This window comes from Sporosarcina quadrami, from assembly GCF_014836615.1.
Classification (GTDB): Bacteria; Bacillota; Bacilli; order Bacillales_A; family Planococcaceae; genus Sporosarcina; species Sporosarcina quadrami.
The window spans coordinates 1-57,671 of sequence record NZ_JACSQN010000011.1 but is presented as its reverse complement, the minus strand read 5'-3'; the positions used below and the strand labels follow the sequence as shown (position 1 = coordinate 57,671).

General features: G+C 42.3%; 56 protein-coding genes (1 of these 56 running past the window's edge). 36 read left to right on the top strand and 20 right to left on the bottom strand.

The genetic code is table 11. The annotated features are described in order from the left end of the window. The 4 genes from H9649_RS12570 to H9649_RS12555 form a co-directional block, all read right to left on the bottom strand. Window positions 1-960 carry the 5' portion of a sensor histidine kinase gene (locus H9649_RS12570; protein ID WP_191695251.1) on the bottom strand. Its footprint begins 84 nt before the window's first position, so only the first 960 of its 1,044 coding nucleotides appear in the window; it begins with the start codon at window positions 958-960; its stop codon lies beyond the left edge, outside the window. Further along, a complete protein-coding gene (liaF, locus tag H9649_RS12565) occupies window positions 957-1,658 on the bottom strand; it encodes a cell wall-active antibiotics response protein LiaF (protein WP_318241687.1) in 702 nt (233 codons plus the stop codon). The genes H9649_RS12570 and liaF overlap by 4 nt, the downstream gene beginning before the upstream one ends. Window positions 1,659-1,750: 92 nt before the next feature. Beyond that, entirely contained in the window at window positions 1,751-2,389 is a 639-nt protein-coding gene (locus H9649_RS12560; protein WP_191695250.1) for a PspA/IM30 family protein, read from the bottom strand. 13 nt (window positions 2,390-2,402) lie between these two features. Then, window positions 2,403-2,753 (bottom strand): lmo0954 family membrane protein, encoded by a 351-nt coding sequence (locus tag H9649_RS12555; RefSeq protein WP_191695249.1) that lies wholly within the window; start codon window positions 2,751-2,753, stop codon window positions 2,403-2,405. A 199-nt stretch (window positions 2,754-2,952) separates the two neighbouring features. Here H9649_RS12555 and H9649_RS12550 point away from each other — a divergent pair, with 199 nt between their 5' ends. The 5 genes from H9649_RS12550 to H9649_RS12530 all read left to right on the top strand — a co-directional run bounded on the left by H9649_RS12550 (window position 2,953) and on the right by H9649_RS12530 (window position 9,713). Continuing rightward, window positions 2,953-4,101, top strand: a complete 1,149-nt coding sequence (locus tag H9649_RS12550; RefSeq protein WP_191695248.1) for a thiolase family protein — start codon at window positions 2,953-2,955, stop codon at window positions 4,099-4,101. Window positions 4,102-4,159: 58 nt separating this feature from the next. Beyond that, on the top strand, window positions 4,160-4,930 hold the full coding sequence (locus H9649_RS12545; protein WP_191695247.1) for an SDR family NAD(P)-dependent oxidoreductase: 771 nt from the start codon (window positions 4,160-4,162) through the stop codon (window positions 4,928-4,930). 15 nt (window positions 4,931-4,945) lie between these two features. After that, the gene (locus tag H9649_RS12540; RefSeq protein ID WP_191695246.1) at window positions 4,946-6,097 is read left to right on the top strand and encodes an acyl-CoA dehydrogenase family protein; all 1,152 of its coding nucleotides are present in this window, start codon (window positions 4,946-4,948) and stop codon (window positions 6,095-6,097) included. Window positions 6,098-6,187: 90 nt separating this feature from the next. Further along, on the top strand, window positions 6,188-7,810 hold the full coding sequence (locus H9649_RS12535; protein ID WP_191695245.1) for a long-chain fatty acid--CoA ligase: 1,623 nt from the start codon (window positions 6,188-6,190) through the stop codon (window positions 7,808-7,810). A 619-nt stretch (window positions 7,811-8,429) separates the two neighbouring features. Then, window positions 8,430-9,713, top strand: a complete 1,284-nt coding sequence (locus H9649_RS12530) for a DUF4139 domain-containing protein (RefSeq protein WP_191695244.1) — start codon at window positions 8,430-8,432, stop codon at window positions 9,711-9,713. 71 nt (window positions 9,714-9,784) lie between these two features. On the opposite strand, the gene H9649_RS12525 is transcribed toward H9649_RS12530, so the two are convergent. After that, entirely contained in the window at window positions 9,785-11,500 is a 1,716-nt protein-coding gene (locus H9649_RS12525; RefSeq protein WP_191695243.1) for a globin-coupled sensor protein, read from the bottom strand. Window positions 11,501-11,844: 344 nt separating this feature from the next. On the opposite strand from H9649_RS12525, the gene H9649_RS12520 reads away from it, so the two are divergent. From H9649_RS12520 to H9649_RS12495, 6 genes are all read left to right on the top strand, one after another. After that, window positions 11,845-12,456 carry a DedA family protein gene (locus H9649_RS12520; RefSeq protein ID WP_191695242.1) on the top strand — a complete coding sequence of 204 codons (612 nt, stop codon included), beginning with the start codon at window positions 11,845-11,847 and terminating at the stop codon, window positions 12,454-12,456. 7 nt (window positions 12,457-12,463) lie between these two features. Continuing rightward, complete coding sequence (locus H9649_RS12515) at window positions 12,464-13,291, top strand: undecaprenyl-diphosphate phosphatase (RefSeq protein ID WP_191695241.1); 828 nt, start codon at window positions 12,464-12,466, stop codon at window positions 13,289-13,291. A 135-nt stretch (window positions 13,292-13,426) separates the two neighbouring features. Beyond that, the gene (locus H9649_RS12510) at window positions 13,427-14,128 is read left to right on the top strand and encodes a response regulator transcription factor (RefSeq protein WP_191695240.1); all 702 of its coding nucleotides are present in this window, start codon (window positions 13,427-13,429) and stop codon (window positions 14,126-14,128) included. Next, window positions 14,118-15,476, top strand: coding sequence for a sensor histidine kinase (locus tag H9649_RS12505; protein ID WP_191695239.1), 1,359 nt, complete (start codon window positions 14,118-14,120; stop codon window positions 15,474-15,476). The genes H9649_RS12510 and H9649_RS12505 overlap by 11 nt, the downstream gene beginning before the upstream one ends. 46 nt (window positions 15,477-15,522) lie before the next feature. Beyond that, the gene (locus tag H9649_RS12500; RefSeq protein WP_191695238.1) at window positions 15,523-16,281 is read left to right on the top strand and encodes a PepSY domain-containing protein; all 759 of its coding nucleotides are present in this window, start codon (window positions 15,523-15,525) and stop codon (window positions 16,279-16,281) included. Between the two features lie 167 nt (window positions 16,282-16,448). Further along, complete coding sequence (locus H9649_RS12495; protein WP_191695237.1) at window positions 16,449-17,483, top strand: PepSY domain-containing protein; 1,035 nt, start codon at window positions 16,449-16,451, stop codon at window positions 17,481-17,483. 173 nt (window positions 17,484-17,656) lie between these two features. On the opposite strand, the gene H9649_RS12490 is transcribed toward H9649_RS12495, so the two are convergent. From H9649_RS12490 to H9649_RS12475, 4 genes are all read right to left on the bottom strand, one after another. Then, window positions 17,657-18,205, bottom strand: a complete 549-nt coding sequence (locus tag H9649_RS12490; protein ID WP_191695236.1) for a hypothetical protein — start codon at window positions 18,203-18,205, stop codon at window positions 17,657-17,659. Between the two features lie 17 nt (window positions 18,206-18,222). Further along, window positions 18,223-18,534 (bottom strand): hypothetical protein, encoded by a 312-nt coding sequence (locus H9649_RS12485; RefSeq protein ID WP_191695235.1) that lies wholly within the window; start codon window positions 18,532-18,534, stop codon window positions 18,223-18,225. Between the two features lies 1 nt (window position 18,535). Next, window positions 18,536-19,099, bottom strand: coding sequence for a hypothetical protein (locus H9649_RS12480; RefSeq protein WP_191695234.1), 564 nt, complete (start codon window positions 19,097-19,099; stop codon window positions 18,536-18,538). A gap of 85 nt (window positions 19,100-19,184) precedes the next feature. Next, complete coding sequence (locus H9649_RS12475; RefSeq protein ID WP_191695233.1) at window positions 19,185-19,853, bottom strand: BMQ_0737 family morphogenetic spore coat protein; 669 nt, start codon at window positions 19,851-19,853, stop codon at window positions 19,185-19,187. Window positions 19,854-20,040: 187 nt separating this feature from the next. Here H9649_RS12475 and H9649_RS12470 point away from each other — a divergent pair, with 187 nt between their 5' ends. Further along, complete coding sequence (locus H9649_RS12470) at window positions 20,041-20,778, top strand: hypothetical protein (RefSeq protein ID WP_191695232.1); 738 nt, start codon at window positions 20,041-20,043, stop codon at window positions 20,776-20,778. Between the two features lie 573 nt (window positions 20,779-21,351). Here the strand turns inward: H9649_RS12470 and H9649_RS12465 are convergent. Continuing rightward, window positions 21,352-22,596: an MFS transporter gene (locus tag H9649_RS12465; RefSeq protein WP_191695231.1), complete on the bottom strand. Its 1,245-nt coding sequence runs from the start codon at window positions 22,594-22,596 to the stop codon at window positions 21,352-21,354. Between the two features lie 32 nt (window positions 22,597-22,628). Continuing rightward, window positions 22,629-23,873, bottom strand: a complete 1,245-nt coding sequence (locus tag H9649_RS12460) for an MFS transporter (RefSeq protein ID WP_191695230.1) — start codon at window positions 23,871-23,873, stop codon at window positions 22,629-22,631. Between the two features lie 138 nt (window positions 23,874-24,011). On the opposite strand from H9649_RS12460, the gene H9649_RS12455 reads away from it, so the two are divergent. From H9649_RS12455 to H9649_RS12420, 8 genes are all read left to right on the top strand, one after another. Next, complete coding sequence (locus H9649_RS12455; protein WP_191695229.1) at window positions 24,012-25,292, top strand: helix-turn-helix transcriptional regulator; 1,281 nt, start codon at window positions 24,012-24,014, stop codon at window positions 25,290-25,292. A gap of 98 nt (window positions 25,293-25,390) precedes the next feature. Continuing rightward, a complete protein-coding gene (locus H9649_RS12450; protein ID WP_191695228.1) occupies window positions 25,391-26,470 on the top strand; it encodes a phosphotransferase in 1,080 nt (359 codons plus the stop codon). A gap of 57 nt (window positions 26,471-26,527) precedes the next feature. Next, window positions 26,528-26,998 carry a peptide-methionine (S)-S-oxide reductase gene (locus H9649_RS12445; protein WP_191695227.1) on the top strand — a complete coding sequence of 157 codons (471 nt, stop codon included), beginning with the start codon at window positions 26,528-26,530 and terminating at the stop codon, window positions 26,996-26,998. Window positions 26,999-27,026: 28 nt separating this feature from the next. Continuing rightward, window positions 27,027-27,527: a GrpB family protein gene (locus H9649_RS12440; RefSeq protein WP_404828749.1), complete on the top strand. Its 501-nt coding sequence runs from the start codon at window positions 27,027-27,029 to the stop codon at window positions 27,525-27,527. Then, the gene (locus tag H9649_RS12435; RefSeq protein WP_191695226.1) at window positions 27,524-28,063 is read left to right on the top strand and encodes a P-loop NTPase family protein; all 540 of its coding nucleotides are present in this window, start codon (window positions 27,524-27,526) and stop codon (window positions 28,061-28,063) included. Before H9649_RS12440 ends, H9649_RS12435 begins: the two co-directional genes overlap by 4 nt. Next, window positions 28,060-29,292 (top strand): amidohydrolase, encoded by a 1,233-nt coding sequence (locus H9649_RS12430; protein ID WP_191695225.1) that lies wholly within the window; start codon window positions 28,060-28,062, stop codon window positions 29,290-29,292. Before H9649_RS12435 ends, H9649_RS12430 begins: the two co-directional genes overlap by 4 nt. Continuing rightward, the gene (locus tag H9649_RS12425; RefSeq protein ID WP_191695224.1) at window positions 29,289-29,495 is read left to right on the top strand and encodes a class I SAM-dependent methyltransferase; all 207 of its coding nucleotides are present in this window, start codon (window positions 29,289-29,291) and stop codon (window positions 29,493-29,495) included. The genes H9649_RS12430 and H9649_RS12425 overlap by 4 nt, the downstream gene beginning before the upstream one ends. Beyond that, window positions 29,492-29,752 carry a hypothetical protein gene (locus H9649_RS12420; protein WP_191695223.1) on the top strand — a complete coding sequence of 87 codons (261 nt, stop codon included), beginning with the start codon at window positions 29,492-29,494 and terminating at the stop codon, window positions 29,750-29,752. Before H9649_RS12425 ends, H9649_RS12420 begins: the two co-directional genes overlap by 4 nt. A 177-nt stretch (window positions 29,753-29,929) precedes the next feature. On the opposite strand, the gene H9649_RS12415 is transcribed toward H9649_RS12420, so the two are convergent. Continuing rightward, complete coding sequence (locus H9649_RS12415; protein ID WP_191695222.1) at window positions 29,930-30,457, bottom strand: hypothetical protein; 528 nt, start codon at window positions 30,455-30,457, stop codon at window positions 29,930-29,932. A gap of 187 nt (window positions 30,458-30,644) precedes the next feature. Here H9649_RS12415 and H9649_RS12410 point away from each other — a divergent pair, with 187 nt between their 5' ends. From H9649_RS12410 to H9649_RS12395, 4 genes are all read left to right on the top strand, one after another. Next, a complete protein-coding gene (locus H9649_RS12410; protein WP_191695221.1) occupies window positions 30,645-30,965 on the top strand; it encodes a hypothetical protein in 321 nt (106 codons plus the stop codon). A 106-nt stretch (window positions 30,966-31,071) separates the two neighbouring features. Then, a complete protein-coding gene (locus H9649_RS12405; protein WP_191695220.1) occupies window positions 31,072-32,313 on the top strand; it encodes an ABC transporter permease subunit in 1,242 nt (413 codons plus the stop codon). A gap of 27 nt (window positions 32,314-32,340) precedes the next feature. Beyond that, the gene (locus H9649_RS12400; protein WP_191695219.1) at window positions 32,341-33,237 is read left to right on the top strand and encodes an ABC transporter ATP-binding protein; all 897 of its coding nucleotides are present in this window, start codon (window positions 32,341-32,343) and stop codon (window positions 33,235-33,237) included. After that, window positions 33,218-34,336, top strand: a complete 1,119-nt coding sequence (locus tag H9649_RS12395; RefSeq protein ID WP_191695218.1) for an ABC transporter permease — start codon at window positions 33,218-33,220, stop codon at window positions 34,334-34,336. Before H9649_RS12400 ends, H9649_RS12395 begins: the two co-directional genes overlap by 20 nt. Before the next feature lie 96 nt (window positions 34,337-34,432). Here the strand turns inward: H9649_RS12395 and H9649_RS12390 are convergent, their stop codons facing one another. The 3 genes from H9649_RS12390 to H9649_RS12380 form a co-directional block, all read right to left on the bottom strand. Next, window positions 34,433-34,606 carry a hypothetical protein gene (locus H9649_RS12390; RefSeq protein WP_191695217.1) on the bottom strand — a complete coding sequence of 58 codons (174 nt, stop codon included), beginning with the start codon at window positions 34,604-34,606 and terminating at the stop codon, window positions 34,433-34,435. A gap of 113 nt (window positions 34,607-34,719) precedes the next feature. Next, window positions 34,720-35,469 carry a LytR/AlgR family response regulator transcription factor gene (locus H9649_RS12385; RefSeq protein ID WP_191695216.1) on the bottom strand — a complete coding sequence of 250 codons (750 nt, stop codon included), beginning with the start codon at window positions 35,467-35,469 and terminating at the stop codon, window positions 34,720-34,722. Then, window positions 35,470-36,750 (bottom strand): sensor histidine kinase, encoded by a 1,281-nt coding sequence (locus H9649_RS12380; protein ID WP_191695215.1) that lies wholly within the window; start codon window positions 36,748-36,750, stop codon window positions 35,470-35,472. 163 nt (window positions 36,751-36,913) lie between these two features. On the opposite strand from H9649_RS12380, the gene ccsB reads away from it, so the two are divergent. The 5 genes from ccsB (at window position 36,914) to H9649_RS12355 (ending at window position 42,625) form a co-directional block, all read left to right on the top strand. Further along, the gene (gene ccsB, locus H9649_RS12375) at window positions 36,914-38,083 is read left to right on the top strand and encodes a c-type cytochrome biogenesis protein CcsB (RefSeq protein WP_191695214.1); all 1,170 of its coding nucleotides are present in this window, start codon (window positions 36,914-36,916) and stop codon (window positions 38,081-38,083) included. A gap of 144 nt (window positions 38,084-38,227) precedes the next feature. Then, the gene (locus H9649_RS12370) at window positions 38,228-38,962 is read left to right on the top strand and encodes a class I SAM-dependent methyltransferase (RefSeq protein WP_191695213.1); all 735 of its coding nucleotides are present in this window, start codon (window positions 38,228-38,230) and stop codon (window positions 38,960-38,962) included. A 25-nt stretch (window positions 38,963-38,987) separates the two neighbouring features. Further along, window positions 38,988-39,770: a nucleotidyltransferase domain-containing protein gene (locus H9649_RS12365; RefSeq protein ID WP_191695212.1), complete on the top strand. Its 783-nt coding sequence runs from the start codon at window positions 38,988-38,990 to the stop codon at window positions 39,768-39,770. Window positions 39,771-39,906: 136 nt separating this feature from the next. Further along, a complete protein-coding gene (locus H9649_RS12360) occupies window positions 39,907-40,674 on the top strand; it encodes an ABC transporter ATP-binding protein (RefSeq protein ID WP_191695211.1) in 768 nt (255 codons plus the stop codon). After that, window positions 40,661-42,625 carry an ABC transporter permease gene (locus H9649_RS12355; RefSeq protein ID WP_191695210.1) on the top strand — a complete coding sequence of 655 codons (1,965 nt, stop codon included), beginning with the start codon at window positions 40,661-40,663 and terminating at the stop codon, window positions 42,623-42,625. Before H9649_RS12360 ends, H9649_RS12355 begins: the two co-directional genes overlap by 14 nt. Before the next feature lie 33 nt (window positions 42,626-42,658). Here the strand turns inward: H9649_RS12355 and H9649_RS12350 are convergent, their stop codons facing one another. Further along, window positions 42,659-43,684 (bottom strand): sensor histidine kinase, encoded by a 1,026-nt coding sequence (locus H9649_RS12350; RefSeq protein ID WP_191695209.1) that lies wholly within the window; start codon window positions 43,682-43,684, stop codon window positions 42,659-42,661. Further along, window positions 43,681-44,355, bottom strand: a complete 675-nt coding sequence (locus tag H9649_RS12345) for a response regulator transcription factor (RefSeq protein ID WP_191695208.1) — start codon at window positions 44,353-44,355, stop codon at window positions 43,681-43,683. Before H9649_RS12345 ends, H9649_RS12350 begins: the two co-directional genes overlap by 4 nt. Window positions 44,356-44,573: 218 nt before the next feature. On the opposite strand from H9649_RS12345, the gene H9649_RS12340 reads away from it, so the two are divergent. Continuing rightward, entirely contained in the window at window positions 44,574-45,524 is a 951-nt protein-coding gene (locus tag H9649_RS12340; RefSeq protein ID WP_191695207.1) for a nuclease-related domain-containing protein, read from the top strand. Between the two features lie 245 nt (window positions 45,525-45,769). Here the strand turns inward: H9649_RS12340 and H9649_RS12335 are convergent, their stop codons facing one another. The 3 genes from H9649_RS12335 to H9649_RS12325 are packed head-to-tail and all read right to left on the bottom strand — an operon-like array spanning window position 45,770 to window position 48,442. Further along, window positions 45,770-46,660, bottom strand: coding sequence for a glycine betaine ABC transporter substrate-binding protein (locus tag H9649_RS12335; RefSeq protein ID WP_191695206.1), 891 nt, complete (start codon window positions 46,658-46,660; stop codon window positions 45,770-45,772). Continuing rightward, a complete protein-coding gene (locus H9649_RS12330; protein WP_191695205.1) occupies window positions 46,657-47,316 on the bottom strand; it encodes an ABC transporter permease in 660 nt (219 codons plus the stop codon). The genes H9649_RS12335 and H9649_RS12330 overlap by 4 nt, the downstream gene beginning before the upstream one ends. Next, a complete protein-coding gene (locus H9649_RS12325; RefSeq protein WP_191695204.1) occupies window positions 47,309-48,442 on the bottom strand; it encodes a betaine/proline/choline family ABC transporter ATP-binding protein in 1,134 nt (377 codons plus the stop codon). Before H9649_RS12325 ends, H9649_RS12330 begins: the two co-directional genes overlap by 8 nt. Before the next feature lie 539 nt (window positions 48,443-48,981). Between H9649_RS12325 and H9649_RS12320 the strand changes: the two genes are divergently transcribed. From H9649_RS12320 to H9649_RS12295, 6 genes are all read left to right on the top strand, one after another. Continuing rightward, window positions 48,982-49,665, top strand: a complete 684-nt coding sequence (locus H9649_RS12320) for a response regulator transcription factor (protein WP_191695203.1) — start codon at window positions 48,982-48,984, stop codon at window positions 49,663-49,665. A gap of 19 nt (window positions 49,666-49,684) precedes the next feature. Then, window positions 49,685-50,701, top strand: a complete 1,017-nt coding sequence (locus tag H9649_RS12315; protein WP_225229869.1) for a sensor histidine kinase — start codon at window positions 49,685-49,687, stop codon at window positions 50,699-50,701. Window positions 50,702-50,802: 101 nt separating this feature from the next. Further along, entirely contained in the window at window positions 50,803-51,579 is a 777-nt protein-coding gene (locus H9649_RS12310) for an ABC transporter ATP-binding protein (RefSeq protein WP_191695202.1), read from the top strand. Then, on the top strand, window positions 51,566-53,500 hold the full coding sequence (locus tag H9649_RS12305) for an ABC transporter permease (RefSeq protein ID WP_191695201.1): 1,935 nt from the start codon (window positions 51,566-51,568) through the stop codon (window positions 53,498-53,500). Before H9649_RS12310 ends, H9649_RS12305 begins: the two co-directional genes overlap by 14 nt. Before the next feature lie 321 nt (window positions 53,501-53,821). Continuing rightward, window positions 53,822-55,921, top strand: coding sequence for a methyl-accepting chemotaxis protein (locus tag H9649_RS12300; protein ID WP_191695200.1), 2,100 nt, complete (start codon window positions 53,822-53,824; stop codon window positions 55,919-55,921). 214 nt (window positions 55,922-56,135) lie between these two features. Further along, on the top strand, window positions 56,136-57,311 hold the full coding sequence (locus tag H9649_RS12295; RefSeq protein ID WP_191695199.1) for an IS256 family transposase: 1,176 nt from the start codon (window positions 56,136-56,138) through the stop codon (window positions 57,309-57,311). Window positions 57,312-57,671 lie beyond the last annotated feature (360 nt).

The following is a 57,671-nucleotide window of genomic DNA, read 5'->3' as shown; positions in this document are numbered from 1 at the left end:
AACCGAGACGATTTTACATGTTCCACCAATTTCGATTGCCCGTTCATTGACGTTCTGTAAGCCGTACGATCCACCTTTACCGTCACCTTCTTCAAAACCAACGCCATTATCCTGCACACGGAAAATAGCGAGTCCATCCCGTTCGACGAATAGCACATCCACTTCCGTCGCCTGGGCATGACGCAATGTATTTGATAGCGTTTCCTGCGCGATGCGGAATAAATGATCTTCTGCCCCTTTTGATAAAGACACTTCTTCCAACCGGAAATGGATATCGAACGTCACTTTCTCTTTTAATTCAACGAGCAGCTCTTCAAGTCCTTGTGCTAATGATTTATTGTTCAGTGCTGCAGGTCGTAAATGTAGCAGCAACGCACGCATTTCGAGTTGCGCCTGCTGAACAACTCGTTCAACTTGCGTAAGTGGTTTCCGCACAGCATCTTCGTGACTGCTTTCCGTCAAGGCGGACAACATCATCGAAGCTGCGAATAATTGTTGGGATACGGAGTCATGCAATTCGCGCGCCAACCGCTGACGTTCCTGGACGATGCGTTCTTGAATGAGCTTATCTTGCGCCTCCGCCCGTTCATCCGTAATTCGTTGCAAGCTCTTCCGTTGTGTTGCTAAAATCGTTGACACATCAACGAGCGTGCGGTCAATCTTCGGTGAAAAACGTTTATGCTCCAGTATATCTTCATTTTGAATCAAACCTGTCAATTTCCGCTCCATCGCCTTATCCTTTGCACGGCTAATACTGCCCATCCACAAAGCGATGCTTGCTCCGATCGTAATACTCGTGACAATAATCCAAGCTCCTAAAGGGACGCTTGCATACTGAAGGTCGTAGAACAGAATCCAGCTTTCTTCAATCGGCATATCGACAAGCAGATAGAAGAAACCTGCCGCAATCGCCATAAAAAGGAAGGATAAAAAGAAGCTGCGTCCGAACAAATTCTTCATTTGCGGTTCACCTCGATGTCTCCGATCCATGTGGCAATCGAGATGATGAGCTCTGCGCGGTCTCCAATCGGATTGTCATACCCGTCTTTATAATGAAGGGTTTCATTCACCATTCGTTTCGGATGAATGTCCAGAATGCGAGCTTCTCCAAACAACGTACTGTAATGGATGCGCACGGGAATTTCGTAAGGCAAGTCAATCTTCACCCGACCAAAACCTTGCCGGATCGAGATGAATGAAGTACGTTTCGGCAGAACGGTATCTGTCACATCGACATGGATATCGCCGAACACGCCTTGTATATGCATATCCTCCCATTCATATGATGAGAAAGGGGAAGATTGTACAGAAAACAGTTTGTTTTTCCAAATGCCATTCGGTGTTTCTTTGTTAAATGCTTTCAACGGCCGCATGATCTGATCCGCAGGAACGCCTTTCCATAAGTTCATGAGCAAATAAGTGAATGCAGCGAGCACAAGCATCCTCAAACTCCACAATTTGAGCAACGCCATGACGAAAAAGAACAGACCTAAAAACGTCAGCCATTTATAGCGCTTTTTAAATCCCCAATACGTAAATCCGGCACCAAGAAGAAGGAAGATGATATTTCCGTTTGACAAAAAAGCCGCCTCTATGAAAATCAGCAGTAAAAAAGCGATAATCCAGAACGTCATCTTGTTCGTATCTAATTTTTGCACGATGAAGCCTCCTTCTTGACGCCAGATTGAAATGGGAAGGTTTTTTACCTTCCCATTTCTGAACGGAATAATCCTATCCCTTACTTCCTATCTTACACAATTTCCGTTTGCTGTGCGGCACTTTTCTCCAATGATTCCAATCTGCGTTCCATGGAAGACGTTTCATACTCGTTTGAGATTTTCTTATCCAGGTTTTCAATATAGTTCTTCATCTCAGAGACAGATGAAACCTGTTTGTCCGCATGATCCGGTGAGATGAATGAATCCATCCGGCGATTGGCGCGGGTGACATTCTCTTTGCCCATCAATTGAAGCTGACGCACTTTCATATCTTTCACTTTATGTTTCATTTCCTCGAATTTCCGTTCCAAAGACATCAGTTCCTGTGCGGATTCAGTGATACTTTTCGCCAAATCCGTTGCACGTGTTTCATAGGCATGGACTTCCGTTTGCGCGAAAGTGACGAGATCCTCTTCGCCTGTCGATTCTGCCAATGCCAATTGGTTACGCCGTTTATCGGCCATTGACGCGGCTTCCGCATACTCTTTTTCAAGTGCGGCTTTCAATTGACTTTGTCGTTCCAGAAGTTTACCGACAGAAGTCGTCTGTTTTTCTGCTTCTGTAATGTATTGATTCAACAAGGCAATCGGGTTTTTCTTTTCCTGTTTGTCGAGTACCGCGTGCAAATCTGCTTGCACCGTATATTTAAGTCTGTTCCACAATGAATTCATTTGATTGTCCTCCTTATTTTGTCATTTCATCCCACTGGCGTTCGAAATTGACGAACGGGTCGCCAGAATGGTTTGTCGTAATATCTTTGTTTTTTCCGCCGTTCCACTCGCGCCATACATAATAGACACCAAGCAGCGCAAGGATGCCGATGAAAGCGGGAATGTTCGCAACGGATGTTAATAAACCGATGAGTAACACGGATCCCCAGAAAAGCTTCAGCAAAATAGAATCCGTCTTCCTATAGTAATGGAATCCTGCAAAAGCGATTAAAGCCGAAATAGCGAGCGCTATAATTGAACCTACATTCGATAGAACAACGATAGCTGCCACAATTCCGAGTGTCGCAAGACCAAATTTCTTCATTTGTTGTTCCTCCTTTCGTTGTACCCTAATCATATAATGGGTTCTCGTTTGTCCAAACAGGCGCAAAGCGGATATGCATCTACGACCTACGACCGATTTCCATCTAAATTCTCTTCAAATGCATATGGAAATAGGTAGCGCTTTCATGTAAGCTATAACTATATGAACGTTCAATCAATTCAGAGAATAGGGTGTGCTTATGAGAGAAGTTGTCATCGTAGAAGGGGTAAGAACTGCAGTTGGCAGACGTAAAGGAGGATTTTCAGACTACAGACCTGACGAACTTGCCGCAATCGTCCTTGAAGAACTTGTAAACCGTGCTGGTATCGACAAAGCTGAAGTCGAAGATGTCATTTTAGGATGTGTCACACAATCCGATGAACAGGGAGGCAATATTGCACGCACAGCTGCCTTAATTGCCGGCTTCCCAATCCATGTACCAGGTGTCACCATCGACCGTCAATGCGGATCGAGTCAGCAGGCGGTGCACTTTGCATCTCAAGCCATCGCATCAGGTGATATGGACATCGTCATCGCGGGTGGCGTCGAAAGCATGACGCGCGCTCCGATGTTTTCCAATATGGGCGACGCGAAACCGAGCCCGAAACTGACGGAGAAACATGAAATCATTAACCAAGGTCTGTCAGCAGAACGAATTGCAGCGAAATGGGGATTATCACGTGAAGACCTCGATAAGTTCGCTTACGAAAGTCATCAGAAAGCGATCAAGGCCATCGAACAAGGCAAATTCCAGGACGAAATCGTGCCGGTTGCTGTTAATCGCGTCGATGGGACGGTTGAAACCATTACAACGGATGAAGGTCCGCGTCCGGATTCAACACCAGAAGTGCTTGCCGGACTCCGAACGGTGTTCGACGAAAATGGCGTCATTACCGCAGGCAACGCCAGTCAAATGAGTGACGGTGCATCGGCCGTTTTGCTGATGTCTAAAGAGCGTGCAGAAGAACTTGGTGTCCGTCCGTATGCGCGAATCGTCGCGCGTTCAGTCGTCGGCTCCGATCCGACACTTATGCTGACCGGTCCAATTGAAGCGACACGGAAAGTGCTAATGAAAGCAGGCTTGACGATAGACGATATGGACATCTATGAAGTGAACGAAGCATTTGCGCCTGTGCCGCTCGCATGGCTGAAAGAAACTGGGGCGGACCCTGAAAAACTGAATCCGAATGGCGGTGCGATTGCACTGGGACACCCTCTCGGTGCGACTGGAACGAAATTGCTCGTTTCATTGATGAACGAATTGAGAAGAACGGGAGGACGTTACGGTCTGCTTGCGATTTGTGAAGGGATGGGCATGGCGAACGCTACGATTATTGAACGGATATAAGGGAAGTAGGGTTTATTCAAAATGAATCGTGCCAGACAGTTTCAAGGGGGATGAGCTTATGAAGTTAAATGAAGTGATTGCGATTGTCACAGGTGGCGCGTCCGGTTTAGGAGAAGCGACGACAAGACGGGTTATTGCGGCGGGCGGAAAAGTGATGATTTTCGATATGAATGAAGAGCGCGGCCAAGCATTGGTCGATGAGCTCGGGGGAGAACGGGTTTCATTTCTGAAGACGGATGTGGCAAGTGCAACAGATGTGGAACGCAATGTCGCTGAAGCGTTTTCGATGTTCGGGAAAGTGAATATGCTCGTCAATTGTGCAGGCATCGCGACACCGGGAAAAGTTGTGTCAAAAGGTGGACCGATAGCGCTCGAACGGTTTACACAGCTCATTCAAGTGAATCTGATCGGCACATTCAATGTTATCCGTGTAGCGGCAGCAAAGATGATGGAAAACGAACCGAATGGGGAGGGAGAGCGGGGAGTGATCGTCAATACTGCTTCTGTCGCGGCGTATGAAGGGCAAATCGGCCAAGCGGCATACAGTGCGTCAAAAGGCGGTGTTGTCGGGATGACATTACCGATTGCTCGGGAATTTGCTCCTTATGGTATCCGTGTTATGACCATTGCACCTGGACTAGTAGAAACACCGTTATTTGGTGGGTTGCCTGAACCTGCGCAACAAGCGCTCGTTGACATGACACTGTTTCCGAAGCGGCTCGGCAAACCGGATGAATATGCGAAACTCGTTGAAGCGATTGTGACGAATCCATTACTGAACGGCGAAGTGATCCGTCTTGACGGTGCGATTCGCATGCAGGCGAAATAGGAAGGGGTGGATGGTATGGCACGCTATCGTTTTGAAACGGATGAGCATGTCCTGTTCCGGGAGACACTCCGGAAGTTTCTCGCGAAGGAAGCTATTCCGCATTACGACGAATGGGAAAAGAACAAGCTTATACCGATCAGTTTCTGGAAGAAGCTTGGCGAAATGGGCTTCCTCTGTCCACAAGTGGATGAAGCGTACGGAGGACTCGGACTGGATTTCAGCTATGGCGTCATCATCGGCGAGGAGATGGAGCGCGTCGGTGCAGGGTTGACAGGTGTCGGTCTGCATAATGACATTGTGGTTCCCTATATCGAATCATTCGGAAATGTAGAACAGAAAAAGCGCTGGTTGCCGGATTGCATGACGGGGGATATCATTACGGGCGTCGCGATGACAGAGCCGGGAACGGGTTCGGATCTTGCGAATATCAAGACGACGGCGATAAAAGACGGGGACTACTATGTCGTCAACGGACAGAAGACCTTCATTACAAACGGTGTGAACGGCAATCTGTTTCTCGTAGTTGTAAAGACGGATCCGAATGCAGAACCGAAGCATCGAGGCATTAGTCTGCTTATGGTGGAAGAAGGGACACTTGGATTCACGAAAGGTAGACAGCTCAATAAGGTCGGGATGCATTCGCAAGATACCGCCGAATTGTATTTCGAAGAGTGTCGTGTACCTGCTGCGAATTTGATTGGTGTGGAAGGAAAAGGTTTCAGCTATCTCATGGAGAAGCTTCAGCAGGAGCGGCTCGTTGTTGCACTGGCGGCGCAGACCGCTTCAGAGGATATGCTGGCAATGACGCTCGATTATGTAAAATCACGTGAGGCATTCGGAAAGCCGATTGGTTCATTCCAACATACGCAGTTCAAACTGGCGGAAATCGCAACGAAAGTTGAGCTAGGCAAAACGTTCCTTGAATCGCTCATCGAAGATCATCTGGCAGGCGAAGATGTTGTGACGAAAGTATCGATGGCGAAGTATTGGATTACAGATACAGCGCGTGAAATCTCTGCGGATTGTATGCAGCTGCATGGCGGCTACGGTTATATGGAGGAATATAAGATTGCGCGCAGGTACCGTGATATTCCGGTCGCTTCGATCTATGCCGGCACGAATGAGATCATGAAGATGATTATCGCTAAAAACATGGGCCTCGGCTGACGGCATATGTACTGCGTGAAAGACATAGTATGCAAAGCGAATGGTTGTACAAGTTGGACAAAATAGAATCGGAAAAGGGGATTGTTCGTTATGATGCAAACACCGTTACTATTGTCTTCATTCATTAAAAGAGCAGAGCAGTTCTTCCCGGACAAGCTGATCATTTCACGTACTGGGGAAGATACGATCCATCGTATTACGTATCGTGAATTTGCAAAACGGACGCGGAAATTGTCTGATGCACTGACGAAGCTCGGGATGAAACACGGAACGAAAGTCGGAACGTTCGGCTGGAACCACCATCGTCACCTGGAAGCGTATTTTGGCGTACCGAGTACAGGAGCAATTCTTCATATGGTGAATATCCGCTTGTCGCCTGAGCATATTGCGTACGTCATCAATCACGCGGAAGATGAAATTATGCTTGTGGATGATAATTTATTTCCACATTTTCAGAAGTTAGCGCCGTTACTGAAAACGGTGAAGCATTTCATTGTTATGGGGGACAGCAGAGAAGTGCCGGAAATTGCTCTTGAAAATGTACACTCCTACGAAGCGCTGCTTGATTCTGCGTCTGATGACTTCGAGTATCCGGAAGATTTGGATGAAAACACGCCGGCAGGTATGTGCTATACGTCCGCGACGACGGGCAATCCGAAAGGTGTCGTGTACACACATCGCGGCATTGTATTGCATAGTTATGCATTGGGGCTGGCGGATGCAATGGGCTTGCGCGAAAATGATGTCATCATGCCTGTCGTGCCGATGTTCCACGTAAATGCTTGGGGCATACCGTTCGCATCGGTATTTTTCGGATCGACGCAAGTATTGCCTGGGCCCGGATTGAATCCTGCATTGTTGCTGGACTTGATTGAACAGGAAAAAGTGACGATCACGGCAGGGGTGCCGACAATCTGGCTCGCTGTATTGAAAGTGCAGGAGCAGCAGGCACGTGATCTATCCTCATTGCGCGCCATCGTCTGCGGCGGATCGGCTTCCCCGAAAGGACTGATTCGCGCATTCGAGGAAAAGCTGGGTATCCCGTTCATTGTCGGGTACGGAATGACTGAAACGTCACCGCTTGTCAGTTTGTCGGTGTACACATCAGGCATGGAAGATTTATCGATGGATGACCGCATTGATATCCGCGCATTACAAGGGCTTGTCATGCCGGGGCTTGAAGTGAAAATTGTCAATGAAGACGGTGAAGTGCCGTGGGATGGCAAAACGATGGGCGAATTGGTCGTGCGGGGACCATGGATTGCGAGTGAGTATTACAAAGATGAACGAACCGCAGAAGCGTTTAAAGACGGTTGGCTCTACACCGGGGATATTGCGGTCATGACTGAATTCGGCTACTTGAAACTGATGGACCGGACGAAAGATTTGATCAAGAGCGGCGGCGAATGGATTTCCTCTGTCGACTTGGAGAATGCATTAATGACGCATGAAGATGTCTTTGAAGCGGCGGTCATCGCCGTACCGCATGAAAAGTGGCAGGAGCGACCGCTTGCATGCGTCGTGTTGAAGGATGGCAAAACCGCAGATGATGCGATGAAGCAGCAATTGCTTTCGTATATGGAAGGGCAATTTGCCAAATGGTGGGTTCCGGAAGATATCGTGTTCATGGAAGAACTTCCGAAGACGTCTGTCGGAAAGTTTTTGAAGACTGCGTTACGTGAACAGTTGAAAGGGCATGTTTTGAACGTGTAATAGGTGGGCCACCCGTGATGTTAGCGTGCGGGTGGCTTTTTGGTGTCTTTCGCTGTATGTGCCCGTTGGAGTGGAAAACGGCAGCCGACGGTCACATAGAAGCGTTGTATGTGCCTGTTGGAGTGAAAAACGGCAGCCGACGGTCACATAGAAGTGTTGTATGTGCCCGTTTGAGTGAAAGAAAGCTTTCAACGGTCACATAGGAGCGTCTTAAATGCCCGTTCGAGCATAAAACGGCTGTCGATGGTCAAATAAGAGTGTTTTAAATGCCCGTTCGAGCGTAAAACGGCTGTCAACGGTCACTTAAGAGTGTTTTAAATGCCCGTTAGAGCATAAAACGGCTGTCGATGGTCAAATAAGAGTGTTTTAAATGCCTGTTCGAGCGTAAAACGGCTGTCAACGGTCAATTAAGAGTGTTTTAAATGCCCGTTAGAGCATAAAACGGCTACCAACGGTCAATTAAGAGCGCTGAAAATGGCGAGTCGGTGGTATCGTCACCGCTCACTAAAAATTTCCCCAGCTCGCTAGCTTTATTTTCAATTGAAAAGGGAATAGCGTATATACATACCTTAAATGGAAAGTGTAGAGGTAGCCAGAAAACTATTGGGAGGTTTATAAGATGGCAACTCGAATTACCAAATCTCAAATGACATCTTGTTCTCTAACTGTATATAAAGATGGGTTTGCGTTAGTGAAAGATACTCGGTCTGTGCCGCAATTACAGCAACATGAGGAAATTCACTTCCTCGGAGTGGCGAGGAAGTTGGATACGGATTCCGTCATTATCGAGGGGATGGATGTGGCGGAGTTTGTTTATGAATATGACTTGATGGATGAATTGAAACTGTATGAGAAGTACTTGGGTAAGCAACTGATGATGTATGATGCTTATACGAAAGAGAGCAAGCCGTATATGCTGTTGCGTGCGAATGGTCCGCTTGTTTTGCAAGATATGGCGACGAAGGAATTGATCATGAATCCGAGAGGTGAGCTGAGGTTCCCGGAAACAGAAAAAGGTTTCCACGTTGAACCTACACTTGTCTGGCAAGTTGCGGAGCAGATGAATGAGCAAGTATGTGTTTCGTATTTGACGGGCGGTGTTTCTTGGCAGGCGGACTATGTCATTTCCATGCATGGAGACCGTTTTGACTTGTCGGGATGGCTTGCGATGAGTAATTATTCCGGTGTTTCTTTTGAAGAGGCAAACCTACGATTGATTGCCGGAAAGTTAAGCAAAGCAGGGAATGAAAATGCTGAAAAGAGTAAAGAACTTGCTCAAATTGAGAAATCGGAAACGGATACTTTTTCTGATTTCCACACCTATACATTTCCGCGGTCGATTACGTTAGAAGACAAGCAGCAGAAGCAGTTTCGCTTGTTGTCATCAATGGGGTCGAAAGCGCAAATGATTTATGAAATTAATGAACAGACCGCCAATCCGGACATTTATATTGAATTCGACAATTCAGTGGAAAATGGTCTCGGTATTCCGCTACCAGCAGGTGTTTTTAATATGTACAGAACGAACCCGAATGATGGTAGCGCTGAATTCATCGGTGAATATCGTATTAATCATACTGAAGTAGGTGAGAAAGTCCGCTTGAAATCGGGTGAGGCGTGCGATATTAAAGTGACGACGAAAAAGTCGGGTAAATACAAAGAGGGCGGTTACGAATATACCGAATATGAGTATGCAATCTGTAACACGAAAGGCGAGCCTGTTGAAGCGGTCATCCGGCAGAAAGTTCCGGGCCGTTTATGGACAGTTGACGAATCGACACATGAATGGCAAAAAAAACGAGATAAGATTCTCTTGCCGATAAAAGTACCTGTCAATCAAGAAGAGACTGTTAAATTCACAATACGCCATGACCGCTCTACGAGAAGAACCATTGGCTTTTAAGCACTCTCCACTAAAACAAAACAATCCCATCGACTGGTTATTTACCGTTCGATGGGATTATTACGTAAAAATCACTGACCTTCCTTATTCAAAAACCCTATCAATGAATTCAGCAAGGAAAGCACTTCTGCAGAAGCCTTTTCAATCTGATGAAGATCCTCTTCCGCTAGTCTTACAGAACCGCTCTGATAATGTTCAGCCGCTTTCTTGGCATAGATGTGAACTGTTTCATGGTGCTTATCCAATTCTTTGAATTCCCGCAAGTGACCCAAACGTTCCACTGTCTTCGGATCAAAGTACCATTTTCCGAGACGACATTCCGTATGAGCCGCGACATCACCAGGAAATACTTCTTCCAACCCAAGAAACATATTGTATATTTTCCACTTCCATAATATATGGTCCGCTTTGGACAATTGCAAAAGTGCGATAGAAGATAGCTGAACATTGCTGTCTTTTACGATACTCAATCTAAAACGGTCGATTTCACGGCTTAATTCATAAATGGATGAAGACGTGTTTTCTCCAAGGGATCTAATGTTATTTTGTAAATCGGTAATACCGACCATCCGGTTTGCAACCTTATCGATAGCAACCGCCTGCTGTTTTGAAATCTCAGCGGTATTTGCTATATCCGTGTTGATATCTTCCATTTCTTTCACGATGGCAGTGATCAACGGAAGAGAAGTTTGCGCTTCGGACGTAGCTTTTTTAAGAATGATAGTCGTTTCTTCGATGGATGTGGATACATCGTTTGAATAACTCTTTAAGTGATGGACATTGTCCGAAATATCGCTGAGCGCAGCAACCGTGTTTTCGGCTAATTTCCGCACCTCTTGCGCAACGACAGAAAATCCTTTACCATGCTCACCAGCCCTGGCAGCTTCAATGGAAGCGTTCAATGCCAACAGATTCGTCTGAGCGGCGATATCGTTAATGAGTCCGGCAACATTTTCAATTGCATCGACCCGCTGTTGTAAAGAAGAAAACGTCTGGACGATGGACTTGAACCGTTCTTCGGTTTTGAAAATCTCCTCAAGTGCCTGTTCAATAGTCTGTTTGCTGTGGGCGGCATATTTGACGGAATCCGTCGTTTTCTCGGTTATCCGGGATGAAGACCGGGATACTTCGATAATGGCAGCTGTAATTTCTTCGGTTGCTGCTGATGTTGTATGGATTTCCTCGGATTGTCTGTCCAAACTATAGATCAAATCCTTCATATACATAATTTTCGCGTTCGAATCAATTAATGAAGAGATCTCTGTAATAACTTGCTCCATCGTTTTTTCGCTCATCACTTCTGTCAGTAGTTGTTGATCGAAATTGCCTGCGGATTGAAGTGACTGGACCATGTCGAAGGACTTCGACATTTTAGAGCCTTCTAGCTTCATGAGTTGTGCTGTTATGTAGAAGATGAATTTATTGAAAAACGCTGTCGTTTTGCCCGCTTCAAAATGTTTTGAACGAAGCAAGGAGAAAAACTCGGACGTCTTTCTAAAATAATTTTCTCCTCTTGGCTCGTCAAAAAAGAGGTGCAAATAGTTTTCGATGATTGCTCGTTCAATTGGCTGCGCGCCAACAGGAGTAATTGCTAACAGGTTTTGGTAGAAAGTCTCTTCAATGGATGGGTGTATGGATTGTAGAAGATGATGCGCTTTTCTTAAATGATTAATATCGTTCTGATTAATATTGTGATAAGCCAATGTTTCTCTTAAACGGCCTATCACTTCGATATCCGTTCCATATTCAAAAGGACTTATAGTCACTCTTGGTTTTATAAGTTTCATGCATATATTCCCCCAAATGAATCTAGTCGAAATAAGTATAACGTACCAGACAGTATAAATGAAGATGAATAGTCAAAAGAAATAAATATGCCATTGCTTACATGACCTTTCGCATAATAAGCGTTACTTACTAACATGTGGATAAAAAACATCTATTTTTCAGAAATTATAAACATATCTACACACTTACCCACATCAATCCGTGCATAACTATGAATTAATGAAGTTATCCACCGAACTTTTATTCATATAACTCGTAATTTGTACGTACAATCCTACATAGCAGTTTGCAACCACCAAGCAACAAAAGTCGTCCTGTTGATGAAGCAAAAAAGGAGCATTACGTGGAAAATTGGATAATGGAGTTTATTGGAGAGCATGGCTATTTTGGAGTCTGTTTATTACTGCTTGTGGAAAATGTGTTTCCGCCGATTCCTTCTGAAGTGATATTGACATTCAGTGGATTTGTGACGACTTTTTCCCCAATGACGCGTACAGGTGTCATCATTGCTGCAACTGTCGGATCGGTTATCGGTGCTATGATTCTATACAGTATCGGACTGGCAGTAGATGTTGAGAAGCTTGAACGTTTAATTGAAAAACGGGGTCGCTTGCTGCGTATTACAAAAAAAGATTTGTACAGAGCGGAGCGCTGGTTTGAAAAGTACGGGCCATGGACTGTGTTTTTTTGTCGTCTAATCCCGTTAGTTCGAAGTCTCATTTCAGTTCCGGCAGGTATGGCGCGTATGAATTTTTTGCTGTTTATTGTACTTACAACACTTGGAAGCTTCATTTGGAATACGATTCTTGTTACAATAGGGTTTGCGGTCGGAGAAAATTGGGAATCGATTATTTGGTATATGGATATCTATTCTACGATCGTTTATATCGCAATCGCAATTTGCGGTAGTGCGTTAGTAGTAGGTTATTACCGTTTCCGTAGAAAGAGGGCTTAAGGGAATTATGGAATTATTTGATTTGTTAAAAGCATTGATCCTTGGTTTTGTGGAAGGGATGACAGAGTTTGCACCGGTTTCTTCAACTGGTCACCTCATTATTGTCGATGATATGTGGCTGAAGACGGAAGAGTTTTTAGGGAAATACCCGGCTATCACTTTTAAGATTGTCATCCAGTTAGGATCGATATTGGCCGTTGTCGTCGTATTCTGGAAACGACTTTTCAGTCTAGTCGGTCTGTATAAGATCGACGGTAAGAAAATGAACAATCGTTTTAACTTGATGCATGTCATCGTAGGTATGCTTCCCGCGGTCATTCTTGGATTTGCGTTCAAAGATCTCATTGATGATTATCTATTTGGTATAAAAACTGTTATCGTGGCTCTAGTCGCTGGTGCAATCCTCATGATTATTGCGGATAAATTTGGACCGAAAAAACCGAAAGTACAAACGCTTGATGAGATTTCCTATCGTCAGGCATTTACGGTAGGACTCGTGCAATGTCTATCGTTATGGCCAGGTTTTTCACGTTCAGGCGCGACAATATCGGGGGGTGTGCTATTTGGCATGAATCACCGGACAGCGGCGGACTTCACATTCATTATGGCGGTGCCAATCATGATGGGCGCGAGTCTTGTATCCGTCATGAAGAACTGGGAATACATGTCGATGGACCATATTTGGTTCTATGTTGTTGGTTTCTTCAGCGCATTCGTGTTCTCGCTCATTTCCATCAGATTCTTCTTAAAGCTGATTTCCAAAGTGAAGCTCGTTCCATTTGCGATTTATCGTATTATTCTAGCAGTCATTTTGGCAGCCATCGTATTTTTATAATGAAAACATCCGACTCTTCAACTGAAGGGTCGTTTTTCATTGTCGAATTGCACCTCAATACTTCGAACCATCCAAAATATTCTCTCTCCAGCAATCTTCTGATAGAATGAAAGAAAAAACTGGCGGGTGATTGAATTGAAAGAGCAAATATTAGTAATTGAAGATGAAGAGAGCATTGCGCGAGTCCTTCAATTAGAGCTTGAATTTGAAGGATATGAAGTCGGTACTGCTTTTACAGGAACTGATGGACTTATAAAATTCCGCGAACAGGAGTGGGAACTTGTCCTGTTGGACTTAATGCTTCCAGGCATGAATGGATTGGACGTGTTAAAACGGATTCGTGCAACAGGAGGAGAGACGCCCGTCATTTTATTGACTGCGAAAAGTGATGTGGATGATAAAGTGGCCGGTCTTGACCTTGGTGCAAATGATTATGTGACGAAACCATTTGAAATAGATGAGTTGCTTGCACGAATCCGTTCGGCTATCCGGACTTCTACAAAGAAAACAGTCGTCAAAGATGAGTTTTTTCATGAATTTGCTGGGTTATCCATCCATGAACAATCGCGGGAAGTGAAGTGTCACGGAGAAGCGATCGAATTGACTCCACGAGAATATGACTTGCTTCTCCATCTGATTAAACATCCGAATCAGGTGCTGTCCCGTGAACAGTTACTCGATGCTGTATGGGGATATGATTATTACGGCGATACGAATGTCGTCGATGTGTATATCCGTTATGTCCGCAAAAAACTCGATCAGTATGATGGCCTTTCATTGATACAAACAGTGCGTGGCGTTGGCTATGCTTTAAAGGAACCGGCACATGAAACTTAAAAATAAAATACATCTCTTTTCGACGTTATTGATGTTCATCATACTTATTATGGCGAACGTCATGATTTACTTTCTATTTGAACGGATTTCGCATAATACGGAATACCACCAGTTGCTCAGTCGCTCTAAGGAAGTGACGTCGGCACTAAGCCAGATGCAGACTGAAGAGGATGCGGGAATTGTTTTGCGAGCTACCATTCCCGCGAATAGTGCGGTTTCGGTTGTCAATCAAGAAGGGAAACCGCTCATCAACGTCCAATCTGTTGACGGACTTGGTAAAATCGGAGATAACATCGACTCAGACGATCCATTTGTCCTTAGGGATTTTAAAGGGATTGAAGCATTATCCGTGTCTTCCCCGATCATTTGGCCGACAGGTGAAGTTGTATCAATGGAAGTGACACAGTTATTAACCGATGTCGCAGAAAACTTGCGAATGCTCAAATATGTGCTCATTGCGGTCACGGCATTCGGGGTGATTCTTATAATGTTGTCGAGTATGACACTCGGGAAAATTGTCACACAACCGATTGAAAAACTAATTAAAGCGATGGATGCGAGTAGACAATCAGGTACCTTTGAAAAAATGACAGGAAATATCAATGGAAAAGATGAACTTGCCCAAATGGAACGCACATTCAATGACATGATGGAGCAGCTGGAAAGCAACTATATGAAACAAGAACAGTTCGTTTCAAACGCTTCCCATGAATTAAAAACGCCATTGACCGTCATCGAAAGTTATTCGCGATTATTAGCAAGACGTGGAACGGATAACCCCGAAGTTGTGGAAGAAGCATTGACAGCCATCATTTCAGAAACAGGCCGGATGAAAGAAATGATTACGCAAATGCTTGACCTAGCAAAAAGTAGCGAAGCACAATCGTTTGAATTCAAAGAAGTGAATATCAACCAGCTTGTAGAAGATGTTATAAAACCATTACGGAAAGTGTATGGCAGGGAGATATTCATTGAAGCAGAAGATGTTTCGTTCGTAGAGACTGATGAAAAATTCGTCAAACAGCTGTTGTTCATACTACTTGATAACGCGCGGAAATATAGTGATCGTGAAATTATAGCGGCTATTGAAAATCGCGAACAGGGAACGGAAATCACTGTGAAGGATTACGGTAAAGGGATACCTCAGGAGAATTTACCACAGATTTTTGATCGATTTTATCGGGTTGAATCGGATCGGAGTCGCAAGACAGGTGGTACGGGGCTTGGCCTATCAATTGCTAAAGAAATTGCGGAAAGACTCGGTGCGAAGTTGACGATTGAAAGTGTTGTCGGCATGGGGACAGTCATACGGGTATTCATTCCGAAAAAAAGGGAAGATTCTCAGTGAATTTTAATGTTGCTTCGGTAAGATGATGAAAAGGAGGGTTTTTTGTATGAAAATATGGAGAAAACCTTGGTTCATACCGATTGTTTTGACGTTCATCATTTTAGTGGGCGGTCAATTATATACAACAGGGAAGCTGACGAAAGCTGAAACGCTGTCTATGGATGATATCCATGCTCAACTATCAACAATATATAATGGTCAAGTTAAAGAACTTGTACTGGACGATTCCATTTACAAAGCAAAAGTTGTAAAAGCAGGCTCTGAATATGCAGTTGAAGTCGATGCGAGGTCCGGGAGAGTACTTTCCTTAATGCAGACGAAAGAGTCAATGAAACCTGATGTTGTCCTCGATGATAAAGAATTAGAAGTAACACAGGAACCGGATTTGGGAGCAGTGGAGGAGCCTGAAGAACAAGAGCCCGAAAAGGTTACACCTCCAGCTAAAGAACCGGTAAAGGAAACAAAACCTGTTGTAAACAAGACGGAGAATGAGAAACCTAATGTGGGAAAAACACCTGCTCAAACGAAACCGCACAATAATCCACAGCCAAAGCCATCCAACAAGCCTGCCAAAGCACCAGTTAAAACAGTGCTCATATCTGAAAATCAGGCTGCGAAAATCGCAATGGGTCAATTGCCTGTGGGTATGATTGGTGAAGTCGATGATGTCGATTTTGAAGAGTCCAAAGACGGTGGTTATTACTTAGTGCAGATCGATATTGATACAGATGACGATCTGGATGAAGTGACATACCAGATCCACGCAATATCAGGGAAAGTGATGACCGTTACGTGGGATGATTAATTGAATAAAGCATTGTTACAAGGAGCCCACCTCACATTCAACCATGGGCTCCTTTTTCATTCTGAGAAAGCTTAAGACAATTCTCATCATATTCTAATATTCCTCTCAATGTCCTCTCATATTCGTTGGGTACTATATAGTTAACAAGGAAATGGAGGAGAGCATGCATGAACAAATGGATGTTGATTCCTGCGATGGCAGGCGTTGTTGCTATCGGAGGTGTCGCGATGGCAAGTGATTCGGTACCTTCAAGTCAAGTTTCATCAAAACAAGTTATTTCATTAAAAGAAGCGAAGGAGCTGGCTGCTAAAAAAGTTGGCGGTGTCGTAACTGAAATCGAACTGGAACGTAAAGGATCTGCTTATTATTATGAAGTGGATGCAATTGCGAAAGGTATCGAGTACGAGCTGAAAGTGGACGCCATATCACGTGAAGTGATCGTTGTCGGGAAATCTACCGAAACAAAATGGACTGACAAGATGATTACAGAAGAACAGGCAGTTGCTATTGCAAAAGGTAAAGTGAACGCTGTGGTAACGGATATTGAGTTGGATAATGACGATAAGCGATTTTATTATGATATCGAACTGGAAGACGACAAGTTCGAATACGAAGTGATTGTAAATGCTATTACAGGTGAGATCATCAAGTTCAGTAAAGAAAACTTGAACGATTCAACAGTCGTTCAAAAAGGCGAAGTAATGTCACAGGAAAAAGCAGTTTCAATCGCGCAAACGAAAGCGAAAGGTACTGTAAAAGGAATTGAGCTTGAGAAAGACAACGGTCGCATGATTTATGAGGTTAAGTTGATGGATGATGAATATAAATACGAAGTTGAATTAGATGCTGTTACAGGCGAGGTTTTAGAATTTGATAAAGAACGCTATTACAAATTGGCTGTAGATCAGCCGGTAAAAGCGGAAGTGAAGAAGCAAAAAGAGAATAATCCATCATTATCGGTTGCAACATCTGAAACAGAAAAAGCTGAAAAGAAAGCTGCGAAAAAAACTGAACAGCAGCGTGTAAAATTGACGAAAGATCAGGTCATTGCGATTGCAAAACAACATGCAAGCGGTGTTGTCACAGACTTCGAGTTGGATGACGGTGTTTATGAAATTGAAATGGAAGACGGCGATGTCGAGTATGAGTTGGAAATCGACGCATATACAGGTAAAGTTTTGTCATTAGAACGTGACGATTAACTAAACGGTCAACCTATAACGCAACAGTACTTCACACTAAAGATGGAACAACGCCGGTCAGCAGCCATACTGACTGTGTTGAATATAAACGGACAGCAGCCATACTGTCTGTACCTTGAAACAAGCGGACAGCTGCCATACTGTCCGTTTGTTTTATATGAATTACACCATCCTTATTCTGATTCGTTATGTTTCTTCGCATATCCCTCGGTCAATGCAATGATTTGTTCTAAAATGGTTTCAGTTTGCAACACGTCAGGTTCCTTAACTAACCGTTCCACATAGGATTCCAAAATGGCAATCAGTTGTTGTTGCGTCCGGTTAACAGCCACTTGTGCATCTAATTCAGCTGCCAATTTCTGAAGTTCTTGCTGTATATACGCATTTGCACTTACAACTTCAATTAGCTTTTGGATATCCGATTGAAACGCAAGAATAGTAGAATGGAATTGGTCGTTTACTAGTACTAAGTTTTTATTTTGCTTTTGCAAATTAGCGATACGCTTCTCGTAAATACGTAAACGCTTTTCGCTTTTTTTATAAGCATATAGTAATTGGAGGAAGTTGTGGTGTAATTGCTTATTTTCAGTTTGTAGCATGTGTACCAATTCAGTATCTTGCTTGGAATTTGTTGTCCGGTATTTATTCAACTCCGCACGTAAATAAATGATTGTCTTCTTTAAGTGCATTGGATCCTCACTTTTAAGATCCACATGATTCAACGAGCCTCCTCCATTCTTCAAAAGTTCGTCTTCAATTCGTTAAGCAGTTCTTCAAAAATCCTTTTATTCTCCACTATCATTTTGTCAATTTCGTCCCCTAATTCTTTCACGTTATCTATCGGTATATTCCGTTTTGTCAACCGTGTCAATTGAAGTTCTTTGTTCATGAGGACATACAGGAGCAGCAAGTTTATCGTTTTTGAATCCAAGTACATATAGCTTTTGGAAGAATCCTCCGCCGTGTTATCCGAAGTTGCTGTTGTCATTAAATCCTTTGTGAAATCGGCAATAATTTTATGTAATGCCTCTTGCGTAGAATGAGTATCCAAATTACAGTCCCCCCCTTTGAGTCATTGATCCATTGATGTTTATCGAGTTAAGTGCATGTAAACCGTCGGGATGCTGGTCACTGAAAAAAGTGCTTGTCACGCTTCCTGCATAGAATGTTGCAGGCGTCCATGTTAGTTGGAAATTTGAAAATGACAGCGTTTCACCAGGTTGTATAGATGACTTTCCGATAGGCTTTAAGTGATATTCAAGCAGGTCTTCGCGTGCATTTGTACGTTCCCAGCCATTTGTAAATTGAGAGGACAATGCGGATGCACTGCTCACAAACTTGCCGTTAAGCGAGAAGGGAGCATTTTCTGATAAGACAAGATGCACGTAGGGATTCGTAATTGCTTGATTTCCGTTGTTAAGTATATGAAGAGATCCGAGACAAAAACTTTCAGCTTCCGCATCGTGTGAAAGTTGTAGCGCATACGTAAAGTAGCTGAGGCAGTGAGGAAGATTTGCTCGGCTCGCAAGTGTTTCTTTCAATTCATTCACATACGCATGGGTAGTTGCTTGCAATTCCCTCAGCTTGCTCTCTATGTCTACCGTCGTTTTGTTCATTTAATAATCCTCCTAACGAAAAATAAAGAGAGGGCAGAATCCCTCTCTTTATCGTATGTGCCTACTTGTACATTTATGACGGTTATTATTCTGGGTAAATGGATGGGCATTGTGCTGGTCTAGATGGCAGTGGGCATGATCCAATTGCCAATTCAGCACGTGGTTGACAGAAGTCAGCCAAGAACTCAACTGTAACAGGGAATGTAGATTGAATGCTTTGGCATGTTCTGATTGTGACTACGAGATTCGAGAATGTGAAACCCGTTACAGGAGTCGGGCTTCCTGCACCAGTTGGCGTAATTGTACCTGTGGAGCTGACGAAACAGCTCAAATCAGTATACGTTACAGTCACTTCAGTATCCTCAGGCGCACAAAGAATGACTTGCTCGGATCTTGCGACGTCAATTGGATTACTGCGATATACCATGCAGTTTGGCAAAGTAATAACGATGACCAACTTGAACTTTTTGCGAATTGTCAATTGTTGCAGGCAAACACGTCTGCCATCAATCAAAAACTCCCGATTCATTCGATTTAATATTACGACAGGATCTTCAGCTAATGGAGCCGGACTCACTTCACAAGTGATAATTGCTCGATCTAACTCTGTTTGAGGAATTGTCCCCATGACTGTTGGAAATACAATCGGGTTTTGAGGTGTGAAGTCGAAACTGTTCTCTTTCAATACCCAGTCGTATACCTTATCGACATTAATACAAATCATTTCCTGCTCAGGACGTACTTTCTCTTTCATTTATATTGTCACCTCCGTATTTTAATTAGCCTTGCATTCGTATCATATGTACGTAATTACGCGTTGAATAGGCAAAGAAAAGGAGTGAGTGTAAATGTTTCTATCTGTAAAGGTTTCCGTCTGGAACAGGTTAGTGTTCTCATTAATAAGATAGAAATGACTATATATGAACGAAAGAGGGGACCTCATGGAGAATTCAGATAGCAAAGATCAGAAAATAGAGCAATTGAATAAAAAAATTGAACGGTATCAAAAAGCGCTATCTTCATTGAAGGCTGTAAATGCAACTGCAGACATTCATATAAAAAGAAGAATGGGGAAAGTTGAACAGAATTTTGAATCGGTTACAGAGCGGTTAGAGGAGATGGCGAAGTTACTTGAGGAAGGACTTAATCTTCTTTCAACTCGTGTAAATGAGTTGGATGAAAAATATAATGAAGTGTTAACGAAGCTGAATGGTAGAAGAGGAACGGGAAACGAACGGCTCTATGAAAGTAGCCGCTATGAACAACCTCGCAATGTCTCTACAAGGACAAAAATGGATGTAACAGCAACTACTAGAAATAATAACGTCCCGACATTTCAATTATTACAGCATATGGCAACACAACAATCAGTGGATAACACTCAAAGTCTATCGGATTATAATCACAGCGAACCCCTTGCACATGCAACTTCTGCTTCAATTAAAGCAACCAATACCAATCCGAAAAACGAAATAGAGAGAAATTTTCAGGAAGCATCGCACTCTCAAGAAGTGTCGTCAAAAAACAGACATACTGAACTAGTGAAAAGAACTGTTACGCCGATTGAAGAAGAATCATTGCCGAGATTAGCTCCTTCTAAAATAGCAGAAGAAGTGAAAGAGGATACTGACATTAAACACTCCATATCTCCACTATGGAATGTTTTCAAGAAAAAATGAGAGTGGGTCAGTAAAGGAACTGCAAGGATAGACAATAAACCGATAGCTACTAGCCCGTCCTTATGTCGTTATGTTGAATAGTATAACGAAGAAGGGGGGTGTCAATATGGCTTGTTGTGGTAGAAGAAGCGATAGTAGATCTGGATGTGGCCAAGGCCGTGGATGTGGAAAGCGATGCGGGAACAATCATCGGTGTGGACGGGAAACCGAAGTAGGTTGCGCATTTAAGCAGTCATCTGAATTTTTAGGTCCTTTCCGTGCTGTTGAGAGGCAATGTTTTCCACTAATACCGTAAAAGTAGCAGTACATTCATCTTCGTTTAATACTCGCCTGAACGAACGCATGAAAGAATGCAAATAGTAGTGCAGAAAATTTACCCGAATAGACGAAAGACATTTGAAAATCCCCCTACCAATTAGCTTTTCTAAACTGCAGATAGAAAATTTCTGCCTCGGAAACGGCTAAGGAATATGATGCCCACATGTTCCTGTGGGCATCTTTAGGGAATTAAACGTTTGGACAAACCCGCGGTTGAAAAACTGGTGAGTTTGGTCAAATAGCGGCACACCAATTTCAACTATGATATTCATCAGCACTTCTCGTTAATGTATATTTATTCAACGTCACAAAAACCGTAACCAAAATAATAATAGATGAGAATAGATTAACCGGGAAGTAAATACCGAGCTGATATAAGAACCCGTAAATAAGCGTTCCAATCGGCATCAGAACCATGGATAATGTGCCATTTATAGAAAATACTCGCCCTTTATAGTCATCGGGAATCGTTTTTTGCATGAAAGACGACATGGGAATCGAGATAAATTGAAAGACTAGCGCCATTGACGAACCGATGATAGCAATGTAAATCATGGATAGTATAGTGTGCCTTTCATAATAGACTGGCAAAGTGAATCCGAGTAGCAAGATGGCTACACCAATAAACGCATACTTCACAACTTTGAACGGGTTTGTAATCTTCACTTTGGAAAGGATGAGGCTACCTATTAGTGATCCAACCCCGAAAATAGCACTTACAATACCGACTTGATAAGGTTCGAAATGCAGTTCTTTGATCATAATGGTGTCTGGCAAAATACCGAAACTGGCGGCACCTACAGCGTTGATGATCACCGATAAAATCATCAGTTGTTTCAATGTATGAGAGTTAAATACATATTTATAGCCTGCAGTCAGTCTGTTTCCAAAGCTTTTAAACCAGCTATCCAATTTTACTGAAGGAGATTCTTCAAGTTTTACCTCGCTGAATTCCAAGAAGACATTTGAGAATAAAGAAATCAATTGCATGAATAAAAACAAGAAAATCATGGACTCCAATGATAAAAATCCATATAGGACTCCGGCAATAACCGGGCCGAACAGCAGGATTGTCATTCTATAAGTGGCAATTTTACCAATCGTCTTCTGTATACTTTCCTTATCGAACAGCTGCGTCAAGCTTGCATCGAAAGCATTCGATATGACAGGTGTGATGACCGATCGAATTGCAGTGATGAAGAATAAGACATAAATATTGAAACCGAAAAAACTTATATAGACAGCAAGAAATAATAACGTCAATGCGGAAAGTGCCTCAAACGAAATGACAATCTTTTTCCTGTTTACACTATCCACAAATACACCTGATATCGGCAATGAAATGATGGCGCCGATGCTCAAAATTGCAGTGTTTATCGAAAAATAAACAGACGAGCCAGTCGCCTGTAAAATAAAATACGAAATTGCAAACGTATATACAGTGCCGCCAAGAGATACAACAATCGTGCTAAGGATGTAAATAAAATAGTTACTTCGCAATTCAATCCCCCTCGTTATAATCAAAAACCGTTTTATTCCCCAGTAACCGCATCTTTCCCTGAAACTTTCCGAATGCCTCGAATATCCTTATCGATCAACAAAAAGAATGAAAGTAGCAATATCCATATGCCCGCTCCGATGAACAATTGATTGACCGGAACACCCCATTCCGCGATGACCCCTCCCGCAATCGCAAAGCCTGGCATTAGGAATGTAGCAATTGCGCCATTCAACGTATAAACCCGTCCCCGAAATTTATCTTCGACCAGCACAATGAGAAGTGCATTGTATAAAATGCCATACACTGTCATAAGTGTGTTCATGACAACGAAAAGAGCAATCCCTAGATATAACACCGTTGTGATACCCATAAATATGAAAGCGATAGAGCTTATGGACAACGTGATAAACATGACAATGAAAGGTTTTGCAAAAGATGAAACCTTATCTGCAACCAATCCAATCAAAATTCCTGCAACAGCAGCAAATGCTCCGAATAAGCCAAACTGGAACGCATTCCCACCATAATGATCGGATACCAATACGACAACCAATGCGCCCGCGATGGTCGTCGCGTTCATAAGGGAGGCTAATATAGTCAATTTCAAGATCGGCCGATTGCTCCGTAATACTGTCCAGCCCTCTTTGAATTCCGAGACCATCGAACTCTTCTTGGCCGGTACACTTTCCGCTTCTTCATCCTTCCGATGCGTTGCGATATTAACGACAAAAATCAGAAGGATGCTGGCGATGATATACACCCCCGAATGAAATAGCATGACGCCGACAAACCCCATAACCGTGATCAACACACCGCTAATCCCTTGGCCGATTAGATAAGCAGTTTGGCTCGTGGAAGATAAATAACCGCTTACTTTGACAATCCGACTGACCCCGACAATATGCGGCAGCAGCTTGTTCTTTGCCGGTCCTATAAATGTCATGCAAATCTCATGGATGATAAGTACAACATATATCGCAAACGCGACGCCATCCAACCAGAACAGGTACGACAAAGCCAATAACACACCTACCGCCACCATCACGGCATACCCTATCTGCATGGACGATTTCGGTTCCCTTCGATCGACAAGCACCCCGATGATCGGGGAAATGAAAACACTCGTCAATGCGCCGACTGCCGTTATAAGAGCAGAAGAAAGCGGCGATTGCGTAATTTCGTACATATACCACATGATGGAAATGGTGAAAATACTATCAGCTAAAACGGTTAAAAACTGGTTTGTGACGATCAAAGACATATTCCGTTTAATCAAATCTTTCACCCTCTCGATGTTTAATATATTGAACATAACACGTCGAGTGCTATTGTTCAATATATTAAACAAAATAGTTTTGTAAATTGAACAGTGATATACTATACGAAAGAATATCGGTGAAAAAGGTGATTACAATTGACACATGTCGGAGAAAACATTAAACGCATACGGACAGCAAAGAAAATGACCATTACGGATGTGGCGAACGAACACGTTTCAAGAGGCATGATCAGTTTGATTGAAAACGGCAAAACGCAGCCATCCATTGAAAGGCTGCAGCATATTGCACGTCAATTGAACGTGGATATATCGGAATTGGTGGAAACGGTGCCGCGAGAAGAAATGCAACGAATTCTGGAAGAGGCAATTGATCTTTTCAATGAAGTCGGAAATGAGTCAGTTGTGAAAGCGACAGCGTTATTAAAGCCGATTTTGGATAAAGATCCTGTAGGGTATGAAGCTGCACGTATGAATGAACTGTACGGACGCGCTTTATACCATCTGTATATTGTAGACATCGAACAATACAATAATATTGAAGAGAATAATTGGGAGGTATTCACGAAAAAGGCGATTGGTATGTACAACGACTTGCAGATGGAGTGGCGGGTTGTACGCTGTTATGGTTTCTTGGCAGATATCGAAGCAGATCGAGGGAATTACCAATCTGCAATTGACATCATCGAGCAGGCGACTAGTCGTTTGACGGTCATGGATAGCCTAGAGACGAGATCGATTTATATCCAATTGCAATCGTTAAGAGCGTTTGCCCTGGATTCACTCGGACAGCGTCATCTCGCTCACGAATATCTAGACGATGTTATCGAATTTGCGCGTGAAAATATCATATTAAACCAATACTATCACTTGCTTAACGCTAAAGCATGGCTTTATTATGATGATCAGAAGCCAGAGGAAGCACGGAAATATATTGAAGAATGTTATTTATTCACAAAGGTTCTTAAGAGTGAAAGTTTGACACTTCAACATGAAATGAACCAGATTTTCATACAAGAATTCTTTGAAAAAGACTATGAAAAAGCTCTTTCTATCGCGAAAGGAATGGAAGGAAGAGTTGAGAATATAATAGACTTTCCACAAAAGACGATAAAAGAATTCATTAAGATGACAAATGATTTGGAAGCAAGAGTTTTAACGAAACTTGGTAGATATGAAGAAGCGCTTGTCATATTTGAAGAGAATCGTGTTGAGCATAATGAAAGAAACTTAGGCCCGACCGACGTCGCAACAAGGGTCTTGTCCAAAAGCTATGAAGCCCTTTGCCATTATCACTTGGGGGATCAGAAGAAAGCTGAGGAACTTGCAAGGTATACAGTCGATAAGCTTCACAACTTGCCACATTCCTCTTTTTATCATTATGCCCGAGAGGTATTAACAAAAGTTGTGTCGAAGTAAATTTAGTAGAAGATAGAGAGACAACATTGAAGCTGAATTATATTACCAGTAACGTCCATTGCTAATTTAAAAGTAACCTTAGAAAGAAGGTTTTTGTGATGAATCAAAATGTAAGAGAACTTATAGAAAAGAGAATCATTCCAAAAAAGGACTATGACATCAGAGAGTTAAATAGTGGAACAACGGATGGACAGGTATATGTCATTTCGGAAAATAAAAACCCACTCTACACGCTAAAACAAGATCATCCGAATGGAATTGAAATTGTTGAACGTTTTTTCAACACGTATGCCCATATTGACCTTTTCCCCAAAGTGCACTATGTCGATCCAGAAAAGAAATTTTTTCTCTATGATTACGTAGAAGGACATACCCACATTAACCGGGGACTGAAGTCAGAATGGATGAATCGATTGGTTAATGGTTTATTCAATCATTACGAAAAAGTAGCTGCCTCATCAGCTTGGGGAAGAATAGGCGGTGAACCCCGTCAAAAATGGTTTGATTTCAACAAGAAGAGCTTAGAATATGCGCATGAGAACATAGGGGATTTATTGCCATATGAAGATTTTGTACGGATGGAAGGTATTGTTGAAAGATTAGCCATGTATGAATCTGAAGAGGAGAAGTATTATCTTCACGGCGATACAGGCGTTCACAATTTTGTCTTTCAACACAATAATCTTGTTGGTGTCATTGATCCGTCGCCAATGATTGGCCCTGTCCTGTATGACTTCACCTATGCATTTTGCTCTTCTCCGGATGACTTATCGATGGAAACCTTGCTATCCTCATTTTCCTTGCTAGAGAATGTGCAGATACCAACATCACGACTGATTGAGGAAGTCGTCTTTCAGTTATACACACGGATTGGGATTTGTAAAAAAGTCCATCCACATGATTTGGAGCAGTACTTGAACGCATGGGACTATTGGAAACGTAAAATGCAGGATGGAGGGATACATACCTGTGACCAGGAGAATAAACCTGCAAGTGGCTTTCTTTCGAAACTCAGTTCACCCGCAAGAAATGCATTGATTTACGAAGGGATTGACACTTTGCAAGAACTATCAACGTACACGGAAAAAGAAATACTAAAACTTCATGGGATTGGACCAGCTTCGTTGCCTACTATGAGAAACTCATTAGAAGAAGAAGGGTTATCCTTTAAAGAATAAATAATCTAAAATACATTTTAGCGTGATATGTTTTATTAAACAAAAAGGAGAGTCAATATGGAAGTAGTCTATTTGGCTGGCGGATGTCTATGGGGAGTACAAGCTTTTATAAAAACATTACCTGGCGTTACGTATACAGAGGCAGGAAGAGCGAATGGAACGAGTCATACACTTAGTGGTGAGTATGATGGGTATGCCGAATGTGTAAAAACAGGATTTGATCCGACAGTGGTAACGGTTCGGGAGTTAATAGGGTATTTATTTGAAATCATTGATCCGTATAGTATGAATAAACAAGGACAGGATGTAGGCGAGAAGTACAGAACAGGAGTATATAGTGAAAATCCTGAACACTTAAAAGTGGCAAAGGAAGTTATTGGGGAGAGAGAGGATTATGACCGGATTGTTGTTGAAGTATTGCCTCTTACAAACTATGTGAGAAGTGCGGAAGAACATCAAGATCGGTTAGCTAGGTGTCCAAATGATTATTGTCATATACCTGAAGAACTATTAACTAAATATAAGTGAGGGGCGAAACAACATACGAAAAGTTGAAGTGAAGCCCTACTCAGTAAAATGGAAGTTGGATTTTGAGACAGAATCAAAAAGATTACAAGTGATTTTTGGCTCTGAAGTAACTGACATTCACCACATCGGAAGTACATCCATATACGGGTTAGCTGCAAAGCCAATCATCGACATGATGCCTATTGTAAAGGACATATCACAGATCGATAGATTTAATGCTGAAATGGCTCGTGTTGGCTATGAAGCAAAGGGTGAAAATGGGATTCCCGGACGCCGCTATTTTCAAAAAGGTGGAAATGAGCGAACGCATCATGTACATATATACGATGAAGGCTCACAAGAAATTGAAAGACATTTGGCGTTCCGAGATTTCTTACGCTCTCACCCTAGCATCGCCAAGCAATATTGTGAATTAAAAGAGGAGTTGGCCCGACAATTCCCAGATGATATTCAGGCGTACATAGAGGGAAAGGCAAGTTTTGCGTCAGAGATTGAAAGACAAGCAGTTAGGTGGTACCGGAAGTTATGAAAATCTTTATTATGGGCATTGTTGCAAGCGGGAAGACGACGTACGCTAAAGAGCTATCAAAACAATGGAGTATGCCCTTTGTGGAATTGGATTCTGTTGTTTATCATATTGTGGACGGTGTGCGAATTAAACGTTCCCCAGATGAACAAATAAAGGTAATACTTGAAATGGATGCTGCAGGAAGCTGGATTGCTGAAGGTGTGTATCGCCCTTCCTATCATCTTCTATTAGATATGGCGGATGTTGTCATTTGGTTGGATCCTCCGTTGTGGCAACGGAGAGTTCGCATACTGAGCAGACATATAAAGCAAGTGTTAGGAATTGAAAAATGTGCATACAAACCGGATATGGAAATGCTTTTGAATATGTATAAATGGACAAAGGACTTTGAAGGACAACGTGATGAATTGAACGGAATTCTTCAACTACACTTACATAAATTAATTACGGTAGAAAACGATCCGAATAAAAATCAAAGTCTGCTGGAATGGAAGAGTAATAAAAATATACAGAGAGTTAAGGAGATGGACAAATGACGCAATCCTTTTGGTTAACAAACGTGATATTGGAAACAGGTTTCATTAAAGAGGACTGGCAAGTTGTCGGTACAAAAACAGGACGCTTTCACATTCGAATTGAAGATGCTGTGATTGCTGAGATAAAAGAGGAGGATTCGCAGCTCATCAGTGATTTACCTACATATGACTGTCGAGGTTTGTTGCTACTGCCATCCTTTGAAGAAGGACATATTCATCTGGATAAAACGTATTTCGGTGGCCCGTGGCATGCGGTAAAACCGATCAAGAGCATTTTTGACCGGATTGAGGAAGAGAAGCGTTTATTGCCGAAAATAATGTCTATCTCGGAACAGCAGGCAGAAAAGATTTTAGCGATGATTCAAGGATTTGGAACGACGCATGTCAGAGCGCATTGTAATATCGAACCTGTCAGTGGGTTGCGTCGTTTGGAGGCTACCCGACAAGCGTTAGAATCCTATTCTGGTAAATTATCATCAGAAATTGTCGCTTTTCCACAGCACGGTTTACTGTATTCCGATTCAGTTCAACTCATGAAAGAAGCGATGGCTCAAGGTGCTACGTATGTAGGGGGCTTGGATCCGAATACAGTGGATGGGGATATGGAGACATCCCTTCAAACAATGGTCGAATTGGCCGTTGCTCATAACGCAGGAATCGACATTCATTTGCATGAAAGTGGAGAGAAGGCAAAACAGGCGATTTCCCGTCTTGCTGATTTGGCGGAGGAAGCAGGGTTGCATGGAAAAGTGACGATCAGTCATGCCTTCTGGTTTGCCAATGCGGATAAAAGTGAAGCGGAAGAAATGGCTGAGCGACTGGCTGCACTAGGTATGTCGATCGCTTCCACAGTTCCGATTGGGAGAATGAACATGCCTTTACCGATGTTGCATGCAAAAGGTGTGGACGTGAAACTTGGGACAGATAGCCTGACAGATCACTGGTCACCTTTTGGAAATGGCGATCAGTTAGAAAAAGCGGGACGTTTTGCAGAGGTGTACGGGTATTCCTCTGAAGTTTCGTTAGCGCAGTCTTTGGGCTTCATTACCGGAGGCATCACGCCACTCAACGAAAAAGGTGAACAAGTTTGGCCGAAAGTACAGGATGCAGCAACTTTCTTGTTAGTAGATGCAAGCTGTTCGGCGGAAGCTATAGCGCGACGTTCTACTCGGGAAGCGGTTTGGTACAAAGGAAAGCTTGTATATGAAAAAGGTGGATTGACGCTGTGAGTTATATGGAAGAAAATTTGGAGAAATACGCTGATCCTGAAATGTATGATCATTTACATGAAGGGTATGAGGTGGACTTGAAGACGATTCTGAAATGGGCGAAGCAAGATGGGCCGATAGTGGAATTGGCTTGCGGTACGGGAAGATTGACGATTCCGATGGCACAAAAAGGGTTTCGCATGATAAAAATGGACATCAAGTGATTGAAAGCTCGCGTGAAGTGTATAATCACTTGACGCAAATTCTCGACTGCCAAACGAATCGCCAAGTTTATTGGGACGGGGCTTTAATTGTCGAGGAGCAAGACGGTATTTTGCTTCGGTATTCATACCCGCAGGAAATGGATCGGTTGTTACACGAGAACGGTTTTGAAACTGTGCATGTTTATGGGGATTGGGATGAGAATGAGTTACATGCAGGAAGTGTTTCGATGGTATATGTAGTGAAACGGAGCAGGTAGAAGATGATTGCATATAGATATTGTTTCAGCGTGATTCCAAGTGTGTTTTTTCTGGCGAAAAAGATCTAGATAACTCTGTTAATTAAATTGTCCAGGTAGGATTTAAAGATAATTATAAAGCTGTACGTAAAGTTGAAAGCCGACTTTATGTACAGCTTTTACTATTATTAGTAGCCCTTATTTCACTATTATTGCAAAGGCATAACTGGCCTCGCCTTTAATGTCACCGATCCATTTGACAACGGCAGAGTAATTGTATCTTCCGGGTTCTTGAGGTGCATTAAAAGACTCTCCATTATGTTCCACAACAAGTTGTTCTCCCTTGTGGATTTGTACAAGATCAATTTCAATATTCTTAAGTCCATTCAGTTCCATTGGTACGCCAGGGTTAGTGGGCATTGAGAAACTTATCTCTTCCCCAGGGGTGACCTGCATAGTTCTCGTTCCAGATAATAGATTGCTAACGTCCTCCACATGTGTAATATTACATTCTTCATTTTGTTTTTCCCGACAAGACCTATCTCTTCTAACTGAAGCGGCCCCATTCTTATTATGAATACCGAGGGTGGGAAGATTTCCTGTATAAGTGCCTTCATCTTGTGATTCTTCAACAGGAAGTTGTACTTTCGTGGGTTTTTCATCAGAACAGGCGGTCAGGGTTAATAAAAGCGTCGATAAGAGAGTGATAAAAACTTTACTCCTCACAAAATTGCCTCCCTTTTAAATTGAATGTTAATTTTAATGTTACCATAACAATTTATATACACAATATAAAATATTCGAATAACTAGAGGAGGAAGGAGAGTTCATGTCGAACTACAACTATAAGACGTTAAAAAGGAGGTGTGATCTGTTCTTTGTTCGATCTACTATTATTTTAGGAGGATGAGGAATGAAGAAAGTAGTGAAATTAGTTGCAGTTCTCTGTCTGCTGGTAGTGGGTTATGTCGGTATGTCTGTACAATCGTCGGCGGAAACAAATCAATCTGAAGCAGAAGTAGAGCTTGCTACGAGCAAGCCGGTGACAATTCATATCTATGTTGGACCAAATGAACCTATCCAGAGTATTTATGATTACAATGTAGGTGGTTGGTCAGGTGTACTTTCCTACTCCGGGCAACAGTCATTCGGAGATATGATCAGAGTGACTTATTCAGGAACTGTTTATTGCTCTGGGCCTTGTGCCATGGCAAAAGACAATGCCGAAGAATAATTAAATAAATGAGAAGCATTCGGGAGAACTCCTATACAAAAAGGAGTTCTATTCCAGAATTGCTTTGTTTACTATAGAGTATGAAATTGAAGAAAGGGGGATATCTTTGGGAATTAGAATGCTTCAATTTGAAGTGAATAAGATTGTTAAGACAAAGTATTTTCGGATGTTGTCGTTCATTTTACTGCTCTTTCTCATAGCCTACTATGTATACGCTTACATAAATACGACCCGCTTGGAGGAAGTAGTCGCCACCCTTGAAGGTACGTTGGAAGGAATGGAAACACAACTATCGAAGATCGAAGAAGGTACTACTGATTTTGAGATTTTTAACAATATATATGAAAAGCAAAGAGATGAAGCGGATGCATATAAAAAAGAAGATTGGCCAGCTGTTTTCAACCGTCAAATTGAACTTTTACCGGCCGATCTCGATAGCAACATTGCAAACAGGCAATATTATACATCCTCTTTCCCAACGCTTTTTACAATGGAGACGAGGCGGGCACAATATAATTGGTTGAGTGAAAAAGACATTGAACCGGTATTTTGGTTGTGGGATGTATCATGGAAAACGGCCTATGACTTGTATTACCCGATGGCGGGTGTCGGAGATGATGATTTTCAGAGACAGATTGTCGAAAAATATAGCAACCAATATTCTTCAACAGGCATCTATTTTACGAACCATGTCGCAAACCTTTTCTTCAGCATGGGTGGGGTCTTCTTCTTCCTTCTCCTTTTTGGCGATATTGTTACAAAAGAGGGCTTGGGCACTAACGGATCGATTCATCTATTGAGAACGCAGCCGATCAATCGCCATAGCATACTGGTCAGTAAGTTCCTGTCCGTTATGTTTTTGAGCTTTTTATTCCTTGCAGGTATCGGGGTTGTAGCTGTCGTGCTAGGAACTGTGTTCGACCGCTTGGGCGATTGGAATTATCCGGTGCTCGTTTACGGAGAAGAGTATTCGTTTGAATTTATCAATATGGGTATCTTTATCTTAAAGTCGGGGCTGCTGTTTTTCATGGTGCTTCTGTTCAGCTATTCCTTGTTGTTCCTGTTCTCGTTATTGACGAAACGGACGATTATAGCGCTAGGATTGACGATTATTACAATCCTGCTAGGCATGCAGCTGGCGGACCAGGCAGTCTTATCGAGTTTTGCGCACTTCATACCATTCCATTATTTTTCGACACCAAAAATCGTCACGATGGAAATGGCTGCTTCCTTGAAGAATTTCAACTTCGATTATGCAAACGGGATGATCGTTCTTGGTGTAGGTAGTGGAATTCTACTTGTGGCGACTTACCTTTTATCACTATTTCAATACAAGCAACGGGTATGAAAAATAGAAAAATAGGGGGATTGTACAGTGATTGTTCAAGTATCCAACTTAAAAAAACACTATAAAAAACAACCTGTTTTAAAAGGGATTGACATTACAATCGAATCTCCGCAGATTATCGCACTTGTCGGTCCGAACGGCGCTGGAAAAACAACTTTAATGAACTGCATGACGAACTTGCTGCCATTTAATGAAGGAAGCGTTGAATTGGTCGGCAAAAAGAACACAGATGCTTCCATCTTTTACGAAGTGTCCTATTTGCAGGATAACCGGATCCTCTATGGGGATTTGACAGGGTACGACCATTTGAAATTCATCTGTCATGTGCAAAAGATCCCTTTATCCCACATTAAAGAAGTGACCGATCGTGTGGGTATGACGGGCTATATGAAAAAAAGAGTGAGGAATTATTCGCTTGGCATGAAGCAGCATTTGCTGCTTGCCATGTCGATTATCAATAAACCGAAATTATTATTGCTGGATGAACCGTTGAACGGGCTTGACCCGACAAGTGCCATCAATATGCGCAATATCCTATTGGAGCTATATGAAGAAGGCACAACTATTATTCTCTCTTCACATAATCTGGATGAAATTGACCGCTTGACGAATATCATTTATTTCATGAAAGATGGAGCACTTCTAAAGGAATCTCTTCAAGACTTTTCTTCAAATCAGTACTTTGTCAATGTGGATGATCCGTTGAAAGCGACGACGGTTTTGAAACAGGCAGGCATCTCATGCACGATGATTGAGGGGGTTATCAGCTTTTTGGAAATAGAAGTGATTTTGCAGAACTTCCTGGATATTATGAAAGCAAATGGTATCACCATCACCTCCATAGAAACGAAGAAAATTGGTGCGGAAAGACGCTATCAGGAATTGTTTGCGAAGGAGAAGACCGATGAAACTGTTGCTATTTGAATTCAAAAAAATCTTCTTTAGCAAGAGGTTTCTTTATATCATGCTGCTTCTAATTATTGGAATCGCTTTGTTATTCGCACGCAATGTCACCTTTCAATCGTATATTGAAAAAGAGGAGAAGGAGCAAATTGCCAATCAGACGAAGGCGAGTCAAGCGAATTCAAGAGTCCACCGGATAGCTTTAGAGAATAGTCCCGAAGATGAAGAGCAATTGAAGCTGCAAAAAATGAATTCGGAAATTCGTGACCAATTATATGAATTGAACGGCATAGCCTCATCGGATGACTGGCAACGGAAGTTAACTTTGCAAAATGAAATCTTCGCCAATACATTAGTCTATAAGAATGAAGGCGGTGACTTCCCTCTATCGGAAAAAGAAATCCATACGAGCACGACTCTGAATGAAAAGCTATTGAAGGAAGGCATAGCGCCCGAACATGATATATATAGTGTGGCAATGCCGAATTTCATGAAACAGATTGTTGACCTGTACATCCATTTTGGAGCTTTCGTTCTACTCATATTGGTGATTGGTGAATCGATGTCTGGAGAGTACGAAAATCATTCCATCAATCAGTTATTCACACAACCGCTTAAGAAAACTTGGATTGTAACGAGCAAGTTCTGGAGTTCGGTCTTATTGTATGTAATTATGACGGGGACTGTCCTCCTGTCAGCTGGACTGATTGGCCTCCTATTCGGTGAAAAAGGTACATTTAATTATCCAATGCTGATCGAAAAGAATAACGCCATCGAATTCATAACGATTTCCAGCTACATGACAAAAGGGATTCTCCTTGTATCAGTAGCCATCCTTATGGTCATCACTTTGTATTTCCTATACAGCCTCCTGTTCAAACAGACACTTGCCACTTTGGCTGTCGTATTATTGACCTTGGCGGGCGGCTACTTCCTGTCCAACTTCGTTACTTGGGGTCCGTTCTCCTGGTTCAACCCATTTGCAAACCTGCTGCCCGGTGACATGATCCTCCAGCAAAATGATCAGATGTGGTACCAGGCAATACCGATTACGCTTGCAACATCGATTGTTCTGTATATACTTGCTGCCTGGAAGATCAATACGAGTAAGATTGTTTGAAGGAGAATAAAACGACAGAGAGGAGAGATTGTTCTATCCTGATCTGTCGTTTTTGTTGGTGAATTTTAATGACCCTGCAGTTAGTGAATGATGTTGTTAATAATGCTTATCCTTCTCTGCCGTCTCCCGATGATTCGGTGTCATTTTCTCTTGCTTCGGTGTCAAATTACCAAGTTCCGCAAGCTCCATGGAAATCTCTTCTTTTACTTCATTACGATTCCCCGGTGTCTTTGGATTGGAATACATATTGCTATGTGCACCTTGTTTCATACTGAAAACCTCCCATATCGTATTTGCGTTTGCCATCTTAATATGGCTTGGTTTGGTTTTTTGATGTGTGGTAAGTCTATTTTGCATTAGAAAGCAGTCTGTATACGGTTCGCCTATAATTTCGTTTCATTCATTAGCGAAAGTCTTCGTTGCAATTCCCGAAATAGACGAAATGAAATTGAACAAACTGCCCCATTTGCCATTGTGACTGTCCGTTCTTTTGCATTAAGTTCTTTCACGTGCTGAAGGTTTATTAAGAAACTTTTATGGCATCGATATAAGGACTCAGCTAGTTCTTCAAATTCTTTCAGTTTACCGTAAAATTCGTAGTATCCATTTTTCTCATGTAATTCAAGCTTATGTGGACTAGAGGATGTTTCAATGAAATAGATGTCGTGAATCTTGATATTTTTAATGCGCTCGCCAATTTTAATTTGCAACATTTCCGATTGATCAAATTCACCAAGCTGTTTATATTTATTGAATGCTACTTGCAGAACCTCAATAACTTGTTTGCTGATTTGCTCGGGTGTGTCTTTCACAATGAAATCAAGTGCTGCTAATTTATAAGTGAATGTAAGTTTTAATCGATCAGCATGTGTCGTAATGAAAATAATTGTTGCTAATGGATCTCTTTTTCTAATTTCTACCGCAACATCCATCCCGTTTAACGGGTGATTCAACTCAATGTCTAAAAAATAACAATCCGCTTGCCGCTGTTCTAAATAGGATAATACTTCATCTGGTTGGCTTGCGGAAAGAACAATTTCAATGCTTGGCTCATGAAATAGCGCATAGTTTGTAATGGTTTTATGTAGAAAGTTTCTTTGTAGATCATCATCTTCACATAGGATAATCCTCACTTACATCCCTCCGTCAATAATGATTTCATGTATAAACCAATGATTTTCAATGCGTGAGTTTAGCGTAACATTGTCGTAGTTAGACAATATCTTTCTGAGGTTATAGAGACCGATCCCACGATTTTCTCCCTTTGTCGAATACTGTTCTTCAAACAAATGTTTACTATTTACAATATCGCTCGTTGTTTTATTCTCAATGACAATTACTACGTTGTTTGTCATAGCTATGAAAGCAAGATTAATCTTAGGGTCATCCAAAGAGGTGCTAGCTTCAATTGCATTATCTAAAAGAATACCAAGGATGCGTGACAGATGAATACGATCCATAGCGATATCGTGAATAGTGTCCGGAATCTCTATATTCATAGGAATATGGTATTCATCAGCAATGAGTAGTTTCGTTGCGATTAACCCTTTTATTTCAATCATTTCAAGATTTTCAAGCTGACTGAACATCTGGTTTTTAAATAACGTACGTTGTTCTTCTTTTATGATTTGATCATTAAAATACTTTCGTAAACCTACTAAATCTTCTTGCTCTATATAACCTCTTAATGATAAAAGGATATTCGCGTAATCATGCCGGAATGTTTGCATCTCGCGGTTCACTTGTTCTAATGCATGCATGTATTGTGTGAATTGCTGTTGCTCAATCATTTTTTGGTTCAATAAATTTTCCTTACTGATTGTACGTAAAAGTACACTTGTCAGCCCAATCATTATTAAAAAATAAACAAATAAAGTCATTAAATTGATTGTGGAAATTTGGATGTCACCTTTTTCGGCGGGTAAAAATATGAGTGTGTAAAAAACGATAAAAGTGATGATTAATATTAGCGCTAATAAAATTTGCGAAAGCATTGAAAGTCGAATCTTGTCTGTGTAGTGAAGCAAGTACGCTTTATAAATTACGACAACAATTGCAATGAGGAGAACGATCAGAACTCCATGAATAATTGAAGGTAGGTTAAGCGCGACAACAACAAATAGTGCCGTATATTCCGCTAGGATGCTAATAATATAAATAACGAACATGTGAAGAAAGACCATTTTTCTCCTAGAGAATATATAAAATAAACCCATGCTGAGTAAAATGCTAGCAACCATTGGAATCCAAAGAGAATGCTGAAAATAGATAGCTAATACAGTCACAAATGAATTAACGAGTAAACACCAAATAACTCGTTTTAGTGTAATTTTCATATTCATTATATAGAAGAGAGATCCATATATAATGAGGAAATTAAAAAGACTGAAGGCAATGATGAAAGAGGTCGCCATATTTCTCCTCCTATGCTTGGTTTAAGTGCTTGATATGACGGTCAGGAACGATTTTAAGACGTTGAAGATAAAATGACCTTAATCAATTCTAACATGACTATAATGGGTGATGATCATAACGATGTGACATGTTAAGCCGTTATAGGAGTTGGAGGTTCGTCAAATGAAAGTGAATTTATTGGAATTAAGTAGTCAATCTCTGTTTCTCGCATTTATTCTATTAGTGATATCGATTATACCTATCGGAATCGCTGTGAAATCTAAGAGAGAACTGGCTAGACGAATTGGTGTAGGTGTAACGTACTTATCATTCCTCTTACAACTGGTCTACTTTTTCCTTCGTTGGACAGCGATAGGACATGCACCAGTTAGCAATATGTATGAGTTCATGACGTTTTTCGGCATTATGCTTATTGGAAGTACATTAATTATGTACCAAATGTATAAACAGATTATTGTAGCGCTATTCTCGATACCGGTTTCACTTATTATTATCGGGTATGGGGCAGTTTTTACAAGGGAGGCATCTCCTTTAATTCCTGCGCTTCAAAGTAATTGGCTGACAATCCATGTCATAACTGTCGCTGTTTCGAGTGCAATACTCTCCTTTGCGTTTGTGACTGGCGTCATTTATTTACTCAATGTATTGAATGTGGAGGAGAGGACTAAGCATACAAGAGGCTTGGAAGTAGTCATGTATTGTCTAATTGTTGTTGTCGGATTTATTGTTTCCTCGATGACTTTTTCAATGACAATGGACGAAAAGATAGTTCAATTTGAAAATAAAGAACAGGTCATGGAAGAAGCTACTTATAAAATGCCGGCGATTGTCGTAAATGATGGAGCGGTTCTTATAGATACTGAAGGAGCGATCGGAGTACTGGAATTATCTAATTCCATCGACGCGAAGCAGCTCAATTCAATCCTTTGGGCATTTATTGTAGGGACAAGCATGTATATTTTAATCCGGCTCATAACGAAGAAGAAAATCATTCAACTAGTAAAGCCTTTAACGCTTAAAGTAAACCCGGTGGTAATGGATGAGATAACCTATCGCACAATTATTGTAGGCTTTCCATTGTTCTCATTAGGTGGGTTATTGTTTGCGATGATTTGGGCGCATCTAGCGTGGGGGCGTTTTTGGGGTTGGGATCCTAAGGAAGTTTGGGCGCTAATCACTTGGCTATTTTACGCTGCATTCCTGCATTTGCGGACTTCCAACGGTTGGGAAGGGAAACGGACGGCGTGGATGGGGATTATCGGATTTGGTCTCATTGTGTTCAATCAAGTATTTGTGAACCTTGTCATTGCAGGTTTACATTCATATGCATGAGGATTGATTATACAAAATGAATAAAGTTCCTTTTTACGACATCGCTTCGAATGGGAGTGGTGTCTTTTTTGTCGTGCGATTAAAGGAGAAAGTGTGTGTTGTGGCGAAATGGTTCTTTAATGGTTTTGGATGGGAGTAGTTTACATGAAAGAATACTATGGGGCACTTTGTACAAAAGTGTATGAAAGCGATAAGTCTGTAGCGAATAATAAGGAGTTAGATTTTTATCTTTCATTTGCAAACGGGAAAAAAGTATTGGAGCCGATGTGTGGTAATGGAAGGATGCTTATCCCGTTCATGCAAAAAGGGATTGATATTGAAGGATTTGATATGTCTGAAGAAATGCTGAAGATGTGTATGGAGAAGGGGAAGAAACTGGACCTGGAACCGATTGTCAGTAAACAAAGGATAGAGGACTTTATTAGTGAGGAAAAGTATGATCTTGTAATGATTCCGATCGGGTCATTTTCACTTGTTCCTGAAACGTTGGTTGACCGAAGTTTGCAGAATATGAAGTCTGTTTTAGCGAGTGATGGAAAGTTACTGATTACGATCGTCACGACGCCTGATGAGGTGGAAGAAATTCCGGAATGGTTGAAAACGAATGAGCTGGTAATAGATGAGGAGCTTATTAAGGAATATAGAAAGGTTCATTATAAGGAAGATGAAAAAGTGCTTTTCATCCAACTGAAATATGAATCGATAGTGGACGAACAGTTGGTGAAGACGGAGTTGATGGACTTTCCGATACGGGTGTATGGACTTGGCGAATTTGAGGATTTGCTAAAACGAAATGGATTTAAGGATGTCGTCATACATACAGTGAAGGATGGCTATGGCGAAGGGAATGTATTTCAGGTTTTTGAGATTTCTATTTGAAACTGATAAGTGAGGGAGAAGACGTATGTTAAGTCAAGAATTGGCGGTTGAGAAGATAAGTGAGAGTTTGAAAAGTGATCCGCTTGTACAGGCGATCTTTTTGAAGGGATCGATGGGCAGGGGCGAGCATGATGCGCATTCGGACATCGATTTGTATTGTTTAGTTAACGAGGAGAATAAAGAGCAGTTCCTCTCCAATCGGATGAATCATGTGCATGCGTATCGGGATACTATTTTAATGGATGATATTTTCATTGTTGCACCTCAAATCATTGCTGTATATGACGATATGCTGCATATTGATTTATTCACAGTGACGAAGGAATCGTTCGTTGGCGGTGATCATTTTAAGGTGTTGTATGATCCGGAAAATGTGATGGAGGAGTTTTTACATACGCAAGGGCTGACGATCTCTGGGGAGCAATATCGTGATGATGTGTTGGATGTCGCGTGGTTTTTGTATCAATATAAACAGTCAGCTGCACGGGGAAATGATATTTGGTCGGTGCGGATGTTGACGAATGTTGTTAATCATTTGGGGCGGGTTTTATTGTTCCGATATGCTCCGGAACGGGCTGCGTTAGGATTGAAAACGCTTGAACGTTCATTGCCGGAATCGGTTGTGTTTGAATTGGAGGAGATTATGGAGTTCATCACCCCTCAGAAACATGGGCAGGCGGTGGAGCGGATTAGTAGATTGCTGGAACGTGAGGTTGAGTGGATTCAAACGCAATTAATTGAAGAAGATCAAACGATACGCTTTTTACGAAGTATGATCGAATTGCATGGTAGTAGTGAGTATTCATAACAAGGTGAATAGGGGAATGTGTAGTGACGAAAATGTAAGATTACCATCTGATTTGTTCGTCGAATCTATGGATGACCATTTCTTCTCGATGTATGCTTGTAATAGTAAAGCAAGAGAAGATATGGGGGTATGACAAGTGGATGTTGTATTACAAGCTCGTGGCATTGAAAAAGTGTATGGAACGAAAACGAATCTTTTTCCGGTCTTAAACGAAGTGGACCTGACAATACATAAAGGTGAATTTGTAGGCATCATGGGTCCTTCTGGAGCAGGGAAAACAACGTTGCTCAATATTTTAGCTACCATTGACAAACCGACGCTTGGTAGTATTCAAATCAATGGAAAAGATATTACTGGCTTGCGTGATGAACCGTTATCAGAATTTAGAAGAACGAATTTAGGATTCATCTTTCAAGATTATAATTTACTAGACTCCTTGACAATTCGGGAGAATATCTTGTTACCATTGGCCTTTGCAAATCAAGCGGTTGCAACGATAGACAGCAAAGTTGAAGAGGTCGCTTCTGTGCTTGGCATTCAAGGTATTCTGGAAAAGTACCCTTATCAGACTTCAGGTGGGCAAAAGCAACGAACTGCGGCAGCAAGGGCAATTATTCATAATCCCTCATTGGTTTTGGCGGATGAACCTACTGGGGCATTAGATTCAAAGTCATCAATGGATTTGTTAAATGCTTTTAACGTATTGAACCGGGACTTTCAAACAACAATCCTCATGGTTACGCATGATGCATTCGCAGCTAGTTATTGCGACCGGGTCATTTTCATAAAGGATGGCAGTTTGTTTACGGAATTGGTGAAAGGGGATAAGGAGCGAAAACGTTTCTTTGATCAATTGGTGACGACCTTATCTTCAATGGGGGGCGGAAACCATGAGTTTGTATGATGTGGTCCTGAAAAACCTGAAACATAACTTCGGAAGGTATTTCATTTACATCGCTTCTCTCACGTTTAGCGTACTAATCTATTTCACTTTTGTCTCCTTACAATACAACGATCAGATTGCAGATGCTTTTGGGAGAGAAGATAAGATTGGACCGGTTTTAACTGGAGCTTCTATTTTATTGCTTGTCTTTATTGCAATTTTTGTTTGGTATTCGAATACGTTTTTTATTCGGAATAGAAAGCAAGAAATCGGTATCTATGCACTAGTAGGAGCTACAAAAACGGAAATTGGCCGAATGCTGTTTTACGAAAATATGGTACTCAGCCTTCTATCGTTAGGAGTAGGTATTGGATTGGGGCAAGTATTCTCCGTGTTTTTCAGTATGATGCTTCTTAAAATAATGGGGATTAATCTGGTTGTTCATTTCACAGTTAACGTAATACCTATCGTGCAAACTGTAATTGTTTTTTTATTGATGATGCTGTTGACGTCATTCCAGGGATCTCGGATTATTCATCGCTTTCAGCTCATCGACTTATTTCAAGCAAAAAATAAAGTACAGTCCGTGGTGAAACCGTCCTCAATTATTGCGTTATTAGCTTTTGGATTGCTAGGCATTAGTTATTGGAGTCTATTGCATGCATATGATTCGAAAAGTTGGGATACTCATTTTGGACGTAACTTTAGCGGAGTAATCATTCTTTTAGTGGCAGGCTCCTATATGCTTTTTCATTCTGCTAGTGGGTTATTCGTCCATATCCTGCAAAACAAGAAGGGTGCATATTACAAGTGGAAGAATTTAATTACATTCACCCAATTGAAAAGTAGATTAAAAAGTAATGCAATAATCTTAACAGTCATATCCGTATTAAATGGTGTAACGCTAGTTGCATTTGGTTTTGCTTATACGATGTACTACAACACCTTGCAGACATTGGAGGATCACGTTCCATTCAGTTACCAGTTTGAAGTCACTGGAGAACAGCTGAATGAGGAAATGTCTGCTGTTTTAACCAATAGTAAAAACAATTCAATCCTTTTTGATGAAACATTTGAGTATCTCATGATATCAGGGAAAGCCGATGACCTGGAAACTATTCCAGGTGGTTACTATTACTTTGAACAGCAATTTGCTGCCATTCCATTAGCAACATATAATCGCCTTGCCGATCAAATGGATCGTCAAGCAATATCCACGCTCGCTGAAGGTAAAACAATCATGCTAGGTCGCAATTTCATAGGTTCACAAAAAGAGGATGGGAATGTAGGTCGAACTATTTCTTTAGCAATGAATGGGATTGAAAAGCCAATTCATGTGGTGGGGAATAAAATCGAATCCATATTTAACTATGGCGTTCAACCATCAGTTCTTATTTTGAACGATGAGGATTATAAACAGATACAAGAAGGAATTACTCCAATACTGACACGTATCGTAAAGGTTGCTGACCAAGAAAATTCAGGTCCGTTAACTGAGCAATTGAGGACAATATATGAAGGTAGTGTTTTACCTGAGCTTGATCGATATGAGCCTCACATGGATTTTTATAGTTTTTCAGAAAACAATGAGAAAGCGCAATCGATTTATGGACTCCTTATATTTGTTTTCGGTTTCTTGGGGCTTGTTTTCTTAACCGCTACGGGCAGTATTATTTACTTTAAAATGTTGACTGAAACGACGGAAGACCGTAAAAGGTATCAAACTTTACGTAATCTCGGCTTGAGTCAGCGGAAAGTGAAAAAATTGATTGCTAGACAAACAATTATCCAGTTTTTGTTGCCGCTCATCGTCGGCATCGGACACAGTTCCATAATTCTCAGCGCCTTATCTCATGTAATGGACATCAACTTCGTTACGCCTGTTATCATTTGCACAATCGTGTACTCATTGCTGTATGGCGGTTATTACAGAATAACCTTAGCGACAGCGATCAAACTTGTAAATTCATAATAGAAACGAGGGAGCATTGGCTCTCTCGTTTTTTTAGGTAACGATCGCATAGTAATCTAACCGTTTTGGGAAGTGGATGGTAATGGTAGTATACTGATTTTCTTGCGACGTAATCGATAGCTCATGTCCCATTTTAGTCGTTAATTTCTTCGCTAAATATAGTCCCATCCCAGTAGATTTATGATGAATTCTTCCGTTGCTACCGGTGAATCCTAGATGGAAAACACGAGGTAGGTCAGCTTGTGATATGCCGATCCCGTTGTCTGTAATGGTCAATCGAACCTCTTTTTTATCCTCTTCAGAATGAATGGAAATTGTGCCTTCATCAAGACTATATTTCAATGCATTTGAGAGAACTTCCGACAGTATATATCCTACCCATTTTGAGTCGGTTTCCACTTGAATTGATTCAATCTGAAGATCTGCTCTTATCTTACGCTGAATAAATTGTTTGGCGTGTTGTTTTACAACTGTGCGGACGACCTTATCCAATTCAATTTGTGAGATGTGATAGTCCTGGGTGAAATGATCCGACCTTGTAAAGTAGAGAGCTTGTTCAACATTCCGTTCGATACGCGAGATTTCTTCTTGAATGCTTTGTGAGTCGGGGTAATTGGATGATTGCTCAAGAATTAGTTTGCACACGGCGATGGGTGTTTTTATCTCATGAAACCAGGAAGTCATAAATTCCAAAGACTCTTTTTTCTCTTGAGTGATGGAAACCATTTTTTGTTGATGCTGCTCATTGATTGTTTGAAACCATTGTCTATATAAGTGCTGCTCGTATGTTTTGGGAGCACCGATGCCTTCCGGAATGTAGATTCCATCATTCCAATGGGACATTATTTTTGTGAAATGCTTCTTTATATAAAAATAGTCAATCGCTAAGTAGGAAAGAAAGAAGCCGAGAGAGACAGCATTCATGTATAGGACATTGGATATATGTACGGACATTGTTGGTTCGATATATAGCATAATCGTGATGAAGGACATGATTATCACATACATAGCAATTATGCGTTTTTGAAAGGTGAAATACTGCCAAAAGGATACATTCATACAAGCATATACCCCTGTCCTTTTTTCGTCTGGATATAATCATCAATGCCATATTCGCTTAATTTTCTTCGTAGTCGATTGATGTTAACTGTTAGTGTATTATCGTCGATGAAACTTTCGTCTTCCCATAAAGCAGCCATTAGTTCATCCCTCTGAACAATTTGGTTATTGTGTTCGAGCAAGACGCAAAGGATTTTAAATTCGTTCTTTGTTAGCTCGATATCTTGATTATTAATGGTTATAACTGCCTTTTTTACATGGAGCGTCATGTCTCGGTGTGTGATGACATGCGATTCGATTTGATGATAGGTGTACGATCTTCTGAGAAGAGTATGAACTTTCGTGAGGAGCATTTCCATCGAAAAAGGTTTCTGGATGAAATCATCGCCACCCATGTTTAACGCCATCATCATATCCATCATCTCTGTACGAGATGAGAGAAAGAGAATCGGTATATTAGAATGACGACGAATTCGTTCACACCAATGAAAGCCGTTGTAATAAGGCAAGTTAATATCCATTATGACGAGGTGGGGGTTTGTAGATTGAAATGACTCTTCTACTTTTTGAAAATCTTCAACTGTCTGAGCGGTATAGCCCCATTTTCTTAATTCCTCTGCAACCAAGTCACTGATTTTCTTTTCATCTTCGACAATTAAAATGGTGAACATCAATTTCACGTCCTATTATAGAAGTTACCTAAATTGTACCACAAGCTTTTACCCGAATTAGAGTAGTGACAAAAATGTAAGAAGGGGAGGGGGAGTTAAAGGTGGGGCGAAGAATAGTTATCTGGCAGGATACGATTCCAATTAGATATCTTAATTGACTGAATGTTCTTTTTGTAGTAGATTCATAGGTAACGAAATATGAGGAATGGAGTTGAATTGTGTTCATTTATAAGAGAAGAATGGCGCCGCTTATGCTTGCGAGTTTGGATGCAGCTATTGGCCGTTTGCCGAATACCCATGAAATGATGCCGATTTTGTCGGCGAGGTTAGCCGCTGTTCAAGCCGGATTTGGCGGTGAACAGGAGTTGGACAAGGTTTTTGATAGGTATTCGTTTTCCATGAAGCATGGGGTTTTTCACGATATGTCTCTTATGTCGAGTACGTATTTTCAAGTGGATACGTTGTTGGTGACGCCATGGTTTGCGGTTTTATTCGAAGTGAAGAATATTTCAGGTGAGCTGATAGTGACGGCAAATCCGCCGCAGTTGATCCGCAAGTCGGATTCCGGTCAAGTGACGGGCTTTCAAAGTCCGCTTGCTCAGTTGGAGAGCAATTGTGAGTTGTTTCAGGATTGGTTGAGTAGTCGAGGTGTGTCGATTCCTGTGTATGGAGCTGTTGTACTCGCCTATGCGAAACAGCGGATTGACGTGTTTGATACGGTCGTTCCGATTTTATTCCCCCATTCGGTCCCCACATTTATCCGCAAGCTCCCTACAGAATCCCCACTGTTGGAAGAAAAGACGTTTTCCAAGTTATTGGTTGATTTGAAGAAGAGTCATAGATCTTTCAGGCCGTCACCGATTAGCGAAATGTATAAAATTCCGAAGCATGATTTTCGCACGGGTGTGATTTGTCCGGAGTGTGGTGTTTTGGGAATGGAGAAATATATGGGTGGCTGGCGCTGTTTGGCTTGCGGGGTGACGAGTCGTACCGCACATGAACAAGCCATCCGCGATTGGTTTCATTTGTTCGGAGGCGAGATGACGAATAAAGATTGTAGGGAGTTTCTACATGTTGATCGGCAGCAAACTGCACATCGGTTGTTGGCGTCGATGGAGTTGGAGGCGAGGGGAACAAAACGAGGGCGGACTTATAGAATTAAAATTTAGGGAGAAAACAAAAAGCGCACATGAATTGTGCGCTTTTTTGTGTGTAAATGGAGCGTATAAAGGTGAGTCGGTGATAAAGTGCACCGAGTCGGTGATAACTCCGCTCAAGTCGGTGATAACAGGTCGAGAGTCGGTGATAAGTGTTCCCGAGTCGGTGATACTTGCCGTAGAGTCGGTGATAACCGCATGCAAGGCAATCCTCCAGTCTAAAGTGTGCTCCATTTACAACTCACTAAGAGAAGAACTCATTCCGCCTCAATCAATCCAACTTCCACTAAAAAGTCATGTGCGACTTGTTCGACCATCATGCCGTCGTTATCGACTTGGCCATTCATCTTCTGCATTGCTTCTTCGTTGATCATACCTGCGAGGGATTTGAGAACTTCCTCGATTTCAGGGTATTCCTCCAAAATTTCCTCGCGAACGAGCGGGAGGGCGTGGTAAGGAGGGAAGTATGATTTGTCGTCCTCGAGCACGCGTAGGTCGAATTCCTGAAGCTGGCCGTCTGTTGTGTACGAGTTGATGACGTCGACTTCGTTTGCGTTAATGGATCGGTACATGATGCCGTGGTCCATGCCTTTGACGTCTTTGAACGTTAGATTGTATTCTTCCGAGAAGCCTGGCAAACCATCTGGACGGTCAATGAATTCAAAGACCGCGCCGAGTATGAAATCATTGGAGTACTTAGCGAAGTCACTAAATGTCACCACGCCGAGTTCTTCCGCTTTATCTTCCCATAAAGCTAATGTGTACGTGTTGTTGAAGCCGAATGTGTCGAAGGCGATAATGCCATCTTCGCCGACGAGCCGCCGCGTTAACTCAAGCGTCTCGTCAGCGTCACCGGGCTCTTCATGGTAATAGTTGACGACAATTGTCCCAGTGTAATCGGGAACAACATCGATTTTATCGTTAATCATTGCGTTCCATACAACGTTGGAGCCGCCTAGATTTTCTTTGTAGATGACATCGATATCGGTTTTATCCTCAATGAGTTGCCCCATCACGTGGGACAAAATGATGCTCTCTGTATTGTTACGAGAACCGAGGATCAACGAATCTTTTTCGATGAAAATGCAGCCACTCAGCAGCACGGACACCATGACAGCCGATAGGATTGCGAAAATACGTTTCCTCATTCGGCTTTCAGTCCTTTCGGTGTCGTCCAACGTTCAACGCCGCTGAAGAACAGTTCAAGTACGATCGCCAACAATGCTGCGGGGATTGCGCCAAGAAGGATCAATCCGTCAATTCCACGTGTAATTCCGAGGAAGATAAAGTCCCCTAAGCCACCCGCGCCGATAAATGCGGCAAGTGTCGCGTTACCGACGTTAATGACCGCAGCTGTACGGATTCCCGCCATGATGACTGGAATCGCTAAAGGCAATTCGACTTTGAATAAAATCTGTGCACTCGTCATCCCCATCCCTTTAGCCGCTTCACGGGTAGCGGGGTCAACGTCTTTGATTCCCGTGTAGGTGTTGCGGATAATCGGCAGCAGTGAATAAAGGAATAGTGCAGCGATCGCCGTTTTGACGCCGATTCCAAACAGCGGAATCATGAAACCGAGTAATGCAAGACTTGGAATGGTCTGCATGACGCCTGCGCCGCCTAGCACTAATGTAGATAATTTTGGGACACGTGTTACGAGAATTCCGAGTGAAACACCGAGCGCAATAGCGATAAGCATGGAGAAAAAGACAAGCTGGATATGGACGGATGTCGCCTCCAACACTTCTCCCCAACGCATTTGTAGTTGTTGTGTAAGTTGTTGCCAAATTGATAAATTATTCATGAGTATCCTCCGTTTCTGTCCACTGGCTCGACATGGCGGATAATAATGAACCTCGAGTAACTAGGCCGACGACTTTTTTCTTGTCGTTGACGATAGGAATCATGCCGAATGGCGTTTCGTCCATCATGATGATGGCGTCTTTTGCTGACGTCGTGTCTTGTAAGTAATGCTCGACAGGCGCCATGACTTCTTCAATCGTTTTAATCGTTGTTAGATTCTTGATGACATCGTATGCAGATACAATGCCAAGCAAAGTTTTGTCTTCATCCACAATAATCAGGTCTGTAATTTTTCGCTGACGAATAAGTGAAATGGCTTTTTCGGGAGAACTTTGAGGAAAACTCGTGATGATTGATTCCGACATGATGTCGATGACAGGCATCAATTCAGGGTTTTGGATGATGCGGTGTTTTCCGATGAACTCTTCAACGAAACCGTGGGCGGGTTCATGAAGCAACTTTTCAGGGGTGTCCAATTGAAGCAGCTTTCCGTCTTTCATAATGGCGATGCGATCGCCCATTTTAAGTGCTTCATCCATGTCATGTGTAACGAAAATGATTGTCTTATTTAGTTTTTTGTGTAATGAAATCAATTCTCCTTGCAATTGTTCCCGAGTCAGCGGGTCAAGTGCACTGAACGGTTCATCCATGAGAATGACGTCGGGGTCTGATGCAAGTGCACGGGCAATGCCGACGCGTTGCTGTTGTCCACCTGATAGTTCTTTAGGATAGCGAGTTGCGAAAATGGCTGGATCGAGTCCGACTAATTCCATCAGTTCCAGGACACGCGCTTTCGTTTTTTCCTCGCTCCATCCATTCAGCTGTGGAACAATGGAGATGTTCTTTTCAATCGTGTAATGAGGGAAGAGCCCAATTTGCTGGATGACATAACCGATGCTTCTGCGAAGGTCGGAAGCGACATAAGAGTTTGTATCCTTACCATCAATCAGTATCGTTCCGCTCGTATGCGGCACCATCCGATTAATCATTTTCATCGTTGTAGACTTACCTGAACCACTCGGGCCGATGAGTACGAGTAATTCGCCTTTTGGGATTTCAAAGCTGATGGAATCAACGGCTTTGAATCCGTCGTCGTATACTTTGCTGACGTTTTCAAATTTTAACATACGTACCTCCTGTGTTTTTTACTAAATAGCAGTAAGCCAAATAGTAGATGAATAAATCAAATGTGGCTAAAAAAAGAAGACATATCTGTTGGCTGAACAGTCAGCAACCATGTCTTGTAACCTACCATAACATAATAACGGGTGAATGTTAATTACAACAAATGTGAATGAGGTTTGTTTTCTGGTGAAAATAGGATGCTGAATTGAGAAGTGAAAACGCTTGTAAGTCGCTTGTTCTCGGTAGTTCGTGGACAGTCCGAAATCCATAATAATAGGATGCCGAATCAGTCAGTAAAATTATTTTATTGTGACTGTTGCAACGTTAGATTGAAGATGATGATTGTCGAAATAGGCGAGTCGGTGGTAAAGTGCGCCGAGTCAATGGTAAATCACTTTAAGTCGGTGGTAAACGATAAATCTTCTGTGCAAAGCTCATTATCTAGGCTGATTTCCATACTAAAATAACCATATTCCAGCTTCCTAGTCGAAATCCGCATCTCTTAACACGTATAATGCAAGTAAGAAGGGGAGTGCAACGGATGGATATGAAGATTTTTATTGTGGAGGACGATCAGGCGATTTTTGATTCACTGAAAGAGCGACTTGGACAATGGTCGTTTGAGGTGAAGGGACCGGAAAGCTTTCATGATGTGATGTCGACGTTCGTTGAGGCCAAGCCTCATTTGGTCATTATGGATATACAGTTGCCCGCGTATGACGGGTTCCATTGGTGCCGCGAAATACGCGCGGTGTCGAAAGTGCCAATCATCTTTTTGTCGTCTCGCGATCATCCGATGGATATGGTGATGGCAATGAATATGGGGGCGGATGATTATGTGCAGAAACCTTTCCATACGGATGTGTTACTTGCGAAAATTCAGGCGACGTTGCGTCGTACATATGCATATGCGGAGGAATCTGTCGATGTGCTTGAGTGGAATGGGGCTGTCATCGACATGAAACGGGGCGTGATCCGAAAGGGCAGCATCGATGTGGAATTGACAAAAAACGAGTTTTTCATTATGACTGTGCTTGTGCAGGCGAAAGATGAAATCGTTTCGAGAGATGAGTTAATACGCAAATTGTGGGATGATGAACGTTTTGTCAATGACAATACGCTGACGGTTAATGTTACTCGATTGCGGCAGAAACTTGTGGACATCGGACTCGGTGACGCGATTGTCACAAAAAAAGGGATGGGGTATATGGCGGTGACGCTGTGAAGGGGGATTGTAAGTGTTTATGTCCTATTTAAAAGATATGAAAAGCTGGATTGTCCTGTTTATGATCGCGCTTGTATTCACTGATATGCTCGTGTGGATGGACAGAGGATTAGCGATGAATATAAGTTCTCTCGTCTATTTAAATGTATTGCTCATTACAGGTTTCATCGTTTTTCTTCTTTGGCGTTATAAAAAAGAGACGTCTTATACGAAGGAACTTTTACATATATCGAATGAAAACGATTTGCATTGGCAAGAAGCGCTGCCGGAACCTGTGTTCAATCGCGATCAGGTGACGAATGAATTCTTGACGCGCGTTGCGAATGAACATATAGGGAAGCTTTCGGAAATGAAGTCGGCGAATCTTATCGAAAGTGATTATACTGCCGCCTGGGTACATGAAGTGAAAGCGCCTTTGACCGCAATGAAAATGACGATCGATGCGAACCGTGAGTATCCCGCAATGCGTAAGGTTGAAGCGGAATGGTTGCGGGTGCATTTGCTCATTGACAGGCAATTGTATATGTCGCGAATGCCGACGCTTGAGACGGATTATGTGCTCGCGCAAACGGATATGTACCGGCTTGTTGCGGCGGAATTGCGAGATTTGACACCATGGTGTTTGGAGAAAAATATCTCCATTGATATTGATGAAAAGGAACTGGAAATTGTGACGGATAGCAAATGGAGCCGCTTCATCATTCGCCAGTTGCTGACAAATGCTATTAAATACAGTCCAGCAGGCGGAACGATTTTCATAGCGACGCACCGGAAAGCTGGCGGGCACGGTGTGTTAACCATAATAGATGAAGGACCGGGCATTCCGGCGCATGATTTGCCGAGAGTGTTCGATAAAGGGTTCACGGGAAATACAGGAAGATTGTATAACGCGGCGACGGGACTGGGTCTTTATTTGGCCCAACAAGTGGCGATGAAAATCGGGATTCTACTGACAATAGATTCGGAATTCGGCAAAGGGACGAACGTCTCCATGACGTTTCCAATCGAAAATGAGTTTGATGCTACACGTAAGTGACGAAAATGTAACGTTGACCGACCTGTTTGTCATCCAAATCAAACGACCGTACAGCAAACAATTAGTAAGATTAGGTTATAGCAAACAGGGAGGTCAAAGGGATGGAACAATATAAAACAGTATTACATGCGCAAAATGTGCGGAAGTCATTCGGTACGCGAGGTAATGTCGTGCAAGTGCTGAAAGGGATCGATTTGCGAGTAATGGAAGGTGAATTTGTTGGGATTATGGGTGCGTCGGGTGCCGGGAAGACGACACTTTTGAATGTGCTTGCAACAATTGACCGTACGACGGAAGGGTCGATTTTGATTGGCGAATCGGATATTTCGAAAATGAAAGATCGAGAACTGTCCGCATTTAGGCGTGATCAGCTCGGGTTCATTTTCCAGGATTATAATTTGCTCGATACGTTGACGGTGAAGGAGAATATCCTGCTGCCCGTGTCGCTCGGCAAGATGAAAAAACGGGTAGCGGAGGACCAGTTCAATACGATTGCAAATCTGCTGGGCATCAAAGAGCTTGCGGATAAATACCCGCATGAAATTTCTGGCGGGCAGAAGCAGAGGACGTCAGCGGCACGTGCACTGATCAACAAGCCGTCCATGGTTTTCGCGGATGAGCCGACGGGTGCACTTGATTCGAAATCGGCGTCTTCATTGCTTGGAACATTGGAAGATGTGAATAAACAGCGCGGTGTAACGATCATGATGGTGACGCATGATCCTGTCGCATCGAGCTATTGCAGCCGAGTCGTCTTCCTGAAAGACGGCAATATTTATTCGGAATTGTACCGCGGCGATAAGACGAGACAAGCTTTCTTCCAGGAGATCCTGAAAGTGCAAGGCGTGCTCGGGGGTGACAGCGTTGACGCTCTTTGATTTGGTTATCCGAAGTATGCGAAAGAATATTAAGCATTACTATTTGTACTTTTTTGCTCTGATTTTCAGCGTTGTTTTGTATTTCGTGTTTGCAACTTTGCAACACGATCCTTCGGTTGTTGAACGGTCGGGTGGGTCAATGGGAGCGGCGTTCAAGGTGGCAGGTATTCTTCTATTGTTCATTGCAGGGATTTTCGTTGTGTATGCGAATTCGATTTTCTTGAAACGTAGAAGCCGTGAAATTGGGCTTTATCAGTTGATTGGGCTTACTAAAAGCGCGGTCGCACGCCTTTTGATCATTGAAAATACGTTGCTTAGCGCCGGGGCGTTAGCAATTGGAATTGGTATAGGAATTCTCGTGTCACGCGTATTTTTATTACTGTTGATGAAATTGGTTGGATTTGATGGATTTATTGAATTAACGTTTTCGATGGCTGCGGTCACCCAGACAGTTATTGTTTTTCTGGCTATCATCATGCTGACTTCCATACAAATGTTAATTGCAGTACGTCGGACAACATTACTTGGCCTATTTAACGCAGAAAAGCAGGGAGAACATCCGAAAAAGCCAAAAGCTTTCCGTTCAGCATTTCTTGCGCTTCTTGGCATAGGGCTTATCGGGTTTGGATATTGGCTGTCTGGTCGAATGATGAATCCTCTCTTGTTCTTTAATATGCTCGCTGTGTTAGGTTCAACAATCTTAGGAACCTACCTGTTATTCAGAGTGACAATAAGCTGGTTGTTTTATCAAGTTCGAAAACACAAGCAAGGACATCTCGGTTTGAATAACAGTTTGTCGCTCGCGCCGCTTATGCATCGAATGAAAGGAAATGCCAATTCACTTACAATTATTACAGTGTTATCGGCAATGACATTGACGATGTTGGCGGGGGCGTACTCACTTTATTATTCGACTGAGAAGGAAACGCGTTCCATTTACCCGCATGATTTTATGTTTGGTGGGTATGGAGAGCAAGATGAGGCTATAGAGAAACAATTTACGGATGAGCTTGATCGCCAAAGGATTTCTTATTTGTATACGCCGATTGAAGTGTTGAATTTAGAAGGGAAGTTTCTTGAGGAAACGACTTCAACAAAGTGGTTAGGTGAGAATTTATCAGCCAGCATTGTAAGTGAAAAACAACTTCAACAAGCGGGTATTGATGTCGAAATCCCGGACATGCAATCAGCTTACTTCTATGATGCATCTGTCTATTGGATGATGAAAACAGAGGACGTTCCTTTTGAGGTGGAATTGAAGACAGCACAAAATGAGTTGGACGTAACCGTTTCAAAGGTTCGAGAAGGAAATGTCATTAATCTTCCTTTTGCCGGTACGCAACTTGTTGTAAATGACGCTTTTTATCATGAGATTAAAGCTCTGTTTATCAATGAAGAAGAGGCATACAGAATTAGCAACTTTAAAGCTGTTACGATTGTCGATAAAAACCAACAAGCTACAGCTTCTGCTATCTATCATGATATTTTGGATAACGGTGACCGTTTAACATTTGATTACTACTCACAGTATATCTCTACGATGCAATCTACGGGGTTGCTAATCTTCATCGCAGGTTTTCTAGGTCTAGTATTCCTCATTTCGACAGGCAGTATTTTGTACTTCAAGCAAATGACTGAGGCGGAGCAGGAGAAGAGAAGTTATGCGACGTTGCGTCAACTTGGCTTCAATGTGCACGATATCATGCGCGGAATCGTCCGTAAGCAAGTATTCGTCTTCGGTGTGCCGTTGCTGATCGGTTTGCTGCATTCCATTTTCGCAATAAAAGCGGCATCCTTTATGTTCATGTCAGACATTACGTTACCCGCTTCAATTGCAATGGGTATATACGCGTTGATTTATCTCGGTTTCGCCATTTTGACAGTTGGCTATTACCGGAAAACGGTAAAATCTGCGTTTTAAGTTGCGGAAGTGTGAGAATGCGTGTAAATGGGCGAGTCGGTGGTAAAGACCGGCAAGGCGGTGATAAACGTAGCAATAAAAATAGAAATAGTATAATCGATGGTGTTGCCTCTATGGTGCATCATCTTTTTTATTTAATAAGATGCAATGACCTATAAGTTAGAACCAATTAGTAATAATAAATACAGAACGTATATCTGCAAAATGAATTATCAGACAATAGGTCAATAGTAATTGCATCTATTTAGTACTTAAGTATATATATTTAAGGTAGAAACTGCTATACTAAACTAGTTAAAAATTAGTAGGAGGTACAACCAATTGAACAAGCAGAAAAGCATAGCTCGGAAACTATCGGGCTTAATTATTGGACTTTTTCTCGTTTTATTCCTTACTTATACAGTCATTACGAGTATGATTTTGCATGGTAAGAGCGTTGACGACGGAGAAGCGTTTGCGATAGAAAATACACAACTTAATGCCACGGTGCTTAGTGAACGGTTTAATAAGACGAATGAAATGTTACATACAACTAAACATATAGTTGAAACACTTCAAGCACAAGGTGCGTTGACGACTGATGAAGTAGTTGGCATCATCGAAAATAACTTGAAAAAGAATGAGGATGCTACAGGAATGGCGGCTGTTTTTGAAAAGGGATTTATTCCACTTGAAGACACAGATCGTAAGCTTGTAGATTCAACGAAAAGATTTGTTCCTTATTTATATAAAGACGGATCTAAAGTAACGATCGAGGCGCTAAGGGGTTATGACACGGTTGGAGAAGGCGATTGGTATTTAATCCCTAAAAGCGAAAAGCGAGCCATTTTGACTGAACCGTATACGTATAATACGGGAGGAGAGTCTATTATGATGGCGACGATTTCCGTTCCCCTTATTTCGAGTTCAGGTGAATTCTTCGGTGTCTTGACGACGGATTTATCCATTGACTTCTTGAATGAACTTGTGACGACAATCAGTCCAGATGGCGGGTATGCGTCCGTCATAACAGACGGCGGGAACCTCATTGCGAACAGTTTGAAAGCGGAGATGAACGGTTCGAATATGCGCGATTCCATTGATTGGGAGAGTATGAAAGTGCAGCTCGATCAAGGAGATGTTGGAACGCTATACGTCGATTCCAAAAGTTTAGGCGAGCAAGCGTTCAATACATTTGCTCCGATTATCTTGCCTGATATCGATGAAATGTGGAGCGTTCAAACAGTCCTTCCTAAATCTAAAATACTGTCGACATTTAATGCAATTCTTTGGGTTACAATCATCGCAGCTATCGTAATGGTCGTTGTGATGTCCATTGCTACGGTAGTTTTCATCTTTAGACAAATGAAACCGTTGTCCTACTTACAGAAATCGATTGAACGAGCAGCAACGGGTGACATTACACAATATATTGATGATAAATATATCAAAAACGATGAGATTGGTGCTGTATCGAACGCCTATAATAACATGCTTCGTCAAACAAACGAGGCGATGAATGAAGTACGTCTATCTTCTACGGAACTGAATGATTCATCGACGCATGTCCATCAAGCGTTTGAAGAAATTGTGGCATCCAGTGAAGAAGTGTCGCTTGCAACGAACGAAATTGCGCAAGGTGCATCTAAGCAGTCTGAAGACACAGAAGAGACAAGTAACAGCATGGCAGTACTTGCCGAGCAAATTACTGCGCTCTCGCAATTGGCTGACAGTATGGATTTGTTGTCAGTGCAGACTGTTGACTCGACAGAAAAGGGTATGTCAGAAGTGAGGAATTTGCGTGAACACAATGCTTCTGCGAATGAAATGAACACGAAAGTCCAGCAACAGATGGATGCGTTATCGACAAAAATTGAAGCCATCAATCAAGTCATCACATCAATCCAGGACATTACCGCGCAAACGAATCTACTTGCATTAAATGCGAGTATTGAAGCGGCGCGTGCAGGAGAACATGGCAAAGGGTTCGCAGTCGTTGCCGAGGAAGTCCGTAAACTTGCGGAGCAGTCGAGGGTTGAAACGGAAGTCATCCAGAAAACGGTCCAGGAAATCATTGCGGAATCGAAACAGACGGTCACCGTTATCGAGTCCAATATGCAATTGATGGAAGGGCAAAATCAATCGGTTACAGGTACGGAATCTTCATTCGTCCAAAATGCCGAATTAACGGAGCAGATGAGCCGTTCGATTAAGGAGCTCACAGCTGAACTTGAAGAAATGCTTACGCATAAAGACCAAGTGATCCTATCGATTCAAAGCGTCTCAGCGGTATCTGAAGAAACAGCCGCGTCCGCTGAACAAGTGAGCGCGTCGTCAGTCGCTCAGCAGAACGAGTTGGAACGTGTCGCAGATTCGACAACGCGTATGAAGAATATTGCGAATGAACTGCAGAGTGTTGTGGAGCGTTTTAAGTTGATTTAACGGGGGACTACGAGGTTTACTACGTTTCGCAACGAAACGTAGACGGGTCGTATCGAAACGTAACCCGGCCGCAACGAAACGTAGGCGATTCGTATCGAAATGTAACTCGACCGTATCGGGTGAAGTCCGTATAATTGTGTAAATAGAAAAAGGCCACATCAATTCCTTATGCTACAATGTTCACAACCACGATCACATTGAGGAGGAATTGATGATGACCCTATTTAATTATCTTAACCTAAATCCTGAAGAAGTAAAAGACTCGGTCTTGCATTCGAATATGGACGCTGTTGTAAAATCAGCTGTCGTACTGGCGCTGGAGGAATTGATGGAAAATGAAAGAGACAATCACCTACAGGCTCAATCTTATGAACGCACGTCCGAACGCCGGGATTACCGAAACGGCTACTATGAGCGTGAGCTCATGATTTCAATCGGCAGGATCACACTCCGCGTGCCAAGAACACGGGAAGGAGATTTCTCCCCGTCTGTCTTCGAAAAATATGCACGGGTGGATCAGGCATTTGTCCTTGGGATGCTTGAAATGGTGGTGAACGGTGTTTCCACACGTAAAGTATCCAATGTGGTCGAGACCCTGTGTGGTCAGCGTGTCTCCAAGTCCTTCGTCTCTTCCTTGACGGCCAAACTGGACCCCATTGTTACTCAATGGGCCAACCGTCCACTGAATGTCATGTACTACAAATACCTTTTTATGGACGCTATGTACATCAAGGTGCGGGAAAATCAAAAAGTCGTCTCGAAAGCCGTCTATATCGCGACTGCGATTAATGCCGAGAATCGCCGTGAAGTGATTGGATTGCGAGTGGATGCTCAGGAGAGTAAAAAGGGATGGCAGACATTCATTCAGTACTTGAAGAACCGGGGTCTGCAATCTCCGAAACTGATCGTTTCCGATGCGCACGAAGGACTTAAACAGGCTATTCAACAGGATTTTACCGGCACTTCCTGGCAACGCTGTTCTGTTCACTTCAAACGAAATATCTTTGATCAAGTGCCTAAAAAGGGCATGCAGCAGTTCAAGTTGGATGTCCGTCAAATCTTTCAAGCTCTTGATGTAGAAAGTGCACGGAAAGAAAAAGAGCGGGTGGTCAACAAATACGAGGACGAATCCAAACTGGAAAAAGCATTGGAGACCTTGGAGAACGGCTTCGACAGCGCCGTGCAGTTCATGAATGAGCCAGAAGCCTTCAGACGCTATCTATCGAGTACAAACCATTTGGAAAGACTGAATCAAGAGGTCAGGAGACGTGAGCAGGTCATTCGGATCTTCCCGAACGACCAGTCTGCGTTTCGACTGATTGGAGCCGTACTGATGAACTACGATGAACAACAACAATCCCATAAGCCATTGAAGCTCCCAAAAAAATGAGGAAAATAGTTTAGGAGGGAAGGGGGTACCCCCTTCCCTCCTAAACAACAAAGACCTATAAATGAATAGTGAACAGAGCATAAGGAATTTACACAGGACTCTGGACTTGACTACGTAGCCCCCGTATCGAAACGTAACCTTCGCGCAACGAAACGTAAATCGATCGTATCGAAACGTAGCCCCCGTATCGAAACATATAACGCTCGTATCGAAACGTAACCTTCGCGCAACGAAACGTAACTCGGTCGTATCGAAACGTAGACGCCGTATCGAAACGTAGACGCCGTATCGAAACATAGAACGGCCGTATCGAAACGTAACCTTCGCGCAACGAAACGTAACCCGGTAGTATCGAAACGT

What these genes read in the sequence shown, in the direction of transcription:
- H9649_RS12560 (WP_191695250.1), bottom strand. Translation starts at nt 2,389, where the DNA reads ATGAATTCATTGTGGAACAGACTTAAATATACGGTGCAAGCAGATTTG.
- H9649_RS12555 (WP_191695249.1), bottom strand. Translation starts at nt 2,753, where the DNA reads ATGAAGAAATTTGGTCTTGCGACACTCGGAATTGTGGCAGCTATCGTT.
- H9649_RS12550 (WP_191695248.1), top strand. Translation starts at nt 2,953, where the DNA reads ATGAGAGAAGTTGTCATCGTAGAAGGGGTAAGAACTGCAGTTGGCAGA.
- H9649_RS12545 (WP_191695247.1), top strand. Translation starts at nt 4,160, where the DNA reads ATGAAGTTAAATGAAGTGATTGCGATTGTCACAGGTGGCGCGTCCGGT.
- H9649_RS12540 (WP_191695246.1), top strand. Translation starts at nt 4,946, where the DNA reads ATGGCACGCTATCGTTTTGAAACGGATGAGCATGTCCTGTTCCGGGAG.
- H9649_RS12535 (WP_191695245.1), top strand. Translation starts at nt 6,188, where the DNA reads ATGATGCAAACACCGTTACTATTGTCTTCATTCATTAAAAGAGCAGAG.
- H9649_RS12530 (WP_191695244.1), top strand. Translation starts at nt 8,430, where the DNA reads ATGGCAACTCGAATTACCAAATCTCAAATGACATCTTGTTCTCTAACT.
- H9649_RS12525 (WP_191695243.1), bottom strand. Translation starts at nt 11,500, where the DNA reads ATGAAACTTATAAAACCAAGAGTGACTATAAGTCCTTTTGAATATGGA.
- H9649_RS12515 (WP_191695241.1), top strand. Translation starts at nt 12,464, where the DNA reads ATGGAATTATTTGATTTGTTAAAAGCATTGATCCTTGGTTTTGTGGAA.
- H9649_RS12505 (WP_191695239.1), top strand. Translation starts at nt 14,118, where the DNA reads ATGAAACTTAAAAATAAAATACATCTCTTTTCGACGTTATTGATGTTC.
- H9649_RS12500 (WP_191695238.1), top strand. Translation starts at nt 15,523, where the DNA reads ATGAAAATATGGAGAAAACCTTGGTTCATACCGATTGTTTTGACGTTC.
- H9649_RS12495 (WP_191695237.1), top strand. Translation starts at nt 16,449, where the DNA reads ATGAACAAATGGATGTTGATTCCTGCGATGGCAGGCGTTGTTGCTATC.
- H9649_RS12480 (WP_191695234.1), bottom strand. Translation starts at nt 19,099, where the DNA reads ATGAACAAAACGACGGTAGACATAGAGAGCAAGCTGAGGGAATTGCAA.
- H9649_RS12475 (WP_191695233.1), bottom strand. Translation starts at nt 19,853, where the DNA reads ATGAAAGAGAAAGTACGTCCTGAGCAGGAAATGATTTGTATTAATGTC.
- H9649_RS12470 (WP_191695232.1), top strand. Translation starts at nt 20,041, where the DNA reads ATGGAGAATTCAGATAGCAAAGATCAGAAAATAGAGCAATTGAATAAA.
- H9649_RS12450 (WP_191695228.1), top strand. Translation starts at nt 25,391, where the DNA reads ATGAATCAAAATGTAAGAGAACTTATAGAAAAGAGAATCATTCCAAAA.
- H9649_RS12445 (WP_191695227.1), top strand. Translation starts at nt 26,528, where the DNA reads ATGGAAGTAGTCTATTTGGCTGGCGGATGTCTATGGGGAGTACAAGCT.
- H9649_RS12435 (WP_191695226.1), top strand. Translation starts at nt 27,524, where the DNA reads ATGAAAATCTTTATTATGGGCATTGTTGCAAGCGGGAAGACGACGTAC.
- H9649_RS12430 (WP_191695225.1), top strand. Translation starts at nt 28,060, where the DNA reads ATGACGCAATCCTTTTGGTTAACAAACGTGATATTGGAAACAGGTTTC.
- H9649_RS12410 (WP_191695221.1), top strand. Translation starts at nt 30,645, where the DNA reads ATGAAGAAAGTAGTGAAATTAGTTGCAGTTCTCTGTCTGCTGGTAGTG.
- H9649_RS12395 (WP_191695218.1), top strand. Translation starts at nt 33,218, where the DNA reads ATGAAACTGTTGCTATTTGAATTCAAAAAAATCTTCTTTAGCAAGAGG.
- H9649_RS12390 (WP_191695217.1), bottom strand. Translation starts at nt 34,606, where the DNA reads ATGAAACAAGGTGCACATAGCAATATGTATTCCAATCCAAAGACACCG.
- H9649_RS12380 (WP_191695215.1), bottom strand. Translation starts at nt 36,750, where the DNA reads ATGGCGACCTCTTTCATCATTGCCTTCAGTCTTTTTAATTTCCTCATT.
- ccsB (WP_191695214.1), top strand. Translation starts at nt 36,914, where the DNA reads ATGAAAGTGAATTTATTGGAATTAAGTAGTCAATCTCTGTTTCTCGCA.
- H9649_RS12370 (WP_191695213.1), top strand. Translation starts at nt 38,228, where the DNA reads ATGAAAGAATACTATGGGGCACTTTGTACAAAAGTGTATGAAAGCGAT.
- H9649_RS12365 (WP_191695212.1), top strand. Translation starts at nt 38,988, where the DNA reads ATGTTAAGTCAAGAATTGGCGGTTGAGAAGATAAGTGAGAGTTTGAAA.
- H9649_RS12355 (WP_191695210.1), top strand. Translation starts at nt 40,661, where the DNA reads ATGAGTTTGTATGATGTGGTCCTGAAAAACCTGAAACATAACTTCGGA.
- H9649_RS12350 (WP_191695209.1), bottom strand. Translation starts at nt 43,684, where the DNA reads ATGAATGTATCCTTTTGGCAGTATTTCACCTTTCAAAAACGCATAATT.
- H9649_RS12345 (WP_191695208.1), bottom strand. Translation starts at nt 44,355, where the DNA reads ATGTTCACCATTTTAATTGTCGAAGATGAAAAGAAAATCAGTGACTTG.
- H9649_RS12335 (WP_191695206.1), bottom strand. Translation starts at nt 46,660, where the DNA reads ATGAGGAAACGTATTTTCGCAATCCTATCGGCTGTCATGGTGTCCGTG.
- H9649_RS12330 (WP_191695205.1), bottom strand. Translation starts at nt 47,316, where the DNA reads ATGAATAATTTATCAATTTGGCAACAACTTACACAACAACTACAAATG.
- H9649_RS12325 (WP_191695204.1), bottom strand. Translation starts at nt 48,442, where the DNA reads ATGTTAAAATTTGAAAACGTCAGCAAAGTATACGACGACGGATTCAAA.
- H9649_RS12320 (WP_191695203.1), top strand. Translation starts at nt 48,982, where the DNA reads ATGGATATGAAGATTTTTATTGTGGAGGACGATCAGGCGATTTTTGAT.
- H9649_RS12315 (WP_225229869.1), top strand. Translation starts at nt 49,685, where the DNA reads ATGTCCTATTTAAAAGATATGAAAAGCTGGATTGTCCTGTTTATGATC.
- H9649_RS12310 (WP_191695202.1), top strand. Translation starts at nt 50,803, where the DNA reads ATGGAACAATATAAAACAGTATTACATGCGCAAAATGTGCGGAAGTCA.
- H9649_RS12295 (WP_191695199.1), top strand. Translation starts at nt 56,136, where the DNA reads ATGACCCTATTTAATTATCTTAACCTAAATCCTGAAGAAGTAAAAGAC.